We start from the raw sequence: 56849 nt of genomic DNA, 5'->3' as shown, positions 1-56849 counted from the left end.
GCAGCAGGCAGGTTGCCCCCCAGCCACGCAATACGATATTGCCCTTGTCGGCCAGGTCGAAAACCTCCTGCGCGGTGTACACGGCGACACGTTCCTTGTCCGTGGTCAGGCGCTCGACGAGGCCCGCCTTGCCCTCGCGCAGCCGGCTGATCAGGCTTCCGGGAACGTGCATCCTGCCCGCCACGTTCTCCAGAACCTCATGGCGCATGATGGCCAATTGGCCCGCCTGGGCAAGTTGCAGGGAGACATCTTTGGCAAGAGATCCCATCTCCTGGGTCATGGCAATAACGGGCATGGCGCTCTCCTGTATTTAATCAACGGGCTGTTCTGCTGCGAATTCCGCGCGCTTGGGCGGGCGGATTTTGGCGATAAGACGCGCCACCAGCGGCCAGAACAGCAGGACGAGCGCCAGCGTGCTGATGCCGCCAACCAGCGGGTTGGACCACAGAATGGACATTTCGCCCTGGGAAACCAGCATGGCCTGGCGGAAGGAGTCCTCCGCCTTGTCTCCGAGAACCAGCGCCAGCACCAGCGGAGCGAGCGGGTAGTCCAGTTTCTTGAACAGGTAACCGATCACCCCGAAGAGCATCATGAACCAGATGTCCAGCATGGCGTTGTGGACGGTATAGGCACCAATGGCGCAGATCACCACAATCACCGGGGCGATGATGGAAAACGGAATGCGCAGGATGGAGGCGAACAGCGGCACCGTGGTCAGCACGACGATCAGGCCGACGAGGTTACCCAGGTACATGCTGGCGATCAGTCCCCAGACGAAGTCTTTTTGCTCGACGAACAGCAGCGGTCCGGGCTGCAGGCCCCAGATCAGCAGTCCACCCAGCAACACGGCAGCTGTTGGCGAGCCGGGAATGCCCAGCGCCAGCATGGGCAGCAGAGCGCTGGTGCCGGCGGCGTGGGCTGCTGTTTCGGGGGCAATCACGCCCTCGAGCTGGCCGGTCCCGAACTTGGCGCCGTCCTTGGACATCTTCTTGGCCACGCCGTAACTCATGAACGAAGCCGGGGTGGCGCCGCCAGGGGTGATGCCCATCCAGATGCCGATCAGCGAACTCCTGACGGAAGTTGCCCAGTACCGCGGCAGTTTTTTCCAGGTTTCAAACACCACCTTGGGGTCGATCTTGGCGCTCTTGCCGGAGAAAGCCAGGCCTTCTTCCATCGACAGCAAGATTTCACCGATGCCGAACAGCCCGATCACGCCGATCAGGAAGTCGAAGCCGCGCATCAGGTCGGGAATACCGAAGGTCAGGCGCAACTGCCCGGTGACGGTGTCCATGCCCACGGCCGCCAGTGCAAAACCGATGGTCATCGAGGCCAGGATCTTGAAGGGGGAGCCTTTGCCCATGCCCACGAAGCTGCAGAAGGTCAGCAGATAGACGGCAAAGAATTCGGGAGGGCCGAACTTGAGTGCGAACTTGGCGACCAGGGGTGCCATGAAGGTAATCATCACCACAGCCACAAAAGCGCCTATGAACGATGACGTGAATGCTGCCGTCAGCGCTTGACCTGCGTGGCCTTGCTGCGCCAGGGGGTAGCCGTCAAAGGTGGTTGCAACCGACCAGGGTTCACCCGGTATGTTGAACAACACCGAGGTGATGGCGCCGCCAAAAAGGGCACCCCAGTAAATGCACGAGAGCATGATGATCGCCGAGGTTGGCGTCATCGTGAAGGTCAGGGGCAGCAGGATGGCCACGCCGTTGGCACCACCCAGTCCTGGCAGCACGCCGATCAGCACGCCAAGGATGATGCCTACGAACATCAGCAGGATATTCATTGGCGTCAGGATGACGCTGAATCCGTGAAAAAGCGAGTTTAGTTCGTCCATGGAAATATCCGGTCAGTAAGGTTCAATAGTCTGGTGTCGGGGTGAAGGAGCTCAGTAACCCAGGAAACTCAAAAGGTCGAATTGCCCCTTGAACAGGGGTACCTTGAACCAGACCTCGAACATGAAGAAAAACAGCACATTCACGGCCAGCGCTGTGATAACGCTTTTGACCCGGGAGTACTTGCCCAGGATGATCATGAACAAGGCGATGTAAAGAGCCGAAGCCACATACAGGCCTATGAACTGCACAGCCAGCACGTAGACAAGGGCGGGCAACAGCACGGACAGGACACGCTTGAGCTGCACGCTGTCGACAAAAATCTCGGTGTTCCTGTTTTTTCCGAACAAGGCCGGGATCATGATGCCGGCGCCGGAAATGCAGAGGATGATGCCGATGTAAAACGGGAAATAGCCGGCACCGGGGCCGTCGCTGGTCCATCCCGAGCCCAGCGCCCAACTGCCCTGGATGACCACCGCCCCCAGGACCATGATAAGAAAGGCAACGATGGCTTCGATGACGTTGGTGGCGACGCCCGAGCGTTGCCCGGTGCCGGATAAATCGTTTGGCTCCATCGGGGGAACTCCTGCTGAGTAATTGAATAGCCCTGGATCGGGCGAACAGTGATTGGTCGGCAGGGCCGGCGCCGGAAGCGGCCGGCCCTGCGGTGAAAAGGCCCTCGTGCGGGGCCCTTTCTTTTTTTATTTCGCGATGAAGCCGGCTTGCTTCATCAACTCGCGATGCCGCTGCTCGGCGCTGCCGAGCCATTTTCCGAACTCGTCGCCTGACATGGTGGTCTGGTTGAAAGCACCTTTTTCCATGTAGTCTTTCCACTCCGGGGTGTCGCGGACTTTCTTGAGCAGGTTCTGGTAGAACTCAAGCTGGTCTTTTGACACGTCCGGTGCCATGAAAATTCCGCGCAGCATGGTGTAGTCGGTGGGCACGCCGGCTTCCTTGCAGGTGGGGATGTCGCTCCATGACATTGTGTCGGTAACCTTGGTCTTGTAGGTCATGCGTTTGTCATCAAATACGCAGAGTGCACGCAGCTGGCCGGCGCGCCACTGGGCAACAGCCTCGATCGGGTTGTTCACCGACGAGTCAATGTGTTTGCCGACAAGCTGCACAGCCACTTCACCGCCGCCCTTGAACGGGACGTAGATGAATTTGGTTCCGGTGGCCTGCTCAATGCCGACAGTGATGATCTGGTCTTCCTGCTTGGAGCCGGTGCCGCCCATCTTGATTTTGCTGGGGCCTGCAGCTTTCACGGCTGCCAGGTAGTCTTTGGCGTTTTTGGCGGGATTTTCTGCATTGACCCACAGCACGAACTGGTCCAGTGCCATCATGGAAACCGGTGTCATGTCGCGCCAGTTGAACGGAACGCCGGTCGCCAGCGGTGTGGTGAACAGGTTGGACAGCGTGATGATGATTTTGTGCGGATTGCCTTTTGCACCTTTGACCTCGAGAAAACCTTCAGCGCCCGCGCCGCCGGATTTGTTGACAACAATCAGCGGCTCCTTCATCAACTTGTGCTTGATGACGATGCCCTGAATCAGGCGAGCCATCTGGTCAGCACCACCGCCAGTGCCGGCGGGAACAACAAACTCTACCGGCTTGGTCGGCTCCCAGGCCGCGTGTGCCGGCGCAGCCATCAAAGCCACCGCTGACACGGCTGCGGCCGCGGCCGCTGCCAACTCATTCCGGACCTTCGTGAATCTGACTTTCATCTCGTTGTCTCCTGTTGTTGAGTAACTCTGTCCTGGGCTGGAAGTCTTTCCAGTCTCCACGTCGAAAAGTATCACGGGGACATGGTCTTACCAAGTGGGGCTAACAGCTCTTGACAGTGGTCAAGTTTGTCGATTTTTCAAGCTGGCCTAGGGGTTTTCACCGAGGGTTGTTCCGGCAGATACGGTGGGAAGGGCGGGAATCAGTTTGTCTCCCTGAGGGCGGGCAACCCGCCGTAGCTGAAGGCACTGGACCTCGGCAAGACTTGCGAATTCGCCACCCCTTTCGACGCGGCCGTCGAAGGAGGGAAGAAGGCGCTGGCGCCGTGGGGGGCACGTTCTTCGCACGTTACTTTTTTTACCCTGGCGCGCTCAGGAGCGTGCCGGTCCCCCGGGAGACTCGGACGAGGCGGCGTTCAGGCGAGGGGCTGAAGGTGTACCTGGCCGCGCTCTTCTTCCATGGTCCTGGCCAGCAGCTTGACCAGCGCGTAGACCGTGTCGATGTGGGGCGTCGGCGTTTGCGTGAGCCGCCCGAGTTCCACCACCGACCCCACCAGCGCGTCGATTTCCGGCGCACGCCCGGCCTCGATGTCCTGGAGCATGGAGGTTTTGTGTTTGCCCACTTTCTCTGCGCCGGCGATGCGTTTGTCCAGCGTCACGCGGAATTGAATGCCCAGCTTGTGCGCCACTTCCTGTGCTTCGCCCATCATGCTGGCGGCCAGCTTGCGTGACAGCGGGTACTGGCAGATGTCCACGAGGGTGGAGTGGGCCAGCGCGCTGATGGGGTTGAAGGTGAGGTTGCCCCAGAGCTTGAGCCAGATCTCGGAGCGGATGTTGTCCAGCACCGGCGCCTTGAAGCCGGCCTTGCCAAAACACTCAGAGATGCGCGTGACACGTTCGCTGATGGAGCCGTCGAGTTCGCCGAGCGGAAAGCGGTCGCCTTCGATATGCCTGACGACGCCTGGGGCTACCAGCTCCGAAGCCGGATAGACGACACAACCGATCACGCGCCACGGTGGAATCATCTCCGACAGCATGCCTCCCGGGTCCACGCTCTGCACCCTGCTGCCTTCGAGCGGGCCGCCGTGTTTGTGAAAGTACCAGTAGGGGATGCCGTTTTGCATGGTGACCACGGCGGTCTCGGGGCCGAGCAGCCTGGGCAGGTCTTTGGCCACCGCCTCCACCTGGTGCGCTTTCATCGCCAGAATCACCAGGTCCTGCGGGCCGGCTTCGGCATAGTCATCGGTGGCCTTGACGCCTGCGGCGACCTGCTCGGCGCCATCATGCATGATGAGCTTCATGCCCTTTTTCCGGATGACTTCCAGATTGGCGCCCCGCACAATGAACGTGACGTCTTCGCCGGCCAGGGCCAGTTTCGCGCCTACATAGCCACCGATGGCCCCGGCGCCAATGATCGCAATCTTCACACGCATTCTCCCGGCAAAAATTATTCGAAACGGTTGCAGAGCTTGCCGATGCCGGCAATTTCCACCTCGATGGTGCTTCCCGGTTTCATGGCGCCCACGCCGACCGACGTTCCGCAAAGGATAATATCGCCCGCATACAAAGTCATGTCCTGCGAAATCAGGCTGACCAGCTGCGCCACGGAAAAACGCATGTCGCTGATGGGATAGTCCTGGCGGACTTCACCATTCAGGATGGTTCTGACCACCAGTTGTGCCGGGTCAAGGCCGGTGACCACCGCTGGCCCGAAAGGGCAGAAAGTATCGAAACCCTTGGCGCGCACCCATTGCGCAAACGAGGCATCGCGATTCAGGATGTCGGCCAGCGTCACATCGTTGGCGCAGGTGTAGCCGAACACATGCGCCAGTGCATGGCGCTCGGTGACCTGCCTGCAGGTTTTGCCGATGACGATGCCCAATTCGCCCTCAAAGACCACCTTGCCGCCGCAGGCCGGCTGGCGGATGGACCCGTTCGGGTCCAGGTAGGAGTTGGGTGCCTTGATCAGGTACAGCGGCTCGGCTGGAATGGGCAGCTTGAGCTTTTCGCCCAGCGCATGGAAATTGTTCCACAGGGCGATGATTTTTGTCGGCAGGACCGGCATCAGCAGCTCGACGTCTGCCAGTGGCATCACCCGGTCCGTGGGGACTGCGCCGCCGAACATGTCCCCTTCGAAAATCCTCACTTGTTCACCCTCCAGGGTGCCAATGCGAACGGTGTTGTCTTCCTTGAAGCGTACCCAGCGAGTGGACATTCCGGCCTTCAAGTCTGAAGGGCGGTTGGCGCATACCGCTGCGCAGGCGCACTGTTTTGCGTATTCCGGCCACCGGCGGGCGCCAGCGCACTGCCGGACCAGCTGGCGCAGGGTGCCATACCTGCCCGGTTGCTGGCCATGCTTGCATGGCATCGGGCCCTGGCGGCTTCGATGGCTTCGACCAGGAAGTCCGCTTCGTAGGCCCGCAGCAGATGCGACTGCTCGGTTTCCAGGTAGGTGCGCACAGCGTCGCGGCTGCCAGCCTGCAACCGGACGTAAGTGGCGGCATCCCAATGCCAGCTCAGGCCGAGTTCTTCAAACGCGGCGTTGTAGGCATGGCGAGCCTGGTCGGCCCGATCGGTGGTGGTGTTGTCAAGCAGGGCTTTGAGCATGGGAGTTCTCCTTGAATGGGGTGACGCTCTGGCGGCAATTCCGGCGTGTAGGTGTTGCACCGGGCTTGAGGCAACTGTAGAAAAAACGAACGATTAATGATAGTTAAAGTATTTGATAATATTCATTACTGATAGCTAATGGATTGAGGCGGCCTGCATGATGCGCTGACCTTGTCTTCTTCAGGTGCTGCCAAAGGGGGGGGCGACATTTGCAGAGCGTATTTTGTGAAGAGCTCGGCCGGTGTGGCCGGCCAGCAGGAGGCCGTCACAGACGACTTGAACGGCCGGGTTGAAGCGGCGCCGGCGTTGGGGTTGAGACCCCTGGTGGGGAATGAGGCCCGCCGGCAGAGCAATGCTGTGCCACGTCATGCTCGGGGCCACTGCCAAGGCTGATCCGGATCACGGTCCAGCGGAGGCAACAGGCCATCAGCGCAGGCAGCCCGCTGCGCGAGGGAAAAGCAGACCTTGCGCTCAGTGCATGAATTCGTCGCGGACGATCATCCGGCTGGTTGGCCGATTTCGAAGTTGGCCAATTTCTCCAGCGCCCGCACCATGGCCGAGTGGTCCCAGGCCTTGCCGCCGTGGGCGACACAGGAGTTGAACAGCTCCTGCGCGGTGGCCGTGTTGGGCAACGAGATGCCGAGCAGGCGCGCGGTGGAGAGCGCCAGATTCAGGTCCTTCTGGTGCAGCTCAATGCGAAAACCCGGATCAAACGTGCGCTTGACCATGCGTTCGCCATGCACTTCCAGAATTTTCGACGACGCGAAGCCGCCCATCAAGGCCTGGCGCACACGCGCCGGGTCGGCGCCGGCGCGGGCGGCAAACAGCAGCGCCTCGGCCACCGCTTCGATGGTGAGTGCCACGATGATCTGGTTGGCCACCTTGGCGGTCTGGCCGTCGCCATTGCCGCCGACCAGCGTGATGTTCTTGCCCATCAGCTCGAACAGCGGCTTGATGCGTTCAAACACGGCTTGCGGGCCGCCAACCATGATGGACAGCGTCGCATTTTTGGCCCCGACTTCCCCGCCGGATACCGGGGCGTCGAGGTAGTCGCAACCCAGCGCGTTGATTTTCTGCGCAAAGGCCTTGGTGGCGATCGGCGAGATCGAGCTCATGTCGACGACCACTTTGCGCACGCTCGCGGCCGAGTCGCCGGGTGGTCGCTTGAGTCCGGCGGCGACACCTGTCTCGCCGAACAACGCAGCTTCCACATCGGGGGTGTCGGGCACCATCATGAAGATGATGTCCGCACGTTCGGCGACGCCGCGGGCGCTCAGGCACTGGGTGGCACTGCCGCTGGAAATTGCCTCGGGCATCTTGCCGCGGGTGTAGACAAACAGCTGGTGGCCGGCATCGATCAGGTGGCCGGCCATGGGCGCGCCCATGATGCCCAGGCCAATGAAGCCGATTTTCAAGGCGTTTGAGGTCATTGTGAAGGAGATCCTTGTTGAAATGAAATGGGTCAGAGCGCCAGGCGCTGGCGCCAGCCCAGGCCGGCTTCGGTTGTGCCTGCTGGTTTGTATTCGCAGCCGATCCAGCCGCCATACCCCAGGCGATCCAGGTGCGCGAACAAAAACGCATAGTTGATCTCGCCGGTACCCGGCTCATGGCGGCCGGGATTGTCCGCCAGCTGGATGTGGCCGATGCGCGGCAAGCAGGTTTGCAGCGTCCCGGCCAATTCACCCTCCATGCGCTGCGCATGGTAGATGTCGTACTGGACGAAGGCGTTGTCCGCGCCCACCTCGTCAAGAATGTCCAGCGCCTGCGCTGTGCGGTTCAGGTAGAAGCCGGGAATGTCGAAGGTGTTGATCGGTTCGATCAGCAAATTCAGTCCGGCTTTTTTGAACTCACCGGCGGCATGGCGCAGATTGGCGACGAAGGTCTGCCTGAGGGCTGCGTCGCCCACGCCTGCGGGCGCCTTGCCGGCCAGGCAGTTGAGCTGTCCGACACCCAGGGCTTTGGCGTAGGTGATGGCCTTGACCACACCGGAGCGAAATTCCTCCACGCGATCCGGGTGGCAGGCGATGCCGCGCTCGCCGGCCTCCCAATCGCCGGCGGGCAGGTTGTGCAGCACCAACTGCAGGCCATGGCTGTCAAGCCTGGCCTTGATGTCGGCGGCGCTGAAGGCATAGGGAAAGAGGAATTCCACGGCCTTGAAGCCGGCCTTCGCGGCAGGTTCAAAGCGGTCGAGGAAAGCATGCTCGGTAAAAAGCATGCTGAGGTTGGCGGAGAATTTTGGCATGGCTTGTCTGCTGAAAAATGGTTGGTCGTCAATCCTGATTACTCAAGCAGGCCGGCCAGTTCCAGGCCTTCACGGCCCTTGGGGTGGCGGCAGTCGATGTCTTCAAACTCGTTGACCTTGTCGATCTCCGTGCCCATGGCGATGTTGGTGATCTTTTCGAGGATCACTTCCACAACCACCGGCACCCGGTATTTGCGCGCCATCACCTGTGCCTCGACCATGGCGGCATTGATTTTTTCAGGGTCGGTCACCCGCAGCGCCTTGCAGCCCAGGCCTTGCACCACGGCCTGGTGGTCCACGCCGTAGCTGCGCAAGTCACCTTCGCCTTCCGGGACGTTCTGGTTCTCGAAAGCCAGCTGCACGCAGTAGTCCATCTCAAAACCGCGCTGCGCCTGGCGGATCAGGCCCAGATAACTGTTGTTGACCAGCACCTGCACATAAGGCAGGTTGAACTGCGCGCCCACCGCCAGTTCTTCCATCAGGAACTGAAAGTCATAGTCGCCGGACAGCCCGACAACGGTACGTGTCGGGTCGGCGGCCACCACACCGAGGGCAGCCGGAATGGTCCAGCCCAGCGGCCCGGCCTGGCCGCAGTTGATCCACTGGCGCGGTCCGTACACATTGAGGAACTGTGCGCCGGCAATCTGGCTCAGGCCAATGGTTGTCACGTAAATGGTGTCGCGTGGAAACACCTTGTTCATCTCCTCATACACGCGCATCGGCTTGATGGGTGTCTCGGTGAAGTGGGACTTGCGGTGCATGAGCTTTTTGCGCTCGGCGCAGCGGGCGGCCCATTCGCCATAGTCAGGCAGGTTGTTGGCCGCCTTGCGTTCGCGGGCGACTTGCACCAGCAGTTCCAGTGCGGCCCTGGCGTCGCTGACGATGCCAAAGTCGGGGTTGAAGACCCGGCCGATCTGCGTCGGCTCGATATCCACGTGCACAAAGGTGCGGCCCTTGCAGTAGACCTCGGTTGAACCGGTGTGGCGGTTCGCCCAGCGGTTGCCGATGCCGAAAACGAAGTCACTGGCCAGCATGGTGGCGTTGCCGTAGCGGTGGCTGGTCTGCAGGCCGCACATGCCGGCCATCAGGGGATGATCGTCGGGAATGGTGCCCCAGCCCATCAGCGTGGGGATCACCGGCACGCCCGTCAATTCCGCAAACTCGACCAGCAAGCTGGAAGCATCGGCATTGATGATGCCGCCGCCGGCGACGATCAGGGGTTTGCTGGAAGCGGCCAGCATGTCGAGCGCTTTTTCGATCTGCCTGCGGCTGGCGGCCGGCTTGTACACGGGCAGCGGCTCGTAGGTGTCGATGTCGAATTCAATTTCGGCCATCTGCACATCAAAAGGCAGGTCGATCAATACCGGGCCGGGGCGCCCCGAACGCATGAGGTGAAAAGCCTGCTGGAAGGAACGCGGCACCAGCGCCGGCTCACGCACTGTCACGCTCCACTTGGTGACCGGTTTGGAGATGGACTCGATGTCCACCGCCTGGAAATCTTCCTTGTACAGGCGCGCGCGGGGCGCCTGGCCGGTGATGCACAAAATGGGGATGCTGTCGGCAATTGCCGAGTACAGCCCGGTGATCATGTCGGTACCGGCCGGGCCGCTGGTGCCTATGCACACACCGATGTTCCCGGCCTTGGCGCGCGTGTAGCCCTCGGCCATGTGCGACGCGGCCTCGACGTGCCGGGCCAGGATATGCGTGATCGACTGGCGCTCACGCAGTGCGGAATAAAACGGGTTGATGGCCGCACCGGGCACACCAAAAGCTTGTGTGATGCCTTCTTTTTCCATCACCAGAACGGCGGCCATGGCGGCCTTCATTTTTGCCATCGAAGTCTCCTTGAGGGTTGCTGATCGTTGGACGCATGGTCGCGGCGTTGGTGATTGCGGGGAAGCCTCCTCCCGTGCATTACGCTTATTCCAATCTGGAATAAATGATTGCCGGGCCGATAGCTCCGTGGTCTACTTGCGGTCATGGATCGCATTCAGGCCATCCGGCTTTTCATTCGCGTGGTTGACCTGGGCTCTTTCAGCAAGGCCGCGGCCGACATGGGCATGGGCCAGCCGTCGGCCACCAAGCTGGTGGTGCAGCTGGAAAAGCAACTGGGTTCGCGGCTGCTCCACCGATCGACGCGCGGCGTGACACCCACCGAGATAGGCGCGCTGTATTACGCCAAGTGCAAGCTGATCGCACACCACGTCGAAGAAGCCGAGACGGTGGCCGCACTGCTGCAGTCGCAGGTGCAGGGCGGCCTTCGGATCACCACCTCGGTGGCTTTCGGACGGCGCGTGCTGGTGCCGCTGGTCATGCGTTTCATGCAACTCCACCCCAAACTGCAGATCGAGCTGAACTTCGAAGACCGTTATGTCAGCCTGGTTGAACAGGGGATCGACGTGGCGATCCGGATGGGCCCGCTGGCCGACTCGACACTGGGCGCGCGTTACCTCGGCATCAACCCATGGGTGGTGGTGGCTTCACCCGAGTACATCAAAAGGCGCGGCGCGCCGGCCAATCCCGCCGGTCTTGTCAAGCACGATGCGCTGGTCTACAGCACGGTGCAGGGTGATGCCCGCTGGCATTTCACCGGGGCGGAAGGCCATGCGCGGTCGGTTTCTGTGAGCGGGCCCTTGCGCTCGAACAATCTCTCGGCTCTGCTGGCGGCGGCGCGCGGCGGCATGGGCGTGGCCGCCTTGCCCAAGTATGTGGCGCATGAGTCGGTGCGCAGCGGTGCCCTGGTGCCCGTGCTGAGCGACTGGATGCTGCCATCGCAGGAAATCCATGCCGTTTATCCCTCGCCCCAGCTGGTGCCGGCCAAGGTCAGCGGCTTTGTCGGCTGGCTGCAGGGCCAGTTCGGCGACTCATGGTGGACCAATGAGAAGTAGCTGCAGCCGAGGCGGGGGTCTTGCCCCACGAACAATGACTCATCGCTAAACTGTTGAAAACATCAATCAGCCGAGCGTTATGGATAAAAGGAACGAATGAAGAATGCGACATTGCGTCAGCTCAAGGTTTTCGAGGCCGTCGCGCGCAACCTGAGTTTCTCGCGGGCTGCCGAGGAGCTGCATCTGACGCAGCCGGCGGTCTCCATCCAGGTCAAAAAACTGGAGGATCACGCCGGCCTTCCGCTGTTTGAGCAACTGGGCAAAAAAATCCACCTCACGCCGGCGGGTGTGGAGATGTTGCATTCCAGCCGCATCATCATACAGCAGTTCAAGGAAGTGGAAGAGGCCATGGCGCAGTTCAAGGGCGTCTCCGGCGGCAAGCTGAACGTTGCGGTGATCAGCGCCGGCGATTATTTCTTTCCGCGCCTGCTGGTGGAGTTCGCGCGGCGCCACTCCGGGGTGAAGCTGGACTTCGGCGTCTGCAACCGCGAAGAACTCCTGAACCAGCTGACCGACAACCTGACGGATCTGGCCATCATGGTGCGACCGCCGCTGGACATGGACACGGTGAGCGAGCCTTTTGCGCCGCACCCCTACGTGGTTGTGGCCGCACCCGACCATCCGCTGGCGGCCAGGAAGCGCATTCCCCTGTCGCGCCTGGCCAGAGAGCCGTTTGTGGTGCGCGAGAAGGGGTCCGACACCTGGAACTCGATGCAGGAAGGTTTTGGCGATCACCTGGCCGATCTCAACATCGCGATGGAAATCAAGAGCACGGAGACCATCAAGCAGGCGGTGATTGCGGGCATGGGTGTCAGCTTCCTGTCGGCACACACCATCAGCAGCGAACTCCAGGTCGGCAGCCTGACCGTGCTCGATGTGCAGGGCTTTCCTCTGATGCTCCACTGGTATGTGGTGCATCGCCGCAACAAGCGCCTGACACCGGTGGCACAGGCCTTCAAAACTTTTTTGATGACCGACGGCGGCGCGCTGATCGAGCAGACCATCGGCTTTCGTCCCAAGCCCGTGGCAAGGCGCCTCAAATCGGCCGCGCGCTAGAAAAAATCAGCGCAGCAGGAAGTACGCGGCCAGAACATACAGCACGGCCGCGAACACTTTCTTCAGCGGCCGGATGTCCATGCGGTGGGCTGTGCGTGCGCCCAGCGGTGCCGTGCTGATGCTGGCCAGCGAGATGACGATCAGACCCGGCAAATAGAGAAACCCCACCGAACCGGGCGGCATCTGCGGCAGGTCCCGGCCGGCCCAGATGTAGCCCAGGGTGCCGGCCAGTGCGATCGGGAAGCCGAGCGCTGCCGAAGTGCCCACGGCGTCATGGATTTTCACATTGCACCAGGTCATGAACGGCACCGAGACAAAAGCGCCGCCCGCACCCACCAGCGAAGACAACATGCCGATCACGCCGCCCATGCCGAAGGTGCCCAGGCGACCAGGCAGGGTGCGGCTCGGTTTGGGCTTGCGGTTCAGGAACATCTGGGTGGCGGAAAACGCCACGAAGACCGCAAACAGGATGCTCAGGATTTTTCCCGGCAGTGCCGCTGCCAGCTGGGCGCCGACCAGCGCACCCAGCAGGATGCCGGGTGCCAGCAGCCGGACGATGGGCCAGAGCACCGCCCCGCGCCGGTGATGCGCGCGTACCGACGAGAGCGAGCTGAAGCAGATGGTGGCCAGCGAAGTGGCGACCGCCATCTTCACCGTGTATTCCTGCGGATAGCCCTTGGACGTGAGGATGAAGGTCATGAAGGGCACCATCAGCATGCCGCCGCCAATGCCCAGCAGGCCGGCGAGAAAGCCGGTGCACAGGCCCAGCAGGAGGAGTTCGGCAATGAGTTGGGGCTCGAGGGACATCGGATCTGCGCTGGTGGCGTGACCCCGGTCAAGCCCGGGATGATGAAAAAAGGTGTCTGCGAATACCACCGGACCGTCATCCTGAACCAGGGTTCAGGTGGGCGAGGGCAGTCAGGTTTCGGGTTCGTCTAACGCGAGACGATCACGCCTGCCTGACAATTTACCAAGCCCGTGCTCTAAGAGCATTGGTACAAGGAAATATAAAGCCCGGTGTGTACCGCAGACGGTTCGATTGTAGGCGTTTGGCGCGCGCCGCGCTGGCCCCGAGGGCCGCTTTACAGCAGTCGGCCGTCCACGCCCAGCGCGTTGTCCAGGCGCTGCAGCAAGGCCGCCAGCTGCGGCTGCGCTGCGGCTTCGGCCGCCGACATGCCCGCGCCGTTGGACCTGGCCGGGGCGGCGGCCGGCGCCGGGGTGCTGTGCGCGGCCTTCAGCGCATTGGCCTCCAGCTCGGACAGCTCGAAAGCCAGGTTCAGGGCGGCCAGCACGGCAATGCGGTCACGCGCCTTGATTTTTCCGGCGTCGCGGATCTTGCACATGGCCGCGTCGACCTTTTCCACGGCGTCGAGCAGCCTGGTCTCGCCGCCCTCCGGGCAGCCGAGCAGGTAGCTCTGGCCCATGATCTGTACGTCAAGCTGCTTCATGAGTCCGATCCCACGGGTGTCCTGCCATGGGCCGGGCCAGCGGCCGACATCGGCGCGGACGAATCCGGCAGGCGTTCGAGCAGTGCATCGACCCGGGCGCGGGCGGCGCTCAGGCGTGAGCGCAGCGAATCACGCTCCTGCGTGAGTTCGTGCACCTGCTCGGTGAGCAGGGCATTGGTGCGCTGCAACTCCTCGTAGCGCAGCAGGAGCCGCTCGACGCGTTCGGCGATCTGGTCGATGTGGGTTGGGTTCGACATGGAAGTACCAATTGTAGGGTTTGCACAGTTTTGGCGCGTAGAATCTTGCCTGTTGGTGCTCGCGGTGTGGTTCACACGCTGCAGTTCAACGGGAAGCAGGAGGGAATCAACGCCATCCGCACCGGGTCAGCCCGGGCCGATTGCGCCTAGATTTTTAACCTGCGCTGCCCCCGCAACGGTAAACGGACGAATGTCGCACCCCTGATTCAGGCTCGGGGCACATTCAGCTTTCATCATCAGCCACTGAGCGTTCTGAACACGCGCTTGGGAAGGCGATGAGAGCAGTTCCGTCAGCCCGGATACCGGCCAACAAGGTGAACGCGCGCGTCTTTCATTGGACCGGGCGTTTTTAACGCTCATGCACTGGCGGGGAAGCCGGTGAGGGCCTTTTGTTGAATGTTTCTCATCATGAAAATCTGTGTTTCTCGTGTACGCGTTGCCGTGCTGCCGCTGGCTTTGGCCGCGGCTTTTCCTGCCTTTTCCCAAATCCAGGGAACAGGCGCCACTCTTAAAGAAACGGTGGTCGCGGCTACTCGCACACCGACACGGGCTGACGAACTTGTCAGCGACGTGGTGGTGATCGACCGGACCGGGATCGAAAAATATGCAGGCAGAACCCTGCCTGAAATTCTGTCCCGGGTTCCCGGTGTCCAGTTCAGCTCCAACGGCGGCCTGGGCAAGAACAGCAGCATCAACATTCGTGGCACCGAAGCCCGCCATGTCATCTTGCTGGTGGACGGCGTGCGCTATGGCTCAGCCACCACCGGTACGCCATCGTGGGACACCATTCCGGTGGACATGATCGAGCGCATTGAAATTCTGAAAGGCCCGGCCTCGGCGTTGTATGGCAGCGAGGCGGTGGGCGGTGTCGTGCAAATATTTTTGCGCAAAGGTACCAAAGGTTTCAGCCCTTACGCCTCGGTGTCTTTGGGGAGTGAAAAATACCGCCAGGTGGCCACCGGTTTGACCGGGGGAACCGGCCAGGTCAGCTACGCCCTGGGTGTTCAGAAAACCCGTGATGCCGGTTTTTCCAGCACCAATGCCAGAGTGGGAAGCAACTTCAACCCTGATCGTGACGGCTTTGACCAGGAGGCACTGAACGCCTCGGTGGCCTTGCAGATCAATGCCGCATGGAAGGTCGATGCCGGCCTTCTGCATGCAGACAGTGTGAACCACACTGACGATGGCCTTAACCGCGATACCCGCTACGCAGGACGGACCCAAACACTGCGGACCGGTGTTGAGGGCCGGCTCCTGCCGGGCTGGAAAACACAGCTGCGCTTCGGCCAAAGCGTGGATTCAAGCCGGGCCATTGTGGCTGCACCGGCCCTGTTTCCCAGCCTGTTCAAGACGACGCAGCAACAGTGGACCTGGCAGAACGATGTCGACACGCCGCTTGGCGTTGCGCTGCTTGGCATGGAGCACCTGGCGCAAAAAGTGGACAGCACGACCCGGTACACCGTGAACGAACGTACGGTGGCGTCCTGGTTTGCCGGACTCAACGGCAGCGAAGGCCGGCACAGCTGGCAACTCAATGTGCGCAGCGACAGCAATTCGCAGTTCGGCAGCGGCAACACCGGCTTTGCCGGTTACGCGTTCAACCTCACACCCGCTTGGCGCGTGCATGCCTCGCATGGCACCAGTTTCGTGGCGCCATCGTTCAACCAGCTGTATTTCCCCGGTTTTGGCAATTCCGCGCTGCAGCCTGAACGCGGCCGCAATACGGATATGGGCATCGCCTGGAGTGATGCGGGCCATACCGTGAAGCTGGTCCATTTTGACAACAAGATCCGTGGCTTCATTACCAGCACGACAACCCCCGTCAACGTGCCCCGGGCGCGGATTGATGGCTGGACGCTGGCTTATGACGGCTCGTTCGGCGCACTGACGCTGCGTGCTTCGGTGGACGCGCTCGATCCGCGCAACGAAATCACCGGCAAGCGCCTGCCGCGCCGCAGTGCCAGCCAGGTGACGCTGGGTGCCGACTACGGCGCAGGCGTCTGGACGGTGGGTGGCTCGGTGTTGCGGGCCGGAGGGCGTTTTGATGACACGGCAAACCTCAAGCCCGTTGACGGCTACACCACGGCCGATGTTTATGCAGACTATGCGCTCAACAAGGACTGGAAGCTGCAAGCCAGGGTCAACAACCTGACCAACCGGCAATACGAAACCATCCTGGGCTACAACCAGCCCGGGCGTGGCGTGTTTGTCACCATGCGCTACCAGCCGAAATAAAAGGAAGCTGTCTTGCCAAACAACCGCTGTCCCGCCATTCTCATCGCCGCCCCGGCGTCCGGCCAGGGCAAGACCACGGTCGCGTGTGCGCTGGCGCGCCTGCACACGCGTCAGGGACGGCGTGTGCGGGTCTTCAAGTGCGGGCCGGATTTTCTGGACCCGTACTGGCTGGCCCTGGCCAGCGGCGCGCCGGTGCACCAGCTCGACCTGTGGATGACCGGCGAGGCCGACTGCGCGCAGCGGCTGCATGATGCGGCACAGGAGGCCGACCTGATCATTGTCGAAGGCGTGATGGGGCTGTTCGACGGGCAGCCGAGCGCGGCCGATCTGGCGCAGCGTTTCGGCCTGCCGGTGCTGGCCGTCATCGACGCCGGGTCCATGGCCGGCACCTTCGGCGCGCTGGCCTGGGGCCTGCAGCATTATCGGGACGGCCTGCGCTTTGCCGGCGTGCTGGCCAACCGGGTGGCCTCCGACAGCCATGCGCTGATGCTCGAGGAAAGCCTGCGTGAGCCGGCTCACTGGCTGGGCGCCCTGATGCGCAGCAGTGCCATGACGCTGCCCGAGCGGCACCTGGGCCTGGTGATGTCCGATGAACTCGGCGACGCCATGCAGCGGCTGGACGCGGCGGCCGATGCGCTGGCCACCACCCCGCTCGGGCAGATGGGCGCGGACGACCTGCAGGCCTGGGCGGTTCCCTTCAAGGCGCCGGATCTGCCGGCGTTTCCGGCCGGTGCACTAGAGGGCCGCACGGTGGCCGTGGCGCGCGACGCCGCGTTCTGCTTCATTTACGCGGCCAATCTCGATTGCCTGCGCGAGCTCGGTGCGCAGCTGGTGTTTTTTTCGCCACTGGCCGACACCGCCTTGCCGGACTGCGACGCGCTCTGGCTGCCCGGCGGTTACCCCGAACTGCATCTGGAGGCCCTGGCGGCCAACCGCGCCATGAAGGACAGCCTCGCTGCGCATGTGCGCGCCGGCAAGCCGGTCTGGGCCGAGTGCGGCGGCATGATGGCGCTGTTTGAGGCGTTGCACACCGTCGATGGCCAACGCCACCCGATGTGGGGCGTGCTGCCCGGCAGCGTCAGCATGCAAAAACGCCTGGCCGCACTGGGCCCGCAGCAGCTTGGCATAGACGGTGGGACCCTGCGCGGCCACACCTTCCACTACTCGACCTGCATCACGCCGCTGCAGCCCGCCACCCGCACCGAAGCGGCGCCCGGGCGCAAGCTGCGCGGCGAGGGCGAAGCGCTGTATGCCTCGGGTTCGGTCCGTGCCAGCTATTTCCACGCCTGGTTTGCGTCCAGCCCGGCAGCGACCGCCCGCCTTTTTTCAGCGGAGCCGCAGCCATGAGGTACGGCCCGCAACGCATCGTCTGCATGACCGAGGAAACCACCGAGTGGCTGTACCTGCTCGGCGAAGAGGGCCGCATCGTCGGGATCTCCGGCTACACGGTCCGACCGCCGCGCGCACGTGCCGAAAAACCCCGGGTCAGCGCTTTTCTCAGCGCCAAAATCGACAAGATCCTGGAACTCCGGCCCGACTGCGTGTTCGGCTTTTCGGACCTGCAGGCCGACATTGCGGCCGAGCTGATCCGCAAGGGCGTGCAGGTCACGGTGTTCAACCAGCGCAGCATCGCTGAAATTTTCTCCATGATGTACCAGGTCGCGGCGATGGTCGGGCAGGCCGAGCGCGGGCTGCAGCTGATGCAGCTCATGCAGGACAGGCTGGCCGCCATTGCCCAGGCTGCGGCCGGCCTGAAGCGGCGGCCCCGCGTGTTTTTTGAGGAGTGGGACGAGCCGCACATCAGCGCCATCGCCTGGGTTTCCGAACTGCTGGGCGTGGCCGGTGGCGACGACTGTTTTCCCGAACTGGCGCGCATGGCCATGGGCAAGGACCGCATCATTGCCGACGGTGCGCAGATCATCGAACGCAACCCCGACATCATCATCGGTTCCTGGTGCGGCAAGAAGTTCCGGCCCGAAAAAGTCGCGGCGCGGCCGGGTTGGGAGAACGTCAACGCCGTCAAAAACGGCCAGCTGTTCGAGATCAAGTCGGCGGACATCCTGCAGCCCGGACCGGCCGCGCTGACCGACGGGGTAGAGCAACTGCACCGCATCGTCATGGACTGGAGCATGGCCCATGAGTAGCCTGTCCCTGGCTCGCAGTGAACTGATCCTCGGCGGCCAGCGCAGCGGCAAGTCGCGCCGCGCCGAAAGGCTGGCGCAGGGCTGGCTCGCGCAATTACCCGCGCACCGTGCGGTGCTGATCGCCACCGGCCAGCCCTGGGACGACGAGATGCGCGAACGCATCGCGCGCCACCAGCAGGACAGGGCCGAGCGGGTTCCCGGCATGTCCACGGTCGAAGAGCCACTGGAGCTGGCGCAGGCAATCACGGAACACGGCAACGCGCAGACCCTGGTGGTGGTCGATTGCCTGACGCTGTGGCTGACCAACTGGCTCATGCCCGCCGAAAATTCAGAGAAAAATAAGGCTGCAGCCCAATACCCACAAGCGCCAGCAGCTATGCTTTTGGAAGCAATCGAAGGCTGCTCCGGACCGCTGGTGCTGGTCGGCAACGAGATCGGACTGGGCGTGATACCGCTCGGGCGCGAGGTGCGCGCCTTTGTCGATGCGCTGGGCCGGCTCAACCAGGACGTCGCGCAAGCCTGCGAACGTGTGACCCTGATGGCCGCCGGTTTGCCGCTGACGCTCAAGGGCTCGCCATGAATCAGGCCCTGTGGTTTTTGCTGTTGACGGCGTGCGCCGCCCTGATGCCGGCGCGCGCCCTGCAACTGACCGACGACCGCGGCGTCAGCGTGAGTTTTGCGCAAAGCCCGCAGCGCATTGTCAGCCTGCTGCCTTCGCTGACTGAAAGTGTCTGCGCGATGGACCAGTGCCAGCGCCTGGTCGGTGTGGACCGGTATTCGAATTACCCCGCCAGCGTGCGCAGCCTGCCGGTGCTGGGCGGCGGGCTGGACCCGAACATCGAGGGCATCGTGGCGCTGCGGCCCGACGTGGTGCTGCTGGCCACGTCCTCACGCGCCAGCCAGCGCCTGGAGTCGCTGGGCATCAAGGTGGTGGCGCTGGAGCCCAAGAGCCATGCCGATGTCCGGCGTGTGCTCGGGAAAATCGGCGTGTTGCTCGATATCCCCGAGGCAACCGGTGCCGCACGGTTGTGGCGCACCATCGACGCCAGCATCTCGGCGGCAGCGCAGTCGCTGTCGCCCCGGGCCAGACGCGCGCGGGTGTACTTCGAAGTCAACCGCGGGCCTTATGCCGCCGGCGAGTCCTCCTTCATCGGCGAGACACTCACGCGCCTGGGTGTCAAAAACGTGGTGCCGGCGTCGCTGGGCCCCTTTCCCCGGCTCAACCCCGAGTTCGTGGTGCGCGCCAACCCCGACGTGATCATGGTCGGCAACCGCAGCATGCAGGCCATGGCGTCTTATCCCGGCTGGGGCAGCATCAAGGCCGTGAAGGAGCAGCGCATCTGCGTGTTCGGCGTGGTGGAGTCCGACGTGGTGGTGCGGCCCGGCCCGCGCATGGCCGAGGCGGCCCGCCTGATGGCCCGTTGTCTCGAAGACAAGGCGCCGGCCGCACCATGAGTCCGCGTTTTCCCAACCAGCACCGCGTGGCCCTGTTGCTGGCTGGCGGCCTGCTGCTGGCCAGCGCGGCCCTGCTGCTGCTGGGGGTGAGTGTGGGCAGCACCGGTTTTGAAAGTGTGCGCAACATGTGGCAGGACGCGCAGGCCCTGCAGATCGTCCGCGAGATCCGGCTGCCGCGCACCGTGGGGGCCTGGCTGGCCGGCGCCTTGCTGGGCCTGGCGGGCGCGGTGGCGCAAGGCCTGTTTCGCAACCCGCTGGCCGACCCCTACCTGCTGGGCAGCGCCTCGGGCGCCTCGCTGGGTGTGGCCCTGGCCATGGCGCTGTTCGGCGTCTCGCCGCTGGCCATGCACTGGCTGGCGCGCATCGGGCTCACCGGCGCGGCCTTTGTCGGCGCCGTGCTGGCCGTGCTGCTGACCCTGCTGCTGGCCAAGGGTGTGCAGCACACGCTGCGCCTGCTGCTGGCCGGCGTGATTGTCGGCGTGGTGCTGGGTGCCATCACCTCGCTGATTTTGCTGCTGACGCCCGAGATCATGCAGGCCATGCAGTCCTTCATGCTGGGCAGCACGGCCTTTGTCGGCTGGACCGCCTGCGCTGTGATGGCGGCGGTGCTCGCCTTCAGCGTGCTGGCCGCCTGGATGATGAGCCATGTGCTCGACGGCTTGGCGCTGGGTGAAGCCACAGCGCAAAGCCTGGGCCTGCGCCTGCCGCAGATGCGGGTGGCGTTGGTGGCGGTGCTGGCGCTGGCCACCGGCACCGCCGTGGCGCAGACCGGGCTGATTGCTTTTGTGGGTTTGGCCGCACCGCACCTGGTGCGCTCCGTCGTCAAGACCACCCACGGCCGCCTGACCGTGCTGGCCGCGCTGATGGGGGCGGTGCTGCTCACGGCCGCCGACACCCTGGCGCGCTGGCTGGTGGCGCCGCAGGAGCTGCCGGTGGGCGTGCTGACGGCGGTGCTGGGCGGCGGCTACCTGCTCTGGCTGATGCACCGGCATACCGGACGGGGGGCGGGCCTGTGATGCCAGACGCCGTTTCAGTTGTTGTGGATTCAGCAGCTATTGACGCCCGTTCCATCAGGGCCAGTCTCGGAAATGTCGAGGTCCTGCACGACATCTCGCTGGCGCTGCCGGCCGCGCGCTGGACCAGCATCGTCGGCCCCAACGGCGCCGGCAAGTCCACCCTGCTCAAGGTGCTGGCGGGCCTGTTGCCGCACCACGGCGCGGTGGCCTTGCTGGGCCAGCCGCTGGCCAGCCTGCGCGGGCGCCAGCGTGCGCAGCAGCTGTCCTGGCTGGGCCAGAACGAAAGTTCGGCCGATGACCTGACGGCTTACGACGTGGCCATGCTGGGCCGCCTGCCGCACCAGGCCTGGCTGGCCGCGCCCAGCGCCGCCGACCATGCCGCCGTCGAACGCGCGCTGCGCGCCACGCAGGCCTGGGACTGGCGCGCGCGCGCCCTCGGCCAGCTCTCGGGCGGCGAGCGCCAGCGCGTGTTGCTCGCGCGTGCGCTGGCGGTGGAGGCGCAGGTGCTGCTGATGGACGAACCGCTGGCCAACCTCGACCCGCCGCACCAGACCGACTGGCTGCTGATGGTGCGTTCCCTGGTGGCCGAAGGCAAAACCGTCGTCAGCGTGCTGCATGAAATTTCGTTTGCGCTGCAGGCCGATGAGCTGGTGCTCATGGACCAGGGCCGCATCGTTCACCAGGGGGCTTGCGGCGACGCGGCCACCCACCGCGCGCTCGAGACGGTGTTCGACCACCGCATCGCCGTGCACCCGCTGGCCGGCCAGTGGCTGGCTGTGCCGAAGCTATAACCAAGAGAAGACCGTCCATGCACATCGAAACTCCCCCGACCGACAAGCCTTACGACAAACCCGAGGGCGAACGCCGCGGCCTGATCATCGTCAACACCGGCGACGGCAAGGGCAAAAGCACGGCGGCGTTTGGCCTGGCACTGCGCGCGCACGGCCGCCACCATGTGCACGGCAAGGCCGTGAAGATTTTCCAGTTCATGAAGGTGCCGAGTGCGCGTTTCGGCGAGCACCGCATGTTCGAGCAACTGGGCATTCCGATCGAAGGCCTGGGCGACGGCTTCAGCTGGAAAAGCCAGGACCTGGAGCACTCGGCCCAGCTGGCACGTATGGGCTGGGAAAAAGCCAAGGCCGCGATTTTGAGCGGCGACAACTTCATGGTGGTGCTCGACGAGCTGACCTACCCGCTGATCTACGGCTGGATGCCGCTCGACGATGTGCTGCAGACGCTCAGGGACCGGCCGCAAGACGTGCATGTGGTCATCACCGGCCGCCGTTGCCCGCCCGAAATCATCGAACTGGCCGACACCGTGACCGAGATGACCTTGGTCAAGCATGCCTTCAAGGCCGGTATTCCCGCGCAGCGCGGCATCGAAGACTGAAGATGCCCGTCAATCCACTGCGCAACCCAATCTCGCACTTGCGGTCCGCACCGTACGCTTGTACGGCTCCGGTCCTCAGCGCGACCTTGGGCTGCTCGCTACGATTTCCCGGCATCTTCGACTCCGCTGGCTGATGTTGCTGGTCTTGTTCCCCCTCTTGCAGGATGTGATGGCCCTGGTCGCGCTGGCCAGCGGCCTGCTGCTCGCCCTGGGACTGGCGCTGGCCATCGACTGGCGCTGGGGCGAGCCGCGTGCCACCTGGCACCCGGTGGTGGCCATGGGGCGTTACCTCGAGGCGTGCGGACGTATTGTTTCTTCCTTGCCGCCGGCGCCGGCCTTTGTGTCCGGCGCCCTGGCCTGGTGGCTGGGCGTGGTGGTGGTGGGTGCACTGGCCGGGGGGCTGCAGGTGCTGGCCTTTGCGCAGGTCGCCCGCCTGGTCGCAGCGCCCGGCCCGCAGACAGCGCTGCTCGCCTTGTTGGTGCTGCTGTTGATGGGCTGGGTGCTAAAGACCCTGTTTTCCTGGCGCATGCTGCACGACGAAGCCGGCGCGGTCGAGGCCGCGCTGCAGCAGTCGCTGGTGGCCGGGCGCGAGCGCCTGTCCTGGCTGGTCAGCCGCGACACCGCGCTGCTCAGCGAAAGCGAGGTGCGCGAAAGTGCGATCGAATCCCTCGCCGAAAACCTCAACGACTCGGTGGTGGCGCCCATTTTCTGGTTTGTTCTTTTCGGCCTGCCCGGCGCCGCCATCTACCGTTTCGCCAACACCGCCGATGCGATGTGGGGCTACCGCGGCATGCACCGCGGCCAGCACTGGGAGTGGGCCGGCAAGTGGGCGGCGCGTGCCGACGACCTGTTGTCTTGGTTGCCGGCGCGCCTGACGGCCTGGCTGCTGGCGCTGGTGGCGCACGGCCTGCCGACCGCTGCGCTGTGCCGGGAAGCGGCCAAAACCCCGTCGCCCAACAGCGGCTGGCCGATGGCGGCCATGGCCCTGGCCCTCGGGGTCAGCTTGCGCAAGCCTGGCATCTACACGCTCAACGCGGCGGGACGGCCACCGCTGCCTGCCGACACCGCCTTGGCCCAGCGTTATGCATCGAAAGCGGTGGTTACCCTTGTACTGTCTGCGAAGATAGCTATTATTTTGATAGCGACGGGGCTGGGCTGGGGGCTGACCCCATGAGTCACGGCGCGCCGGCTTTCACGCGGGTTCACGGTGGCCCCGACAGCGCTGGCGTGTCGCTGCATGATTTTTCGACCAACAGCCATGCCGGTGGACCCTGTCCCGCGGCGCTGGCTGCGGTGCAGCAGGCCGACGCCGGCCGCTATCCCGATGCCGGGTATGCTGCCCTGCGCCGGCAGCTCGCCGCCTTCCACAGGGTGGATGCGCAACGTGTGCTGCTGGCCGGCAGCGCCAGCGAGTTCATCTTCCGTATCACCGCGCTGGCGGTGCAGCGTGGCGCCACGGCGGTCTGGTTGCCGCCACACAGTTATGGCGACTACGCCCAGGCGGCGCAGGTGTGGAAGCTGCCGGTGGTGGCGCAGCCGGCGCTGGCGCAACTGTGCTGGGCCTGCGACCCGTCCAGTCCGCTGGGGGCGGCGCAGCCCGCTCTCGGGGAACTCCTTGATCCGAGGGCGCTGTGTGTGCTGGACCGCGCGTACGAGCCGCTGCGGCTCGAAGGTGCCCTCGCGCTGCCTGAAGAGACGCTGCAAAATTTCTGGCAACTCTGGACACCAAACAAGGCGCTGGGCCTGACCGGCGTGCGCGCCGCCTATGTGATTGCGCCACCCGATGCCGGCGATGCGGTGGTGCAGCTCGACAAACTGGCGCCGTCGTGGCCGGTCGGCGCGCATGGCGTGGCCATGCTGCAAACCTGGACCACGCCCGAGGTGCAAGCCTGGCTGGTCGCCAGCCTGGCCACGCTGCGCGAATGGAAAGCGCGGCAGATCGCGCTGTGTGAAGCGATGGGCTGGACCTGCCTGCCCAGTGCCGCCAATTTTTTCTGCGCGCGGCCGCTGCTGCCGCACGGCATGAACCTGCCGCAGCTGCTGGCCGAACTGCGCGGGCAGGGCATCAAGCTGCGCGACACCACGTCCTTCGGTTTGCCGGGGCAGGTGCGGCTGGGGGTGCTGGCGCCGGCGGCACAGGGCGCATTGCACAATGCGTGGCAACACATCATCAGGAAAGCAACATGAGCGCCAAAAGCGTGATGGTTCTGGGCACCACCAGCGGCGCCGGCAAAAGCTGGCTGACCACCGCGCTGTGCCGCTACTACGCCAACCAGGGCCTCAAGGTCGCGCCCTTCAAGGCGCAGAACATGAGCAACAACGCCAGGGTGGTCACCCAGGGTGAAATCGGCAGCGCGCAATACTTCCAGGCGCTCGCCGCACGCGCCGTGCCCGAGGTGCGCATGAACCCGCTGCTGCTCAAGCCCGAGAAAGACACACACAGCCAGGTGATCCTGATGGGCCAGGTCAACGCCGAACTCTCGCGCATGGCCTGGCGCGGCCGCAGCGCCTCGGTCTGGCCGGTGATTGCGCAGGCCCTCGACGAACTGCTGGAAGAAAACGACGTCGTCGTGATCGAAGGCGCGGGCTCGCCGGCCGAGATCAATCTCAAGGACAGCGACATCGTCAACATGCGCGTCGCGCAACACGCCAACGCGGCCTGCCTGCTGGTCACCGACATCGACCGCGGCGGCGCCTTTGCGCACCTCTACGGCACCTGGGCCATGCTCGACGAAGCGGAACGCCGGCTGATCAGGGGGTTTGTGCTCAACAAGTTCCGCGGCGACGCCGGCCTGCTCGCCCCCGGCCCGCAGATGCTGCAGGACCTGACCGGCGTGCCCACGGTGGCGACCCTGCCGATGTGGTGGCAACACGGCCTTCCCGAGGAAGACGGTGTTTTTGATGATCGCAGCAAGGCCTCGGGGGCGGTGACCCGAACGGTGGCGGTGATTGCCTACCCGCGCATCAGCAACCTTGACGAATTCCAGCCGCTCAAGAATGTGCCCGGCATCCACCTGAAGTGGGTGCGCAGCCCGGGCGAGCTGGCGGGTCTGCTGCCTGCCGACTGGATCATCCTGCCCGGCTCCAAACACACGAGCGGCGACCTGGCCTGGCTGCGCGCGCAGGGGCTGGACGGCGCGATTGCCGCACACGCCGGACGCGGCGGGGCGGTGCTCGGCATTTGCGGCGGTCTGCAGATGCTGGGCGAAGCGCTGATCGATCCGCACGGCATCGACGGCAACGGGCCGGGCCTGGGGCTGCTGCCGGTGGTCACGCTGTTTGAAACCGGCAAAACCGTGCAGCACCGGCAGGCGCGTTTTGCATCGGTCGGCGGCCCGTGGTCGGCCTTGTCCGGCGTGGAGGTGCAGGGCTACGAAATCCACCACGGGCAGACCGCGCCGCACAGCGCCATGGCCGCGGCCGGCGATGTGGCGCACGCCGTGCTGCCCGACGGGCTGGCCTGGCAAAACGGCAGCGGCAATGTGCTGGGCGTCTACCTGCACGGCCTGTTTGAGGACCCGGCCGTGTTGCATGCGCTGTTCGGGGCCAGCACGCCGACGCTGGAGTCGGTGTTTGAGGGCCTGGCCGACTACATCGGGCGGCATTTCGAAGCTGGGGTGCTGGACGCGCTGATCGCACCCGCGCCCGGGCGCGCTGCCTGACGGGCCGCGGGGCGGGCTTATAGTTGCGGTGCACCGCCTTTCGCGCTCCGGCGGCATGAAGGCTTCCGCGTTTTTCAACAAGCATTCGAAGGGTAACCGTGTTCACTGTGGTGCTGGCCAATATTGCCGTCGTGTCCATCGCTGTGATCATTCACTACGAGTGCCTGCTGCGGCTGACCCTGCTGCTGGCCCGGGTGAAGATCCGGCACCGCCTGCGCATCCTGCTGGGCGTCGGCGGCGCGCTGCTGGCCCACGCGGTGGAGGTCTGGGTGTTTGCCTCCGCCTACTATTTCATGCACCACGCCAAGGCCTGGGGCCGTCTGACGGGAAACTTCGATGGCAGCCTGATGGACTGCGTGTATTTTTCCTTCACGACCTTCACCACGCTGGGTTTCGGCGACATCCAGCCCACCGGTGACCTGCGCTTCCTGACGGGCATCGAGTCCTTGACCGGCCTGGTGCTGATCACCTGGACGGCGTCCTTTCTTTTTGTCGAGATGCAGAAGTTCTGGAACTCGAAGTAGGTCCCGAAGGCGTGCCTGCAGGGCGCCACCTGACCGCGGCGCCATCCTTGCGGGTGCTGGCTACAATACTGGTTATTCATACAGCCCCCCCTTGCAACCCGACCCAGACCGCCTTCCATGACGACCGCCATCGACCAGGACAAGCCCTACGTTGTCGCCGTGCGTGCGCTGTGTGAATTCACGGCCAAGCTCGGCGACCTCGATGTGCGCTTCACGCCCTCACCGTCGGCCCTCGAAGGCATGGCGGGCCACCGCATGGTGGCGATGCGCCGGCCGGCACACTACCAGACCGAAGTCAGCCTGAGCGGGGTCTACAAGGACTTGCTGGTGCGCGGCCGCGCCGACGGCTACGACCCCGAACTCGGCCAGCTCGAAGAGGTCAAGACCTTTCGCGGCGACCTGGAGGCCATGCGCGCCAACCACCGCCATCTGCACTGGGCACAGCTCAAGGTCTACGGCCACCTGCTTTGCCAGAAAGAAGGCTTGTCCCAGGTCAAGTTGGCGCTGGTGTATTTCAACATCGCCACGCAGGACGAAACCCTGCTGACCGAAGCCTTCAGCGCCGCCGAGCTGGAAGTTTTTTTTGAAGAACAATGCAACCATTTCCTCGACTGGGCCCGCCAGGAGATGGCCCACCGCGCCGCGCGCAACGAGGCGTTGCAGACCCTGGCATTTCCGCACGAGCATTTTCGCCCCGGCCAGCGCGACCTCGCCGAAGCGGTCTACAAGTCGGCCAGCAGCGGCCGCTGCCTGATGGCGCAGGCGCCCACCGGCATTGGCAAAACCGTGGGCACGCTGTTTCCGCTGCTCAAGGCCTGCCCGACGCAGCAGCTCGACAAGGTGTTTTTCCTCGCGGCCAAGACGCCGGGCCGCCAGCTGGCGCTGGACGCCGTGGCCCGCATCCAGCGCAGCGCGCCGGCGCTGCCGCTGCGTGTGCTGGAACTGGTGGCCAAGGGCAAGGCCTGTGAACACCCGGACAAAGCCTGCCACGGCGACGCCTGCCCGCTGGCCCGGGGTTTTTACGACCGCCTGCCGGCCGCGCGGCGTGCCGCGGTGGCCGTGGCCGGCCCGCTCGACCAGGGCGCGCTGCGCGAGGTGGCGCTGGTGCACGGGGTCTGCCCGTATTACCTCGGCCAGGACCTGCTGCACTGGAGCGATGTGGTCATCGGCGACTACAACTACTACTTCGATATCAACGCCATGCTGTACGCGCAGACGCTGGCCAACCAGTGGCGCGTCAGCGTGCTGGTCGACGAGGCGCACAACCTGGTCGAGCGCGCGCGCAAGATGTATTCGGCCGAGCTGGACCCGGTCCGCCTGGCGCTGGCGCGGCAGGGTGCGCCGGTGGCCATCAAACGTGTGCTGGACCGCCTCCAGCGCAGCTGGTCTGAGCTGCACCAGGACCAGGCCGAGGCTTACCAGGTGTACGACGAGGTGCCGCAGGCCTTTCGTGGCGCGCTGCAGCAGACGGCCAGCGCCATCCTGGACCACCTGGCCGATCACCCGGCCGGCATCGACGGCAGGCTGCAGGATTTTTTCTTCGAGGTGCTGCATTTCTCGCGCATGGCCGAGCTGCTCGATACGCATTCGCTGTTCGACATCACCGAGGCCGCGGGCAGCGGGGGCGGCGCCGTCTTGTGCCTGCGAAACGTCGTGCCGGCGGGTTTTCTGTCGCAGCGGTTTGCGGCGGCACGTTCGGCGGCGCTGTTCTCGGCGACGCTGAGCCCGGCGCACTACTACAGCGACATGCTGGGCCTGCCCGAGGACACCGCCTGGATCGATGTGGCCTCGCCGTTCCGGGCCGAGCAGCTCTCGGTGCAGGTGGTGGACGATGTGTCCACGCGTTTCCAGCATCGCGGGCATTCGCTGTCACCCATGGTCGACCTGATGGCCCGGCAATACGCGGCGGCGCCCGGCAACTACCTGAGTTTTGTCAGCAGCTTCGACTACCTGCAGCAACTGGCCGAACTGTTCAAGGCGCGTTACCCGGCGATTCCGGTCTGGGAGCAGTCGCGCGGCATGGAGGAAAGCGCCAAGCGCGGCTTTCTCGAGCGCTTTACGCCAGTTTCGCGCGGCATCGGTTTTGCCGTGCTCGGCGGCGCGTTTGCCGAGGGCATCGACCTGCCGGGCAAACGCATGATCGGCGCCTTTATCGCCACCCTGGGCCTGCCGCAGATCAACCCGGTCAACGAGCAGATCAAGCAGCGCATGGAGGCCAGTTTCGGCAAGGGTTACGACTACACCTACCTGTACCCGGGCCTGCAAAAGGTGGTGCAGGCCGCGGGCCGGGTGATCCGCACCGAGTCCGACCACGGCGTGGTCTACCTGATTGACGACCGCTATGCGCTGGCCCAGGTGCGCGAGCTGTTTCCGGGCTGGTGGGAGGTTGGCTACCAGCGGGCGCGGCCGCACAAGCAGCCGGCCTGAATGCCCTGAGGGGTCATTGCGGGCTGGGCCCGCGGTTTACTGGGACTGAAAGCCGCTGGCATTGAGGACGCGGGTCCAGGTTTTTGAAGGGGAGACTCCAATTCATTGGGTGGGGAAAACAAGAGGGGGTGCCGCAATCAAGGTATCGGCGCTGCCTGTTGTCTGTTGCCTGCAGCTGGCCGGTTGACGGTTTCTTGCCGGAGCGCGCCTTGACATCGCCCTCGCATAGCCGTTCCGGACGCAGGCGATTTTGAGCTATCTCACTCAATGTTCATTTAGTGACGAAGCCCGTCACTAATTGTTAATTTAGTGATGAAACACGCAATCTTGCCGGTAATTGAGTCGATGCCCATCATGGCAACCTGAGTACACTTATTTAAGGGGGTTGGCAAAAAATATAGATTTTTGATCGGACGAGATCTGTGGAAATCAGTGGCGAAAAAGTTCAACCCGGTGGGTCGGTTGGTCAAGTCTTGGGAGGTGCCAATGCCGGCTCAGTGCCGGCTGGCAAATGCGGTCACTGTGCTTCGCACGAGTTTTGTGTCCTGCGAGGCCTGTCCCTGAAAGATTCAGTCGATGGCGGAGGACTGATCAAAGAACACAGCTTCAGGAAGGGCGACGTACTGGCGCGGGAAGGCGAGCATGTGCCTCACCTGAGGGTCGTGAAGGTCGGCAGCGTGTATCTGGGCCGCAGCAGCCCCGGCGGACATAGCGATCCAGTCGCCATTTTGGGACGCGGCGCGGTCGTTGGTCTTTGCAGTTACTTCGGACAACCGAACCAGCTGGGAAGCGTTGCGCTGAGCAGCGGTCGGTATTGTGAAATATCAACGGAAGCGCTGGCCTGCCTGGCGCGCAGTGACCAGAAGATCTGGGATCAGGTCGGCGGAGCCTGCAGCCTTGCTTTTGGAACAATCGCCGGATGGACGCAGGCCACCAGCCGTCCCCAGATAACAGGACGGGTTGCCCATAGCCTGCTCCTGCTGACGGAGGTTCACCACGGTCCGACCGTGCCACTGCCGACGCACGCCGCGCTGGCGCAGCTGCTGGGCACGACCCGCGAATCGGTGGCGCGTGCGCTGGCCTTGTTTGAAGCCCAGGGCTGTATCGCTCGGCGCGGAAGCCGGGTCTGCGAGATCCGGCCCAAGCCCTTGTCGCAATGGTTGTTCCGGCAACCATGAGCATGAAATTACCCATCGACAACCCTGACTCCTGGGGCAGTGATCCGGCCAACGCGGCCGCACTGCTGGCGGGCGTGCTGAACTCGGCCATGGACGCCATCGTCACGGTCGATGAGCAGCAAAGAATTGTTTTGTACAACCGTGCGGCCGAGGAAATATTCGGCTGGCCCCGGCACGCTGTCCTGCTGCAACCCCTCGAGAAACTGGTTCCCGGACGTTTTCGCCCAAGCCACGCCGAGCAGATCAAACGCTTTGGCAGCACGGGCGTGACGTCCCGCCGCATGGGCGGGCGCAGTGTCGTCTACGGGCTGCGAGCGAACGGGGAGGAGTTTCCCCTGGAGGTGTCCATCTCCTATTTCGACACTTCAGAGGGCAAGCTTTTTACGGCGATCGTGCGCGATATCTCCGAAATGGAGCGGCTGGCGCGCGAACAGGCTGAAAACCTCGCGCGTTTGCAGGAGAGCCAGCGCAGGCTGCTGAAGGCGCAGCACATCGGTCGCATTGGCTATTACCAGGCCGACCGCACGACCGGCCTGATGTGGTGGTGTGACGAATCCTGCGACGTGCTCGGTGTCGATCGCAGCGTTTTCGACAGCAGCTATGACGGGTTTCTCCGGCTGATTCATCCGGCTGACCGCGCTGTTTTCGAGGCAGCATGCAACGCGGCCGTTCAGGCTGGCCTGGCCATGGACATCGAGTTCCGGGTTGTCCCGTCTGAGGGCGAGGTGCGCTGGATTCATCTGCTTGGCCAGGCCGATGGCGACGACGCGGGCACGCAGCGCAAGCGCCGAACCGGGATGATCCAGGAGATCACGGTCCACAAGCTCGCAGAACTGGCCACGGCCAGCAGCGCCGAACTGTTGAAGCGCACCGGCGCGTTGGCCAGGGTAGGCGGGTGGGAAGTGGACGCGGAGACCATGTCGCCTTATTTGTCTGAAGAGATTTACCGCATCTGCGAGATGGATGCACCGACAGACCTGGCGCTGGAAAAAATGGCAGACTTTTACGCGCCGGAGGCACAGCCTGCGATCAGGGCGGCCTTCATGGCGGCGCTTGACCAGGGCGAACCCTGGGACCTCGAGCTTCCCCTGGTGACCGCAAGAGGGCGGCGTATCTGGGTCCGCACACAGGGTCGCGCGCTGTTGCAGGACGGCAAGGTGGTACGGCTCGTGGGTGCACTGCAGGACATCACTGAAATCAAGGGGATTGAAAACAAGTTGAAATTTTCGAATCAGGAGCTTGAAGCCTTCTCCTATTCGGTTTCGCACGATTTGCGTTCGCCGCTCAACACCATTCATGGCTTTAGCCATTTACTGGCGAAACAGGTTGGCAAGCTTGCAGATGAGAAGGCTCAGCACTACCTGTCGCGTATTCAGGCCGGCGCCGTGCAGATGGGGCAGTTGATTGAAGGCCTGCTGTCGCTCTCGCAGATGTTGCGCGTGCAGCTTCGCAGCGAGCCGGTCGACCTGTCGATGCTGGCGCGAAACAGCCTGGACGCCCGGCAGGCGTTCGAGCCCGAGCGACAGGTGACGCTTCACATTGAGAGTGGCCTGATGGCCCATGGTGATGAGCGCCTGCTCCGGGTGGTGATGGAAAATCTGTTGGGCAACGCCTGGAAGTTCAGCGCGCAACGGGCGCCGGCCGAGATCAAGGTCGGCCAGACCAGCGACGCCGCAGGAGAGCAGGTATTTTTTGTGCGCGACAACGGTGCCGGATTCGATATGGCTTATGGGGACAAGCTTTTCGAGCCCTTCCAGCGCCTGCATGGGGTCTCGGAGTTTCCCGGAACCGGCATCGGGTTGGCCACGGTGCGCCGCGTTATCAGGCGTCACGGTGGCCGGATATGGGCTGAATCCTCCCCCGAAAAAGGGACCTGTTTTTTCTTTACTTTGCCGGCAGAATCCGCAGGCCAGCAAGCATGACCCTAAACAACAAAAGTCCGCACGAAGTCGAGTGAGGAGACCACGCCCTTGAGGTTCGGGCCCTCGGCCACCACCACGTGGTGGATGTTGCCCTCGGTCATCAGCCTGGCCACCTCAGCGAGTGTGGCGTCCGGGTGCACGGTGACCGGCTTGTAGGTGCACAGCTGCCACGCGCTGACCTTGGGGGCGGTTTTTCCCTCGGCATGCGCCCGCAACAGGTCGGCGCTGCTGATCACGCCCATCACCACGCCGCTGGCGTCGACCACCGGCACCCACGACAGGCCTTTGGCGACCAGCTTCGCCTCGACGGCCTGCAGCGTGTCGTCCGGACCCACCTGGGTCACTTCGCGGTTCATCAAGGATGCGATGGTCTGGCTCATGACAGTCTCCTGGTAGCCGTGGTTGGTGCGGTGGGTGCGGTTGTTTCGGGCGGTGTGGCAGAGGGCTGCGCTGCGCGGCGCGGCGCACGCCCCAGCCGCGCTTCCACGGCCAGCACGTCGACCGTGATTTTCAGCAACGTATCGGGCGTGACACTCATGGCGTCGATGCCGAGCTCCACCAGGTATTGCGCGATCTCGGGATAGTCCGAGGGTGCCTGGCCGCAAATGCCCACGTGGCGCTGGTTGCGGTGCGCGCCCTCTATGGTCTGGCGGATCATCTCCTTGACGCCGGGGTCGCGTTCGTCGAAGTCGAAGGCCACGATGTCCGAGTCGCGGTCCACGCCCAGCACCAGCTGGGTCAGGTCGTTGGAGCCGATGGAGAAGCCGTCGAACAGGCGGGCAAAGGCATCGATCTGGATCACGTTGTTGGGGATCTCGCACATCACGTAGACCTCCAGGCCATTGACACCGCGCGTCAGCCCGTGCGTCGCCATGGCCTGCAGCACGCGTTCGCCTTCCTCGACACGGCGGCAAAACGGAATCATCAGCTTGACGTTGACCAGGCCCATCTCGTCGCGCACGCGTTTCATCGCCGCGCACTCGAGCGCGAAACCCTCGGCATAGGCCGGGTGTGCGTAGCGCGAGGCGCCGCGAAAACCGATCATGGGGTTGGCCTCATCCGGCTCGAACCAGCGCCCGCCGAGCAGGCTGGCGTATTCGTTGGTCTTGAAGTCGGACATGCGCACGATCACCGGCTTGGGATAGAAGGCCGCGGCGATGGTGGCCACACCTTCGGACAGCTGGCGCACGAAGTAGTCGGCCGGCCTGGCGTATGACCGCGTGAGGCGGGCGATCTCCTCGCGCACCGCTGCGTCTTCGACTTTCTCCGGGTGTACCAGCGCCATCGGATGCGCGCGTATGTGTTCGGCAACGATGAACTCCATGCGTGCCAGGCCCACGCCGTCGTTGGGCAGCAGCGCAGTCTGGAAGGCCGTGTCGGGGTTGGCGATGTTGACCATCAGGTGTGTCTGCGGCCGCGCCAGGCCGGCCACGTCGATGCTGCGCTTCGTGAACGGCAACAGGCCCGCGTAGACCCGGCCCTGGCTGCCTTCGGCGCAGGACACCGTGATCTCGTCGCCGGTGCGGATGGCGGTGGTGGCATGGCCGCAGCCGACCACGGCCGGAATGCCCATCTCGCGTGCCACGATGGCCGCATGGCAGGTGCGCCCGCCGCGGTTGGTCACGACGGCAGACGCGATCTTCAGCACCGTGCCCCAGTCAGGCATGGTGGTGTCCGCCACCAGCACCTCGCCGGGCTGGAACTGGTTGAGTTCGCTGATATCGTTGATCACGCGCGCCCGCCCCGTCGCGATCGCGCCGCCCACGGCGCGGCCGCTGATGCAGAGCTTGCCCCTGGCGTCCAGCCGCCAGGTGTCCACCGTGCCGAGCGGCTTGCGCGAGGCCACGGTTTCGGGCCGGGCCTGGACGATGTAGAGTTTTCCGTCGATGCCGTCCCTGGCCCATTCAATGTCCATGGGCGTCGGGCGGCCCGACTTGCGGCTGTAGTGCGCCTCAATGCGGATGGAGGCATCGGCCAGCTCCAGAACGTCGTCGTCGCTGATGCAAAAACGCGCCTGATCCTCCGGTGGCGTTGGCATGTTGCGCGTGGTCTCGCGGCCGGCGGCCTTGGCATACACCATGCGGATTTCCTTGCTGCCGAGCTTGCGCCTGAGCACCGCGCGATGGCCCTGCTTCAGCGTGGGCTTGAACACGTAGAACTCATCCGGGTCGACCGTGCCCTGGACCACGTTCTCGCCCAGGCCCCAGGCGCCGGTGATGAACACGACGTCGGGAAAACCGGTCTCGGTGTCCAGGGTGAAGATCACGCCGCTGGCCCCGCAATCCGAACGCACCATCTTCATCACGCCCACCGACTGCAGGACCTTGAAGTGATCGATGCCATGTTCGACCCGGTAAGCGATGGCCCGGTCCTTGTACAGGCTGGCAAAACACTGGTGAACCGCGTCGAGCAGGCGCGTCAGGCCCGAGACGTTCAGAAATGTCTCATGCTGGCCGGCAAACGACGCATCGGGCAGGTCTTCGGCCGTGGCCGAGCTGCGCACGGCCAGTGTCAGGGTATCGCCGTACTCGGCTTGCAGGCGCGCATACGCCGCGGCAATTTCGGCGACCAGGTCCGCGGGCAGCGGGGCGGCCTGAATGATCTCGCGTGCGCGCGCCGCGCGCCGCGCCAGGTCATCGACATTCTTGACATCCAGGCCGTCGAGCGCCTCATGCAGACCGGGCCAGGCGCCTGCCTGATCGAGCAGGTAGCGGTAGGCCTGCGCCGTCACGGCAAACCCGTTGGGCACCCGCACGCCTTGCGCGCCGAGTTCGCGCACCATTTCGCCGAGTGAGGCATTCTTGCCGCCCACCAAGGGAACATCGGCGATGCCCAGCTCCGAAAACCAGCGTATGTAAGGTGTTGTCATATCCCGGACGCGCGCACCGTCGCGCGCACCGTCTCCTGTGGCTTGCTTTCCGCATACGGTAGACGCCGGTCGGCTCAGCCGCCTTGCGCCAGATCAAGCGCCGGCCGGTGTAACGATCACTTGCCTGGCAAGGCGTTCCACATCGGCGGCCTGGCATAGCGCGGTACCCGCCGTCAGCAGGGCAGCCGTGGCGGCGCCCATGGCGTAGCGGAAGGCCTGCGCCAAGTCGGTCTGCCGGCTCAGCGCCCAGACCAGACCGCCGACAAAGCTGTCGCCCGCGCCTATGGTGCTTTCGACCTGGACCGGAACGGCGCTGGCCCGCAGCGCCTGGTCGGCGGTGACGAGCAGGGCGCCGTCCTCGCCGAGCGACAGCGCCACGATCTGCGCCTGTCCGGCCGAGATGATGCTGCGGGCCACGGCCAGCCGCTGTGCATCGGTGTCCAGCGGCAGGCCGGTCAGCTCACGCAGCTCGCGCAGGCTGGGCTTGATCAGGTGCACGCCTTCCGCCAGCGCCGCCGCCAGCGCCGGGCCCGAGCTGTCCAGTACCACGCGGCAGCCGCGCGTGCGTGCCAGCCGCGTGAGCTGCGCATAGAAGTCAGCTGGCACGCCGGGCGGCAGGCTGCCGCTGGCCACCAGCCAGGACGGTGGCACCGCCAGGGCGCTGACAACATCGAGGCAGGCCTGCCACTCGGACGCGCTCAGGGTCGGTCCGGGCAGGACAAAGCGGAAGTCCCGCCCGCTGGCCGTTTCGTGGACATGAAAACTCTCGCGCGTCTCGCCGCCGATCGGCAGGCACTGGCTGCGCACCTGCTCCTGGTCCAGCAACTGGCGCAGCCTTTGCCCGTTCATGCCGCCGCCCGGGTACAGCGCCAGGCAGTTGCTGCCGAGTCGCTGCAGGACGCGGGCCACATTGATGCCGCCGCCACCGGGGTGGTATTGCGCGGCGGCGCAGCGCAGCTTGTGCGTGTCCATGACCTTGTCGGTGGACGTTGACACGTCCAGGGCCGGGTTCATGGTGAGGGTCAGGATGTCCGGGGTGTGCATCGCCGCCACTTTACTCCGGCGGAGCCATGCCCCCTGAATCTGGCGTCAGGCCCGCAACTGCTGCGCCATCAGCACCGCCACGTGAATGGCTTCGCGCTGCGCACCGTCGCGGATCTGGTGCCGGCAACTGGTGCCGTCGGCGACCACGATGGCGTCGGGTTGCTGGCGCACGGCGGGCAGCAGGCTCAGTTCGGCCATCTGCATGGACACCTCGTAATGGCTGGTCTCGTAGCCGAAGCTGCCGGCCATGCCGCAGCAGCTGGACTCGATCAGCTCGGGCTTGGCACCGGGGATCAGCCTGAGCACCTCGAGAATCGGGCTGACCGCGCCGAACGCCTTCTGGTGGCAGTGGCCGTGCAGCAAGATGGCCTGCTCCACCGGCTGCAGCCTGGCTTTCAGCGGGTCGAGCAGGCCGGCTGCGGCCTCGCGCGCCAGAAATTCCTCGAACAGCAGGGCCTGGCCGGCAATGGTGTGAGCCGCTTCACCCAGGCCCATCACCAGCATCTCGTCGCGCATCGTCAGCAGGCAGGACGGCTCCAGCCCGACAATGGCGATGCCGCGCTCGGCGAAGGGCAGCAGGGCGTCCACCAGTTCGCTGGCCTTGGCCTTCGCAGCATCGACCATGCCGCTGGCCAGGTAGGTCCGGCCACAGCACAGGTGCTTTCCGTCTGCTACGTTTTTGATAGCTACATGCGCCGTGTAGCCCGCGGCTTGCAGCACTTTTAATGCTGAAGCCGCATTGTCCGACTCGAAGTGGCCATTGAAGGTGTCGACAAACAGCACCACTGGCTTGCTGGCGGCCAGCACCTCCTCGCGCGTGGCGCTGACCGGGGGGTGGTTGAAAAAGGTGCGCGTCTTCCACTGCGGCAAGCTGCGTTTGGCTGAAAAACCGGTGAACCTCTCGCTGAGTGCGGCCAGGCCGGGAATTTTGTCGCGCAGGTTCAGCAGTGGTGCCAGGCGGCTGGCCCAGTGCGCGTAGTCGGGCAGGCGCGCGACCAGCTTGTCTTTCAGCGTGTAGCCGTGTTTTGCCTTGTAGTGGTGCAAAAACTCCACCTTCATCTTGGCCATGTCCACGCCGGTCGGGCAGTCGCGCTTGCAGCCCTTGCAGCCCACGCACAGGTCCAGCGCATCCTTGACTATGTCGCTGGTGAACGCGTCGGCGGCATGCATGCCCCCGAGTTGCCCCGACAGGGCCAGGCGCAGGGTGTTGGCGCGGCCGCGTGTCAGGTGTTGTTCGTCGCGCGTGACGCGGTAGCTGGGGCACATGGTGCCGGCGTCAAACTTGCGGCAGTGGCCGTTGTTGTTGCACATCTCCACGGCCTTGGCAAACCCCTGGGCCGGGTCGCCGCCGCTGCCCGGTGCGCTGGTCAGCTCGGTGACCGGGTCGTTCTGCACGTCCCAGGCGCGCCAGTCGAGTGCGGTCTGGATGGGGATGACCTTGTAGCCGGGCGCAAAACGCATCAGCCGCGTGTCGTCCATCTTCGGCGGGTTGACCATGCGGCCCGGGCTCAGCAGGTTGATCGGGTCCATGGTCTGCTTGATGGCCGCAAACGCCGCGTTGATCTGCGGGCCGAACTGCCACTGGATCCACTCGCCGCGGCACAGGCCGTCGCCGTGTTCGCCGCTGTAGGCGCCCTTGAACTTGCGCACCAGCTCGGACGCTTCCTCGGCAATCGCGCGCATCTTGGGCGCGCCCTCGCGCCGCATGTCGAGGATGGGCCGCACATGCAGCGTGCCGACCGAGGCATGGGCGTACCAGGTGCCCTTGCTGCCGTATTTGCGAAAAACCTCGGTGAGCGCGTCGGTGTATTCGGCCAGGTGTTCCAGCGGCACGGCGCAGTCCTCGATAAAACTCACCGGCTTGCCGTCGCCCTTGAGGCTCATCATGATGTTCAGGCCGGCTTTGCGCACCTCCCACAGGTTCTTCTGCGGCGCGTCATCCACCATCTCGACCACCGAATCGGGCAGCAGCAGATCGCCCATCAGCTCGCCCAGGCGCTTGAGGTGGGGTAGCAGGTCGGCCTTGCTCGCGCCCGAAAACTCGACCAGCAAAATGGCGGCGGGCTGGCCGATCAGCGCGCTGCGAATGGTGGGCGCAAAGGCCGGGTTCTGCAGCGACAGCTCGATCATGGTGCGGTCCACCAGCTCGACGGCCGTCAGGCTGCCGTCACCGAGTTTGACGATGTGCTGGGCTGCGTCCATGGCGCGGTAAAAGGTCGGGAAATTGACCACACCCAGCACCTTGGCCTTGGGCAGTTCGGCCAGTTGCAGCGTCAGTGATTTTGTCAGCGCCAGCGTACCCTCGCTGCCTACCAGGAGGTGCGCTAGGTTGACCGAACCGTCGGCGGTGTAGGGGCGCTCGCTCTGGGGGTCGAAGATGTCCAGGTTGTAGCCGCCGACGCGGCGCATGACCTTGGGCCACATCCGCTTGATGGCCGGGTGCAGTTCCTCGGCCAGCGAACGAATGTAATTGCCCAGTTCACGAGCGTTGCCGCTGCTGGCGGCATAGGGCCCCAGCTGCAGCAACTGGCTACCCGAGGTCCAGGCCTGCGCGCCCAGCACGTTGTGCACCATGTTGCCGTAGGCGATGCTGCGGCTGCCGCAGGAGTTGTTGCCGGCCATGCCGCCCAGCGTGGCCTGCGCGCTGGTGGAGACGTCGACCGGGTACCAGAGGCCATGCTTTTTCAGCGCGGCGTTCAGGTGGTCCAGCACGATGCCGGGCTCGACCTCGGCGGTGCGCTTGTCCACATCCACATCGATGATGTTGCGTATGTGTTTCGCATGGTCGATGACCAGCCCGGCGCCCACGGTCTGGCCACACTGGCTGGTGCCGCCGCCGCGCGGCACGATGGGCACACCCATGTCGCGGCAAATGTCGAGCGCGGCCTTGACGTCAGGCGCACTGCGCGGCACAAACACGCCGACCGGCATCACCTGGTAGATCGACGCATCGGTGGCGTAGCGGCCGCGGTCTGCGGCGGAAAAAAGAACTTCGCCACGGGTGTCACTGGCGAGCCGGGCGGCCAGCCGGCCGGCCACTTCATTGCTGATGCGGGCGACGTTATCGTAAGCGTGAGTCGCAGTTTCCTGCGTGACTTTCAGGGGCAAGGGGGCGTTCATGGGGCTTTCATGCCTTGGCAGGCGTCTGGCGTGCCGATTGGGCCGCGCGCAACTGTTCGATGACCACGCTGAGCTTGTTGCCCAGGTGGCTGGCCAGCACCGCGCGCATGGCGACCGGGTCGCGTGCGCTGAGCGCTTCAACCATCAGTTCATGTTCCTTCACGGCCGCGCGCCATTTGTCGCCGTCCTGGTTGGAGCGAAAACGCAGGGCCTGCAGGCGCGCATTGACTTGCTTGTAGGTGGCCGTGAGCACCGGGTTTTTGGCCGCGGCATTGATGGCCGCGTGAATCGCGGCATTGAGCCGGTAATAAGCGGGCAGGTCGCGGCGGGTGTAGGCGGCCATCATCTCGTAATGCATGGCCTTGATCTCGGCGAGCTCGGCATCGGTGATGCGCTGGGCGGCCAGCTCGCCCGACTGCGCTTCCAGCCCGGCCATGACTTCAAAGGTGTGGAGCACGTCGTCTTCGGTCAATTCCACCGCAATCGCGCCGCGATTGGGCAGCAGCTCCACCAGCCCTTCCGCGGCCAGCATCTTGATGGCTTCGCGCAGCGGCGTGCGTGACACGTTGAGCTCTTCCGCGAGCGCGCGCTCGTTGAGCTTGGCGCCCGGTGGGATGCGGTTTTCAACCAGCATCTGGCGCAAGCGATGCGCCACCTGCTCATGCAGGGCGGCACGTGGGATCGCAAGGATGTCAGCAGTCATGGGTAAATATTGTATGCAAAAAAAAGCGCGCTAAATTCAAATATAGGGATAAATCGGTTGACAAATGAATTTTGTATGCAAAAAATGGTGGTTATTCATGGAGCCCCCGAAATATGCTGACGCTTGACTTTCACCCCACCGGCCGCCACTTCCTGCAAATCCCCGGGCCGTCGCCCGTGCCGGACCGCATTTTGCGCGCCATGAGCCTGCCCACCATCGACCACCGCGGCCCCGAGTTCGGCGCACTGGGCCTGAAGGTGCTGGCCGACATCAAGAAGATTTTCCAGACCCGACAGCCGGTCATCATTTATCCGGCCTCGGGCACGGGCGCCTGGGAAGCCGCGCTGGTCAACACCCTGAGCCCCGGCGACCACGTGCTGATGTACGAAACCGGCCACTTTGCCGCCCTCTGGCAAAAGCTGGCCATGCGTGTTGGCCTGAAAACCGAGGTGATGACCGACCCCGGCACCGAAGTCTGGCGCCACGGCGTGCGCGCCGACCTGATCGAAGAGCGGCTCAAGGCGGACACGCAGCACAGCATCAAGGCCGTGTGTGTGGTGCACAACGAAACCTCCACCGGGGTGACCAGCAACATTGCCGCCGTGCGCAAGGCCATCGACGCCGCCAGACACCCCGCGCTGCTGCTGGTGGACACCATTTCCGGCCTGGCCTCGGCCGAATACAAACACGACGAGTGGGGCGTGGACGTCAGCATCAGCGGTTCGCAAAAAGGCCTGATGCTGCCGCCCGGCATCAGCTTCAATGCGGTGTCGACCAAGGCGCTGGAAGCCAGCAAGACCGCCAAACTGCCGAAAGCCTTCTGGGCCTGGGACGAGATCATCGAGATGAACAAGACCGGCTACTGGCCGTCCACGCCCAACACCAACCTGCTCTACGGTCTGAACGAGGCCTGCGACATGTTGCTTGAGCATGGCCTGGACGTGGTGTTCGCGCGCCACCAGCGCTGGGCCGAGGGTGTGCGCGCTGCGGTCAGGGCCTGGGGCCTGCAGATCCAGTGCGCCGATGCGGCAGTGTATTCACCGATCCTGACCGGCGTGATGACGCCCGAAGGCGTGGACGCCGATGCCGTGCGCAAGATCATTTACGAGCGTTTTGACTGTTCGCTGGGCACCGGCCTGGGCAAGGTCAAGGGCAAGATGTTCCGCATCGGCCACCTCGGCGACTGCAACGACCTGACGCTGATGGCCGCACTGTCGGGCTGCGAGATGGGCCTGAAAATCGCCGGCGTCAAGCTGGCCGGTTCGGGTGTCCAGGCGGCGATGGACCATTTTTCCAGCCATGCCGCGGTGGTGCCGCTGCGCAAGGCGGCCTGACCACCGTTTTCCCTTTCCTGCTGACTTTTGCTTTTCCTGTCTTTTCTGCTTTCCCGCGCATCCGCTTCCTTTCGACGATTTCAATAACTATCCACTGGAGACAAACCATGCAACGCAGAACCCTTGTGACCGCCGGCGCCGCGGCCCTGGCCTTTCCCTCGCTGATCCTTGCGCAGAACCTGCCCACCGGGCCGGTGCGCATCATCGTCGGCTTCGCGCCCGGCGGTGGTACCGACATCCTGGCCCGCGTCATCGGCCAGAAGCTCGGTGAGATGTGGAAGACGCAAGTCATCGTCGAGAACAAGGCGGGCGCCTCGGGCACCATCGCCGCCGACTACGTGGCCAAGCAACCCGGCGACGGCGCCACCTTGCTGATGGCCCACATCAACAGCCAGGCCATCACGCCGGCGCTGCAGAAGGTCAACTACGACGCGGCGAAAGACTTCCAGCCGGTGGTGCTGGTCGGCGTCACACCCAACCTGCTGATCTGCAACGAGAACCAGCCGGCCAAGACCGTGAAGGACCTGGTCGAGTTGTGCCGCGCCAACCCCGGCAAGATCAGCTTCGGCTCGGCCGGCACCGGCAGCGCGCAGCACCTGGCGCTGGAGATGTTCATGCTGGCGGCCAAGGTCAAGGCCATCCACGTGCCGTACAAAGGCTCGGGCCCCATGCTCACCGACCTGATCGGCGGCAACATCCAGTACAGCTTCGACACCATGACGGCGGCCACGCCGCATGTGAAAAGCGGCAAGGCGATTGCCCTTGCGCAGACGCGCCAGCAGCGCGTGCCCGCCTACGCCAACGTGCCAACCATGGCCGAGTCGGGCTTCCCGGGCTTCGAGGCCACCACCTGGTACGGGCTGGCCGGTCCCGCGAAGATGCCGCTGGCCATGGCCAAACGCATGAACGAGGACATCAACAAGGTCATGCTGATGCCCGACGTGATGGAAAAGCTGGCCGCCTCGGGCGCCCAGGATGGCGGCGGCTCGACCGAGAAGTTCGGCGACTTCATGCGCGCCGAGCAGATCAAGTGGGCCAAGATCATCAAGGACGGCGGCGTCAAGGCCGACGCCTGAGCCATGTAGGGGGCGGCGGGGCGCGCTGAGCGTCCCGCGCGCCTTGCTCTCCTGCCGGCCCGCCTGCCGGCATTTCCATTGCCCCTCCCATCCCGAGGGGAGGTATTCCCTTTTCGCGAGCCGCGCAACAGCCATCAACAAGGACTACTGAGTGAAAGAAGCGTCAATCAACGAACAGGCGAACAAGGCGGCGCGGCCGCTGCCGCTGGCCGGTGTCCGCGTGCTGGACATCAGCCAGGTGATGGCCGGCCCCTACGCCTGCATGCTGCTGGCGGACATGGGGGCTGACGTGATCAAGATCGAACCGCCGGGCAGCGGCGACCAGACACGCGGCGCCATGGGCTTCAAGATGAAGGGCCCCGATTCACTGGGCTTCCTGAACATGAACCGCAACAAGCGCAGTGTCGCGCTCAACCTCAAGTCCGAGGCGGGCCGCAAGGTGTTGCTAGAGCTGGCGAAGGAGGCCGACATCCTGCTGGAGAACTACCGCCCCGGCGCGATGAAGCGGCTGGGCCTGGGCTACGAGGTGCTCAAGGAGGTCAACCCGCGCCTGGTCTACACCAGCATCTCGGGCTTCGGCCAGACCGGCCCCTGGTCCGACCGGCCGGGGTTCGACCTGATGGCGCAGGCCATGTCGGGCGTGATGAGTGTCACCGGTTACCCGGGGGGTCCGCCGGTGAAGGCCGGTGTGCCGGTGGCCGACATCGGCTGCGCGCTGTTCGCGGTGTATGCCACCCTCTCCGCCTACATCGGCGCCAAGGCCAGCGGTCAGGGCCAGCATGTGGACGCCTCGCTGTTCGACTCGGCGCTGGCTTTCTCGGTCTGGGACATCTGCGATTACTGGGGCACGGGCAAGGAGCCCGAACCGCTGGGCACCTCGAACAAGATGACCGCGCCGTATCAGGCGATGGCCTGTTCGGACGGCTACTTCGTGATGGGCGCCAACAACCAGAAGCTCTGGCTGCAGTTGTGCAAGCTGATGGGCCGTGAAGAGCTGCTGGCCGACGAGCGTTTTTCCACCATCTCGCTGCGCCTGGCCAACCGGCACGCGCTGGAGGTGGAGCTGGAGAAAACCTTCCGTCTCCAGCCCAAGGACTACTGGGTGTCCACTTTCCTGGAAGCCGGCATTCCCGCCGGCCCCATCCTGACCTATCCCGAAGCCTTTGACAGCGACCATGCCAAGGCGCGCGAGATGCGCATGGAGATCGACCATCCGATGGAGGGCAAGGTGCCCAACATCGGCTTTGCCGTCAAGATGTCCGGCACACCGCAGCAGGTGCGCCGCCATCCGCCGCGCCTGGGCGAACACACGGCCGAGGTGCTGGCGGAACTGGGCATCGACGCCGAGGCGCAGGTCCGGCTCGGCGAGCAGGGGGCTTTTGCAGCATGAGTGAAGGCGCCGTCCACCTCAGCATCAGCGGGGGCGTGGCCTCGGTGGTGTTTGACCGCCCCGCGGCACGCAATGCCATGACCTGGGCCATGTACGAACGGCTCAACCAGATCTGCGATCTGCTGGCAGCCGAGACCTCGGTGCGCGTGGTGACCTTCCGCGGCGCCGGCGGCCAGGCTTTTGTGGCCGGCACCGACATCGAGCAGTTCACCACCTTCCGCAGCGGGGAGGACGGGGTCGCCTACGAGCAGCAGATCGACGAATGCATCGCCCGGCTGGAGTCGCTGCCCATGCCGACGATCGCCGCCATTGAAGGCTGGACCATAGGTGGCGGCCTGGCGATCGCGACGGCCTGCGATTTCCGCATCGCCACACCAGGCTCAAAGTTCGGCGTGCCGATTGCCCGAACCCTGGGCAACTGCCTCTCGGTGGCGAATCTGGCGCGGCTCAGCGCCGTGTTCGGCATTCCCCGCGTCAAACGCATGCTGATGCTGGCCGACATCGTGACGGCCGACGAAGCGCTGGCTTGCGGTTTTCTCACGCAGATCAGCGAGGCCGGAGAGATCGACGCGGTGCTGGAGAGCCTGTGCGAACGCCTGGCTGCGCTGGCGCCCGTGACCCAGCGTGTCAGCAAGGAAGGCCTGCGCCGGCTGGTCAACCATGCGCTGCCGTCCGACGAAGACCTGATCCGCCGCTGTTACGGCAGCGACGATTTTCGCGAGGGTGTGTCGGCGTTTGTGGCGAAAAGAAGCCCGGTCTGGAAGGGTTCCTAGCAAAATTTCTCAGGCGCCATCGCGATAGTGCGCGCACAGCGTGGCGATCAGCGATTCGGCGTAGCGGGGCAGGGCCTCGCGGTTGCGCACCAGGATGTAACGCTCGCGCACGCTCCAGGGCTCCAGCAGCTCCACCAGCGCGATGCCCATGGCCTCCTGGTTGCGCCGCGCGGCCGATTCGGGCACGATGCCGACGCCTACGCCCGCACCTATCATGCGGCACATGGCGTCAAAGCTCGAGAGCTGGATGCGCAGTTTCAGCGGCTTGCCCAGGCGCTCGACCACCTGCGCCAGAAAAGTCTGCAAGGTGCTGCCCGACTGCATGCCCACCGCGTCCTCGTCCAGCGTTTCGGCGAAAGCAATCTTTTTACGGCGCGCAAAGCGGTGGTTTCTGGCCGTGGCCAGCACCAGCCGGTCGGTGCTGAAGTGAATCGCTTCCAGCCCCAGCGTGTCCACCTGGCCGGCCACGATGCCCATGTCGGCGCGGCCGTCAAGCACGCCGCGCGCAATCTCGGGATTGGGTTTTTCCTGCAGGTCGATGTTGATCTTCGGGTTGTCCGCCAGAAAGCCCGGCAGGATCTCCGGCAGGAAGTCCGTGACCGCGGTGGTGTTGGCAAACACGCGCAAATGCCCGCGCAGGCCACCGCCGTATTCCTGCAGGTCGGCCCGCAACTGCTCGGCTTGCCGCAGCACCCCGCGCGCGTGGAACAGGAAGGCTTCACCGGGTGGCGTCAGTCGCACACCGCGTGCCTCGCGGTAGAGCAGGCTCAGGCCCGACTGGGCCTCGAGCGACTTGATGCGCGCGCTGGCCGCCGCAAGCGAGAGGTGCTGGCGCCCGGCAGCGCGGGTCATGTTGCCCTCGTCGGCAGTCGCCACAAAAAGCCGCAGGTCCGTCAGGTCGAATTGCATGGCAGCATGCTACCGCAAGTTCGTCAAGCCTTTCGTTTGGGCGAAGCCTTGCAGCAAGCCGTCTCCCATGAGAAACGGCATAGCCAGGGGCTCAGGAGGGACTCCAAGGCTTCGGATTTAACGAAGGCTGGCTGTTGAAATGGCTGATTGCTTTGTGGTCCGTCCTGCGCCACCATCTCCATCCATGACGCCTGACATTCGCACGATAGACGCCGCCACCTTGGCCCACCTGCAAAGCTGGGTCGGCCGCACCGAAACCCTGGTGGACGACATCAACGCCGCGCCGCTGCGCGGACTCTCCGCCACGCTGGACCGCGAGGACCCGCCGCCCGTGGCCGGCACGGCCGTGCCGCCGCTGTGGCACTGGCTGTACTTTTTGCCGCAGCCACGCCGCTCCGAGATTGGGCCCGACGGGCACGCCCGACGCGGCGGCTTCCTGCCGCCCGTGCCCTTGCCGCGCCGCATGTGGGCCGGCGGTCGGCTGCAGTGGCACCAGCAGGTGCTGCAGGTCGGCGATGCGGTCAAACGCCTTTCGCGCATCGAGTCGGTCACCCACAAAGCCGGGCGCACCGGTGACCTGGTGTTTGTGCTGGTCCGCCACGAGATCCACAACGCGCAGGGCCTGACCCTCAGCGAAGAACATGACATTGTTTACCGCGCCAACCCGCAGCCCGGTGATCCGGTGCCGCCGCCCCAGCTGGCCGCCAAAGAGGCGGCCTGGACGGAAACCGTCACACCCGACGACGTGCTGCTGTTCCGCTATTCGGCGTTGACCTTCAACGGCCACCGCATCCACTACGACCGGCGCTACGTCACCGAGGTCGAGGGTTACCCCGGCCTCATCGTGCATGGCCCGCTGATCGCCACGCTGCTAACGGAACTGGTGCGCAAGCACAGGCCCGGCGTCCGACTGCTCGGTTTCCAGTTCCGCGCGGTGCGGCCGGTGTTTGACACCGCGCCCTTCAGGATCCATGGCACACCCTCAGCGGACGGCAAGACCGTGCAGCTCTGGACCGAAGACCACGAAGGCTGGCTCACCATGCAGGCCACGGCGACGCTGGTCTGAACTGAGAACAACTGGCCGCACACCGTTCGCGTTGAGTTTGTCGAAACGCAGCAGCCCGGCAGCTACTCGCCTTCGACAGGCTCAGGCCGAACGGCGTGTGGGTTAAGCACCTCGCCGAAATTGAAACTGATCAGAAAGATTCATGAAAACACAAATCCCGACTCCCGATGCCTATCAGGACATGCGCGAGGCCCTGCGCGGCATGCTGGCCTCGTTTGACTCCGCCTACTGGCAGAAGGTGGACCACGAGCGCGGCTACCCAGAAACCTTTGTCAACGCCCTGACCGAAGCCGGCTGGCTGGCGGCGCTGATTCCGGCGGAATACGGCGGCTCGGGCCTGGGCCTGGCGGAAGCCTCGGTGATCATGGAAGAGATCAACTTCGCCGGCGGCAACGCCGGCGCCTGCCACGGCCAGATGTACAACATGGGCACCTTGCTGCGCCACGGCTCGGACGCACAGAAAAAGCTCTACCTGCCCCGAATCGCCAGCGGCGAGCTGCGCCTGCAGTCCATGGCCGTGACCGAGCCGACGACAGGCACCGACACCACGCAGCTCAAGACCACCGCGGTGAAGAAGGGCGACAAGTACGTCGTCAACGGCCAGAAGGTCTGGATCTCGCGCATCCAGCACTCCGACCTCATGATCCTGCTGGCCCGCACCACGCCGCTGGCCGAGGTGAAGAAAAAATCCGAAGGCATGTCCATCTTCATCGTCAACCTGAAGGACGCGATTGGGAATGGCATGGCGGTGCAGCCGATTGCCAACATGGTCAACCACGAGACCAACGAAGTCTTTTTCGACAACCTGGAAATTCCCGCGGAAAACCTGATCGGCGAGGAAGGCAAGGGCTTCAAGTACATCCTCGACGGCCTGAACGCCGAACGCACGCTGATTGCCGCCGAATGTATTGGCGACGCCTACTGGTTTGTCGACAAGGCGCGCAACTACGCGAGCGAACGCGTGGTCTTCAACCGCCCCATCGGCCAGAACCAGGGCGTGCAGTTCCCGATTGCCGACGCCTACATCGAGACCGAAGCCGCCAACCTGATGCGCTTCAAGGCCTGTGAGCTGTTCGACGCCGGCAAGCCCTGCGGCGCCGAAGCCAACATGGCCAAGTACCTGGCCGCGAAAGCGTCGTGGGAAGCGGCCAATGTGTGCCTGCAGACGCATGGCGGCTTTGGGTTTGCCAATGAATACGACGTGGAACGCAAATTTCGCGAGACGCGGCTGTACCAGGTGGCACCGATTTCCACGAATTTGATTTATTCGTATGTGGCGGAGCATTTGCTTGGGTTGCCGAGGTCGTTCTGAACTGCCGGACTGCAGTCATGAAGTCTTCTCCAGCGTCGTTGTTCGCCAGCAAGGCGGGTCTCGCCCCGTCGGGCGAGGCTCTGCCAAGTCTGCGTTCAATCACCGTTCGGGCGGAGCTTGTCGAAGCCGTCTTTCCGTCCTGCGTTGGGGGTGTGCCAACAGGCCGGGGGTTGCCCGGCGGCAACTCACTTTTCTTTTGCGTCGCCAAAAGAAAAGTAAGCAAAAGAAAAGGCGACCCTGCTGTCTGCGTCCCCCTTCGCTTGCGCTACGGGGGCAACCTGCGGTGCTCGGTCCAGCCGGGGCCGGGCTCGAACTCGCCTTCGGCTCAGACAATCGCCCATCCTGATCCGTCTGGACCTCCGCTCCTCGGCGCAGCCAGAAGGGAGGTGGGATCGGGAGCGGGCTCGCCTCCCCGTACCAGCATTGGATTTTTCTTCCCCCACCCGTCGGGCCGGGCCGAGGAGCGCAGCCGAAAACGGATCAGGGCGAGCGATTGTCTGAGCGTAGCGAGTTCGAGCTCGACCCCGTTTTCGGCGAGCACCGCAGGTTGCCCCGCAGCGCAGCGCAGGGGACCCGGACCATCGGGTCGCCTTTTCTTTGGTGACTTTCTTTTGGCGACGCAAAAGAAAGTTACTTGCCGCCGGGCAACCCCCGGCATGCCTCGCAAACCGAATGCTTTCAAAATCAATGCCGCGGCTGTAACGAGCCGGGGTTCGAGGGGACACCCATGACTCAACAAACAAGACCTCTCGACGGCATCACCGTCATCTCCCTCGAACACGCGATCGCCGCGCCGTTCTGCACCCGCCAGCTCGCCGACCTCGGCGCCCGCGTGATCAAGGTCGAACGTCCCGGCGTCGGCGACTTTGCGCGCGCTTACGACCAGCGGGTCGACGGCATGGCTTCGCACTTTGTCTGGGTGAATCGCTCCAAGGAGAGTCTGACGCTGGACTTGAAGCAAGCCGGTGCACTGGCCGTGCTCAGTCAACTGCTGGAAACCGCCGACGTGCTGGTGCAAAACCTCGCGCCGGGTGCGGCCGCGCGCATGGGCCTGGGTTTTGAGGAGCTGCATGCGGCCAACCCGAAACTGATCGTCTGCGACATTTCGGGTTATGGCGACGACGGCCCCTACCGCGACAAGAAAGCCTACGATCTGCTGATCCAGAGCGAGGCCGGTTTCCTGTCGGTGACCGGCACGCCCGACGAGCCCTGCAAGGCGGGCAACTCGGTGGCCGACATTGCCGCCGGCATGTATGCCTACAGCAGCATCCTGGCCGCGCTGCTGCAACGCGGCAAGACCGGCCAGGGCTCGCACATCGACGTGTCCATGCTCGAGTCGCTGGCCGAGTGGATGGGCTACCCCATGTATTACGCCTACGGTGGTGCCACGCCGCCGCCGCGCAGCGCGGCATCCCACGCGACGATTTATCCCTACGGCCCGTTTGCGGCCGGTGACGGCGGCACCGTCATGCTCGGGCTGCAGAATGAACGCGAATGGGTGATTTTCTGCAAGCTCGTGTTGCAGCAGCCCGGGCTGGCGACCGATGCGCGGTTTGACAGCAACGCGCGGCGCAACGAACACCGCGAGGCGCTCAAGGCCATCATCCTCACCGCGTTTGCCGGCATGAGCACCGCCGAGGTGACCACCCGGCTCGACGAGGCGCAGATTGCCAACGCCCGCATGAACAGCATGGCCGAGCTCTGGGCGCATCCGCAGCTCAAGGCGCGGGACCGCTGGCGCCAGGTGGCTTCGCCGGTGGGTGAGATTCCCGCGCTGCTGCCGCCGGGCCGCATCAGCAGCTTTGACTACCGCATGGACCCCATCCCCGCCGTCGGCCAGCACACCCGCGCCATCCTGCGGGAACTGGGGCAGGGCGATGACGCCATTGCCGCGCTGCAGCAGACGGATGCTATTTAATTGATAGCTGTCGGCGCAGGTTCAACAAGGGCTGGCGCCTGATTTTATTTAAAGATACGGATTCACCATGAGCAACACCCCCACCGCCCAACTCGCCGCCTTCGCCGCTGGCCTGAGCTTCGAGGCCATTCCCGCATCCGTCGTGCGCAAGGCGGAAGACCTGCTGGTCGACTGGTTCGGCTCGGCGATTGCAGGCAAGGGCGCGCGCCCGGTCGAGACCATCACGCGTTTCGCCGCCAGCATGGGGCCGGCGGGCGGCGTGGCCGAAGTGCTGATCAACCGCAGCCGGACCAGCGCCTACTTTGCCGCCATGGCTAACGCGGCCGCCTCGCATGTCGCCGAGCAGGACGACGTGCACAACGGCTCGGTGTTCCACCCCGCCACGGTGGTGTTTCCGGTGGCGCTGGCGATGGCGCAGACGCTGGGCAGCAGCGGCAGGCAGATGCTCACCGCCGCTGTTGCCGGTTACGAGGTCGGCATCCGGGTCGGCGAGTTTCTGGGCCGCTCGCACTACAAGGTGTTCCACACCACCGGCACCGCCGGCACGCTGGCGGCGGCAGCCACGGCAGGCAGCCTGCTGGGCCTGAGCGCGGCGCAGATGCAGCACGCCTTCGGTTCGGCCGGCACGCAGTCGGCCGGGCTCTGGGAGTTTTTGCGCACGGCCGCCGACTCCAAGCAACTGCACACCGCGCACGCCGCCGCCGCCGGCCTGATGTCGGCCTGCCTGGCGCAGGAGGGTTTCACCGGCGCGGCGCAGATTCTCGAAGGCCCGCAAGGCATGGCCGCCGGCATGTCCAGCGACGCCGATCCGGCCAAATTGATCGACGGCTTGGGCACGCGCTGGGCCACGGCCGAGACCTCGTTCAAGTACCACGCGTCCTGCCGCCACACCCACCCGGCGGCCGACGCCCTGCTGCAGGTCATGCAGGCCCATCAGCTGGCCCCGGCCGACATCGCCAGTGTGGTCACCCATGTGCACCAGGGCGCCATCGACGTGCTGGGTCCGGTTGTGAACCCGGCCACGGTGCACCAGAGCAAGTTCTCCATGGGCACGGTGCTGGCGCTGGTGGCGCGGTTCGGCCACGCCGGCCTGGTCGAGTTCGATCAACATTTCCGCGAAGACGCCACCACGGCCCTGCGTGACCGGGTCACGATGGTGCTCGATGCCGAGGTGGATGCCGCCTATCCGCAGCGCTGGATTGGCAAGGTCACCGTCACCACGCTGGATGGCCGCGTGCTGCAGGGCCGCGTGGACGAACCCAAGGGCGACCCGGGCAACACCCTGAGCCGCGACGAGATTACCGCCAAGGCCCTGCGCCTGGCCGCCTTCAGCGGCGGCGCCACCCCGGGCGAGATGCAGGCAGCCGTCGATGCCCTGTGGCAGGTCGCGTCATGGCCGCGCGTGGGCCTGCTGCTGGAGGGCAAGGCATGAGCGGGTCCGCCGGCCAGCCGCTGGCGCTGGCCCGCTCCTTCCTGTTCGTGCCCGCCACGCGGCCCGAGCGATTTGCCAAGGCGCTGGCCTCGGGCGCCGACGCCGTCATCATCGACCTCGAGGACGCGGTCGCCCCTGGCGAGAAGGCGCAGGCGCGGCAACTGCTGGCGCAGGCCTGGCCGGGCCTGGCCGCGGCCGGGCGCGCACGCGTGCTGGTGCGTGTGAATGCGGGCAACACGCCCTGGCATGGCGATGACCTGAACCTGCTGGGCGGGCTGGTTGGGTTGGGTGTAGCCGGCGTGGTACTGGCCAAGGCCGAACATGCGGCTCAGCTCTCGCATGTGGCGGCGGTGCTGGGCCCTGCATGCGTGCTGGTGCCGCTGATTGAATCGGTCGCTGGCCTTGATGCGGCCGACACACTGGCGCGTTGTCCCCAGGTGCTGCGGTTGGCCTTTGGCAACCTCGACTTCCAGGCCGATGCCGGCCTGGCTTGCGGACCCGACGAAGCCGAGCTGACAGCGGTGCGGCTGGCGCTGCTGCTGGCTTCGCGCCGCGCGCAACTCGCTTCGCCGATCGACGGCGTGACGGCGGACCTGCAGGATGCCGCGCAGCTGGCGCGCGACGTGTTGCGCAGCCGCAGCGGCGGCTTCGGCGCCAAGCTGTGTATTCATCCCTCGCAGGTGGCAGCGGTCAATGCTGCGTTCAGCCCCAGCCCGGCCGAGATCGACTGGGCGCGTCGTGTGCTCGCTGCCAGCAAGGCCGCCAGCGGTGGTGTGGTCAGCCTTGACGGCCGCATGGTGGACACACCGGTGTTGTTGCTCGCGCGGCGCACGCTGGCCCGAGCCGATCATGGGCAGGGCGGGCCGCACCATGCGTGAGAAGGGTTTGTCCGAATGTTTTCCGGAGCCACCCGCCGCAAGATGCATGCTGTACCTCCGAGCGGCGGCACGGGGCATTCCCCAGGCGGGAGACACTAAACCACGCTGCTGCAACACCATGCCAGGCATCGGTTTGTACGTAGATTGATCAGGCGCTGACAAGCCTATATTTCCATTCAGACGGATGCCCAATCCGCACCTTTTTTTAACCAGGAGACAACATGAAAACAATCCATCGTTTACGCCGCACCCTTCTTGCCACGGCTCTTGCCGCCGGCGCGCTGGCGCTGCCGTTCGCCGCATCGGCCCAGGCACCCATCGTGATCAAGTTCAGCCATGTGGTGGCCGAGCAGACACCCAAAGGGCAGGGTGCACTGAAGTTCAAGGAGCTCGCCGAGAAAAAACTCCCGGGTAAGGTGCAGGTGCAGGTGTTCCCGAGCTCGCAGCTGTTCGGTGATGCCAAGGAGCTCGAAGCGCTGCTGCTCGGCGACGTGCAATTCATTGCACCGTCACTGTCCAAGTTCGACCGCTACACCAAGAAGATCCAGGTGTTCGATCTGCCTTTCCTGTTTGACGACATCGAGGCGGTGGACCGTTTCCAGTCCGGCCCACAGGGCAAGGCTTTGCTGGAGGCCATGAAAGGCCGCGGCCTGCTCGGCCTGGGCTACTGGCACAACGGCATGAAACAGCTGTCCACCAACAAGGACAAGCTGGTCCGTCCCGATGACGTCAAGGGCCTGAAGTTCCGCATCCAGGCGTCCGACGTGCTCGAGGCGCAGTTCCGCGCACTTGGTGCCAACCCGCAGAAAATGGCGTTCGCCGAGGTTTACCAGGCGTTGCAGACCGGCGTGGTTGATGGCCAGGAGAACACCTGGTCGAACATCTACTCGCAGAAGTTCCATGAAGTGCAGAAGACCATTGCCGAGACCAACCACGGCGTGATCGACTACATGGTCGTCACCAATGTCAAATGGTGGGAGGGCCTGCCGGCCGATGTGCGCAAGGGCCTGACCGAAGCCATGACCGAAGCCACCGCCCATGCCAACAAGCTGGCGCTGGACATCAACGAAGCCGACCGCAAGAAGATTGCCGAGGCGGGCAAGGCCAAGATCCAGAAGCTGTCCAAGGACGACGTGGCAGCCTGGCGCAAGGCCATGGAGCCGGTGTGGAAGAAGTTCGAAGGCGACATCGGGCGTGACCTGATCGACGGCGCCCTGAAGTCCAACAAGTAACCACAAGGAAAGGGCCCGCCTGGCGGGCCCTTTGTACATCTATGCGTTGGCTAGAACATTTGGAGGAAGGTCTGATCACCTTCCTGATGGCGGCGATGACGCTGGTCACCTTTATGCAGGTGATTGCGCGTTATGTTTTCAACTACAGCTTTGTCTGGGCGCTGGAGCTCACCGGCGTCATGTTTGCGTGGCTGATTTTTGTGGGCATGTCCTACGGTGTGCGCGTCGGCGCGCATATCGGCGTCGATGCCGCGGTCAAGCTGCTGGGCAACCGCCCGGCCCGCGTGGTGGAGTCGGTCGCCGCCTCGCTGTGCATCGTATACGCCCTGATCGTTGCTTTCGGAAGTTACCAGTATGTATACAAAATTTACAGCGTCGGCATCCTGATGCAGGACATTCCCATCCAGACCTGGATGCCGCGCATCATCCTGCCGCTGGGTTTCCTGCTGCTGGCGTTCCGTTTTGCGCAGGTGTTGTGGCGGCTGGCCAGCGGCCAGGAGGCCCACCTGCTCGGTGACGAGGCCGAAGACGCGCTCAAGCTCAAGGAAGAGCCGGCCACCGGCGAGGTGCGTTCATGACCATCGCTGTCCTGTTCATTTTGCTGCTGGTCTTCATGACGCTGGGCATGCCGATTGCGGTGGCGCTTGGCCTGTCGTCCATCCTGACCATCCTGGTGTTTGCCCAGGACTCGCTGGCCTCGCTGACGCTCAAGCTCTTCGAGACCTCCGAGCTCTACACCTTGCTGGCCATTCCGTTTTTCATTCTCGGCGGCAACTTCATGACGACCGGAGGTGTGGCGCGCCGCATGATCCGGTTTGCCAACGCCTGTATCGGGCACTTTCGGGGCGGCCTGGCCATGGCGTCGGTGCTGGCCTGCATGTTGTTCGCGGCGGTGTCGGGCTCATCACCCGCCACGGTGGTTGCGGTGGGGGCCATCGTGATTGCCGGCATGGTGAAGGCCGGCTACCCGCAGAATTTTGCGGCCGGGGTCATCTGCAACGCCGGCACACTCGGCATCCTGATTCCGCCGTCCATCGTGATGGTGGTGTACGGCGCCGCCACCGAGACCTCGGTCGGCAAGCTTTTCATGGCCGGCGTCATACCGGGCATCATGCTCGGCCTGATGCTCATGCTGGCCATCTACGTGCGTGCCCGCATGCTCGACCTGCCGCGCCAGCCGCGCGCGCCCCTGGGCGAGATCCTGAAGGCCGGCCGCGACTCGCTCTGGGGCCTGCTGCTGATCGTCATCATCCTGGGCGGCATCTACGGCGGCATCTTCACGCCGACCGAAGCCGCGGCCGTGGCCGCGATCTACGCCTTTTTCATTGCCGTGTTCGTCTACCGCGACATCGGCATGAAACAGGTGCCCAAGGTGCTGCTGGATTCGGGCAAGGTCACCATCATGCTGATGTTCATCGTGGCCAATGCGCTGCTGTTTGCGCATGTGCTGACGACCGAACGCATTCCACAGACCATTGCCGAAACCATCATCGGCTGGGGCATGCCGGCCTGGCAGTTCCTCGTGGTGGTCAACATCCTGCTGTTGATCGCCGGCATGTTCATGGAGCCCACCGGCATCATCCTGATCATGGCGCCCATCCTGTTTCCCATAGCCACGCGGCTGGGCATAGACCCCGTTCACCTGGGCATCATCATGGTGGTGAACCTGGAGATAGGCATGGTGACGCCGCCGGTGGGGCTGAACCTGTTTGTCACGGCGGGAATCACCAAGATGTCGATTCTGGGCGTGGCGCGCGCGGCCCTGCCGTGGACACTGGTGCTGCTGCTGTTCCTGATGATCATCACCTACGTGCCGGCCATCACCATGTTCCTGCCCAACATGCTGTTCTGAGCCGCGCCGGGCCTCCCGGTGAACCGACAAGCGCCGCCCCCCCCCTGGGCGGCGTTTTTCATGGAGATTGGATGCCAAATCGGCTTCCAGCCCAGAAGGAATAAGCGCCAGCAGCTATCAAAACAGGAGTAATTCTTCCGGATCAGTCATCCCGGAACCGAAGCGCCCGCAATGGCAAGCCCGTCTCAGCCCGGCTGCGGCGTTTTCGGCGTGTAGTCGCAGTACGGCGCTACTGCGCACTGCCAGCACAGCGGCTTGCGTGCCAGGCACACATAACGCCCGTGCAGGATCAGCCAGTGGTGCGCGTCCACCAGGTACTCGGGCGGAATGCGCTGGAGCAGTTTTTGCTCCACTTCCAGCGGCGTCTTGCCCGGCGCCAGCCCGGTGCGGTTGCCCAGGCGGAAGATATGCGTGTCCACCGCCATCGTCGCCTCGCCAAACGCGGAGTTCAGCACCACGTTGGCCGTCTTGCGGCCGACGCCGGGCAGGGCCTGCAGCGCCTCGCGGCTGCGCGGCACCTGGCCGCCATGGTGCGCCACCAGCATGCGGCAGGTCTCCATCAAGTGTTTGGCCTTGCTGCGGTACAGCCCGATGGTCTTGATATAGCCCTCCAGCCCTTCCTGGCCCAGGTCCAGAATTTTCTGCGGCGTGTTGGCCACCGGGAACAGCTTGCGCGTGGCCTTGTTCACGCTCACGTCGGTGGCCTGGGCGCTCAGCAGCACGGCCACCAGCAGCTCGAACACGCTGGTGTATTCGAGCTCGGTCACGGGCATCGGGTTGGCGGCTTTCAGCGTCGCAAAAAATGGGGCAATGTCAGCAGTTTTCATGCCTTGCAGTGTATGGCTTGTCAATGGGGGGGCAGGGCAGACCGCGCCGGGTCCCGCCGCCGCCCGGATCCAACCAGATGTTGACGCTGCTCAAGTCCGGCGCGGATCGCCGACCCGACACTATGCATGCATATGAATGAGTGGGCGAGTGGTAGGCTATGAGACGCGGTCCGGTCCGGGCCGCGTGTGACCTGTTTCCAGAAAGAGCCATGCGACCTTCTTCCATCGACAGCCTCAACCCCGGCGGCAGCAACCCCGGCGGGTCGGCGGCCCTTTTGGCGGGCGTGCTGGAATCCGCCATGGACGCCATCATCACCGTGGACGAGCAGCAGCGGATCGTCATGTACAACCTGGCGGCCGAGCATATATTCGGCTGGTCGCGGCAAGAGGTGTTGCTGCAGCCCCTCGAAAAGCTGATGCCCCAGCGTTTTCGCGCGGGTCATGCGCAGAACGTCGAGCGATATGGCAACTCCGGCGTGACTTCCCGACGCATGGGAGTGCCCAGGGTCATCCATGGCCTGCGCCGCAGTGGCGAGGAGTTTCCCCTGGACGCCTCGATCTCCGTGCTGCATACCCCCGAAGGCAAGCTGTTCACGACCATTGTTCGCGACATCACGGAGCTGGACCGGCTTCAGCGCGAGCAAGCCGACAACGACGCCCGCCTGCGCGAGAGCCAGCGCCGGCTGCAGGTGGCGCAGCGGCTTGCACGCATCGGCTACTGGCAGATCGACCTTGATACCAACCTGATGTGGTGGTGCGATGAAGCCCATGAGGTGCTCGGTGTGCAGAGTTCGCTGCTTGACGCTTCCTATGAGGGGCTGCTCCGGCTGATCCATCCCGGTGACCGCCAGGCTTTTGCAGCGGCGCGCGATGCAGCTGTCCAGGCTGCATTGCCGCTTGATGCCGAGTTCCGGGTGATCACTGATTCCGGCGCTGAACGCTGGATCCATCTGCTCGGCTGGATCGAAGGCGAAGGCGGGGGCTTGCAGGCACGCCGTCGGACCGGCCTGATTCGGGAGATCACCAACCGCAAGCGTTCGGAAGGTGTGATTGCCCGCAGCCTTGAACTGCTCAACCGCACCGGGGCGCTGGCCAGGGTGGGCG

General features: G+C 64.5%; 50 protein-coding genes, 1 other RNA gene and 1 riboswitch (1 of these 52 running past the window's edge). Of the genes, 30 read left to right on the top strand and 21 right to left on the bottom strand.

The features are described 5' to 3' along the window. The 10 genes from B7G53_RS15015 to gcl all read right to left on the bottom strand — a co-directional run. Window positions 1–295 carry the beginning of a cytidylate kinase family protein gene (locus B7G53_RS15015; RefSeq protein WP_096669096.1) on the bottom strand. 539 nt of this gene lie to the left of the window's left edge, so only the first 295 of its 834 coding nucleotides appear in the window; it begins with the start codon at window positions 293–295; its stop codon lies beyond the left edge, outside the window. Window positions 296–310: 15 nt separating this feature from the next. Then, window positions 311–1840, bottom strand: a complete 1530-nt coding sequence (locus tag B7G53_RS15010; RefSeq protein WP_096669094.1) for a tripartite tricarboxylate transporter permease — start codon at window positions 1838–1840, stop codon at window positions 311–313. Window positions 1841–1891: 51 nt separating this feature from the next. Then, on the bottom strand, window positions 1892–2413 hold the full coding sequence (locus B7G53_RS15005; RefSeq protein WP_096669092.1) for a tripartite tricarboxylate transporter TctB family protein: 522 nt from the start codon (window positions 2411–2413) through the stop codon (window positions 1892–1894). A gap of 126 nt (window positions 2414–2539) precedes the next feature. Beyond that, window positions 2540–3562 carry a Bug family tripartite tricarboxylate transporter substrate binding protein gene (locus tag B7G53_RS15000; RefSeq protein WP_096669090.1) on the bottom strand — a complete coding sequence of 341 codons (1023 nt, stop codon included), beginning with the start codon at window positions 3560–3562 and terminating at the stop codon, window positions 2540–2542. A 413-nt stretch (window positions 3563–3975) separates the two neighbouring features. Further along, on the bottom strand, window positions 3976–4986 hold the full coding sequence (locus tag B7G53_RS14995; protein ID WP_096669165.1) for a 2-dehydropantoate 2-reductase: 1011 nt from the start codon (window positions 4984–4986) through the stop codon (window positions 3976–3978). Window positions 4987–5006: 20 nt separating this feature from the next. Beyond that, window positions 5007–5774, bottom strand: coding sequence for a fumarylacetoacetate hydrolase family protein (locus B7G53_RS14990; RefSeq protein ID WP_096669088.1), 768 nt, complete (start codon window positions 5772–5774; stop codon window positions 5007–5009). Window positions 5775–5782: 8 nt separating this feature from the next. Further along, a complete protein-coding gene (locus B7G53_RS14985; RefSeq protein WP_096669086.1) occupies window positions 5783–6166 on the bottom strand; it encodes a hypothetical protein in 384 nt (127 codons plus the stop codon). 497 nt (window positions 6167–6663) lie between these two features. Beyond that, entirely contained in the window at window positions 6664–7596 is a 933-nt protein-coding gene (glxR, locus tag B7G53_RS14980; protein WP_096669085.1) for a 2-hydroxy-3-oxopropionate reductase, read from the bottom strand. A gap of 32 nt (window positions 7597–7628) precedes the next feature. After that, on the bottom strand, window positions 7629–8408 hold the full coding sequence (gene hyi / locus B7G53_RS14975) for a hydroxypyruvate isomerase (protein ID WP_096669083.1): 780 nt from the start codon (window positions 8406–8408) through the stop codon (window positions 7629–7631). A gap of 38 nt (window positions 8409–8446) precedes the next feature. Next, window positions 8447–10243, bottom strand: a complete 1797-nt coding sequence (gcl, locus tag B7G53_RS14970) for a glyoxylate carboligase (RefSeq protein WP_096669081.1) — start codon at window positions 10241–10243, stop codon at window positions 8447–8449. 144 nt (window positions 10244–10387) lie between these two features. Between gcl and B7G53_RS14965 the strand changes: the two genes are divergently transcribed. Both B7G53_RS14965 and B7G53_RS14960 read left to right on the top strand, forming a co-directional pair. Continuing rightward, window positions 10388–11296 carry a LysR family transcriptional regulator gene (locus B7G53_RS14965; RefSeq protein WP_096669079.1) on the top strand — a complete coding sequence of 303 codons (909 nt, stop codon included), beginning with the start codon at window positions 10388–10390 and terminating at the stop codon, window positions 11294–11296. Between the two features lie 96 nt (window positions 11297–11392). Further along, the gene (locus B7G53_RS14960) at window positions 11393–12352 is read left to right on the top strand and encodes a LysR family transcriptional regulator (RefSeq protein ID WP_096669077.1); all 960 of its coding nucleotides are present in this window, start codon (window positions 11393–11395) and stop codon (window positions 12350–12352) included. A 6-nt stretch (window positions 12353–12358) separates the two neighbouring features. Here the strand turns inward: B7G53_RS14960 and B7G53_RS14955 are convergent, their stop codons facing one another. The 4 genes from B7G53_RS14955 to B7G53_RS14945 all read right to left on the bottom strand — a co-directional run bounded on the left by B7G53_RS14955 (window position 12359) and on the right by B7G53_RS14945 (window position 14057). Beyond that, window positions 12359–13159 (bottom strand): sulfite exporter TauE/SafE family protein, encoded by an 801-nt coding sequence (locus B7G53_RS14955; RefSeq protein ID WP_096669075.1) that lies wholly within the window; start codon window positions 13157–13159, stop codon window positions 12359–12361. Window positions 13160–13208: 49 nt separating this feature from the next. Further along, window positions 13209–13388, bottom strand: a non-coding RNA gene (gene ssrS / locus B7G53_RS23435) — 6S RNA. Between the two features lie 46 nt (window positions 13389–13434). Beyond that, complete coding sequence (locus B7G53_RS14950) at window positions 13435–13800, bottom strand: cell division protein ZapA (RefSeq protein WP_096669072.1); 366 nt, start codon at window positions 13798–13800, stop codon at window positions 13435–13437. After that, entirely contained in the window at window positions 13797–14057 is a 261-nt protein-coding gene (locus tag B7G53_RS14945; RefSeq protein WP_096669070.1) for a cell division protein ZapB, read from the bottom strand. The genes B7G53_RS14950 and B7G53_RS14945 overlap by 4 nt, the downstream gene beginning before the upstream one ends. Before the next feature lie 37 nt (window positions 14058–14094). Beyond that, window positions 14095–14382, top strand: a riboswitch (cobalamin riboswitch). Window positions 14383–14465: 83 nt separating this feature from the next. On the opposite strand from B7G53_RS14945, the gene B7G53_RS14940 reads away from it, so the two are divergent. The 15 genes from B7G53_RS14940 (at window position 14466) to B7G53_RS14870 (ending at window position 32010) form a co-directional block, all read left to right on the top strand. Continuing rightward, complete coding sequence (locus B7G53_RS14940; protein ID WP_096669163.1) at window positions 14466–16292, top strand: TonB-dependent receptor domain-containing protein; 1827 nt, start codon at window positions 14466–14468, stop codon at window positions 16290–16292. 12 nt (window positions 16293–16304) lie between these two features. Beyond that, window positions 16305–17639 carry a cobyrinate a,c-diamide synthase gene (locus B7G53_RS14935; RefSeq protein WP_096669068.1) on the top strand — a complete coding sequence of 445 codons (1335 nt, stop codon included), beginning with the start codon at window positions 16305–16307 and terminating at the stop codon, window positions 17637–17639. After that, window positions 17636–18436, top strand: coding sequence for a cobalamin-binding protein (locus tag B7G53_RS14930; RefSeq protein WP_096669066.1), 801 nt, complete (start codon window positions 17636–17638; stop codon window positions 18434–18436). The genes B7G53_RS14935 and B7G53_RS14930 overlap by 4 nt, the downstream gene beginning before the upstream one ends. After that, window positions 18429–19016: a bifunctional adenosylcobinamide kinase/adenosylcobinamide-phosphate guanylyltransferase gene (gene cobU / locus B7G53_RS14925; protein WP_096669064.1), complete on the top strand. Its 588-nt coding sequence runs from the start codon at window positions 18429–18431 to the stop codon at window positions 19014–19016. The genes B7G53_RS14930 and cobU overlap by 8 nt, the downstream gene beginning before the upstream one ends. Next, on the top strand, window positions 19013–19891 hold the full coding sequence (locus B7G53_RS14920; protein ID WP_096669062.1) for an ABC transporter substrate-binding protein: 879 nt from the start codon (window positions 19013–19015) through the stop codon (window positions 19889–19891). Before cobU ends, B7G53_RS14920 begins: the two co-directional genes overlap by 4 nt. Then, window positions 19888–20907 carry a FecCD family ABC transporter permease gene (locus tag B7G53_RS14915; RefSeq protein ID WP_096669060.1) on the top strand — a complete coding sequence of 340 codons (1020 nt, stop codon included), beginning with the start codon at window positions 19888–19890 and terminating at the stop codon, window positions 20905–20907. Before B7G53_RS14920 ends, B7G53_RS14915 begins: the two co-directional genes overlap by 4 nt. 23 nt (window positions 20908–20930) lie before the next feature. Further along, window positions 20931–21698, top strand: coding sequence for an ABC transporter ATP-binding protein (locus B7G53_RS14910; protein ID WP_255250024.1), 768 nt, complete (start codon window positions 20931–20933; stop codon window positions 21696–21698). A 17-nt stretch (window positions 21699–21715) separates the two neighbouring features. After that, a complete protein-coding gene (gene cobO, locus B7G53_RS14905; protein WP_096669056.1) occupies window positions 21716–22297 on the top strand; it encodes a cob(I)yrinic acid a,c-diamide adenosyltransferase in 582 nt (193 codons plus the stop codon). Between the two features lie 169 nt (window positions 22298–22466). Further along, window positions 22467–23471, top strand: a complete 1005-nt coding sequence (gene cbiB, locus B7G53_RS14900; protein ID WP_096669161.1) for an adenosylcobinamide-phosphate synthase CbiB — start codon at window positions 22467–22469, stop codon at window positions 23469–23471. Then, a complete protein-coding gene (locus tag B7G53_RS14895) occupies window positions 23468–24484 on the top strand; it encodes an aminotransferase class I/II-fold pyridoxal phosphate-dependent enzyme (protein ID WP_096669054.1) in 1017 nt (338 codons plus the stop codon). The genes cbiB and B7G53_RS14895 overlap by 4 nt, the downstream gene beginning before the upstream one ends. Next, window positions 24481–25959, top strand: a complete 1479-nt coding sequence (locus tag B7G53_RS14890; RefSeq protein WP_096669052.1) for a cobyric acid synthase — start codon at window positions 24481–24483, stop codon at window positions 25957–25959. Before B7G53_RS14895 ends, B7G53_RS14890 begins: the two co-directional genes overlap by 4 nt. Before the next feature lie 98 nt (window positions 25960–26057). Continuing rightward, a complete protein-coding gene (locus B7G53_RS14885) occupies window positions 26058–26483 on the top strand; it encodes a potassium channel family protein (protein ID WP_096669050.1) in 426 nt (141 codons plus the stop codon). Between the two features lie 117 nt (window positions 26484–26600). Beyond that, window positions 26601–28910 (top strand): ATP-dependent DNA helicase, encoded by a 2310-nt coding sequence (locus B7G53_RS14880; RefSeq protein ID WP_096669048.1) that lies wholly within the window; start codon window positions 26601–26603, stop codon window positions 28908–28910. 422 nt (window positions 28911–29332) lie between these two features. Then, on the top strand, window positions 29333–30088 hold the full coding sequence (locus tag B7G53_RS14875; RefSeq protein ID WP_096669045.1) for a Crp/Fnr family transcriptional regulator: 756 nt from the start codon (window positions 29333–29335) through the stop codon (window positions 30086–30088). A 2-nt stretch (window positions 30089–30090) separates the two neighbouring features. Then, on the top strand, window positions 30091–32010 hold the full coding sequence (locus B7G53_RS14870) for a PAS domain S-box protein (protein ID WP_217992621.1): 1920 nt from the start codon (window positions 30091–30093) through the stop codon (window positions 32008–32010). Between the two features lie 2 nt (window positions 32011–32012). Here B7G53_RS14870 and B7G53_RS14865 read toward each other — a convergent pair whose 3' ends face one another. From B7G53_RS14865 to B7G53_RS14845, 5 genes are all read right to left on the bottom strand, one after another. Then, a complete protein-coding gene (locus tag B7G53_RS14865) occupies window positions 32013–32390 on the bottom strand; it encodes a CBS domain-containing protein (RefSeq protein ID WP_096669041.1) in 378 nt (125 codons plus the stop codon). Then, on the bottom strand, window positions 32387–34879 hold the full coding sequence (gene ppsA, locus B7G53_RS14860; RefSeq protein ID WP_096669039.1) for a phosphoenolpyruvate synthase: 2493 nt from the start codon (window positions 34877–34879) through the stop codon (window positions 32387–32389). The genes B7G53_RS14865 and ppsA overlap by 4 nt, the downstream gene beginning before the upstream one ends. 93 nt (window positions 34880–34972) lie before the next feature. Beyond that, entirely contained in the window at window positions 34973–35923 is a 951-nt protein-coding gene (locus B7G53_RS14855) for a 1-phosphofructokinase family hexose kinase (RefSeq protein ID WP_096669037.1), read from the bottom strand. Window positions 35924–35968: 45 nt separating this feature from the next. Beyond that, window positions 35969–39043 (bottom strand): FAD-binding and (Fe-S)-binding domain-containing protein, encoded by a 3075-nt coding sequence (locus tag B7G53_RS14850; RefSeq protein WP_096669035.1) that lies wholly within the window; start codon window positions 39041–39043, stop codon window positions 35969–35971. A gap of 7 nt (window positions 39044–39050) precedes the next feature. Beyond that, window positions 39051–39746: a GntR family transcriptional regulator gene (locus B7G53_RS14845; RefSeq protein WP_096669033.1), complete on the bottom strand. Its 696-nt coding sequence runs from the start codon at window positions 39744–39746 to the stop codon at window positions 39051–39053. A gap of 113 nt (window positions 39747–39859) precedes the next feature. On the opposite strand from B7G53_RS14845, the gene B7G53_RS14840 reads away from it, so the two are divergent. From B7G53_RS14840 to B7G53_RS14825, 4 genes are all read left to right on the top strand, one after another. Next, complete coding sequence (locus B7G53_RS14840) at window positions 39860–41080, top strand: pyridoxal-phosphate-dependent aminotransferase family protein (RefSeq protein ID WP_096669031.1); 1221 nt, start codon at window positions 39860–39862, stop codon at window positions 41078–41080. Window positions 41081–41187: 107 nt separating this feature from the next. Beyond that, window positions 41188–42156 (top strand): Bug family tripartite tricarboxylate transporter substrate binding protein, encoded by a 969-nt coding sequence (locus tag B7G53_RS14835; RefSeq protein ID WP_096669029.1) that lies wholly within the window; start codon window positions 41188–41190, stop codon window positions 42154–42156. A 151-nt stretch (window positions 42157–42307) separates the two neighbouring features. Continuing rightward, window positions 42308–43546 carry a CaiB/BaiF CoA transferase family protein gene (locus tag B7G53_RS14830; RefSeq protein ID WP_096669027.1) on the top strand — a complete coding sequence of 413 codons (1239 nt, stop codon included), beginning with the start codon at window positions 42308–42310 and terminating at the stop codon, window positions 43544–43546. Further along, entirely contained in the window at window positions 43543–44319 is a 777-nt protein-coding gene (locus B7G53_RS14825; RefSeq protein ID WP_096669024.1) for an enoyl-CoA hydratase/isomerase family protein, read from the top strand. Before B7G53_RS14830 ends, B7G53_RS14825 begins: the two co-directional genes overlap by 4 nt. A gap of 9 nt (window positions 44320–44328) precedes the next feature. On the opposite strand, the gene B7G53_RS14820 is transcribed toward B7G53_RS14825, so the two are convergent. Continuing rightward, on the bottom strand, window positions 44329–45228 hold the full coding sequence (locus B7G53_RS14820; protein ID WP_096669022.1) for a LysR family transcriptional regulator: 900 nt from the start codon (window positions 45226–45228) through the stop codon (window positions 44329–44331). Window positions 45229–45412: 184 nt separating this feature from the next. Here B7G53_RS14820 and B7G53_RS14815 point away from each other — a divergent pair, with 184 nt between their 5' ends. The 8 genes from B7G53_RS14815 (at window position 45413) to B7G53_RS14780 (ending at window position 54918) form a co-directional block, all read left to right on the top strand. After that, the gene (locus B7G53_RS14815; RefSeq protein WP_096669020.1) at window positions 45413–46294 is read left to right on the top strand and encodes an FAS1-like dehydratase domain-containing protein; all 882 of its coding nucleotides are present in this window, start codon (window positions 45413–45415) and stop codon (window positions 46292–46294) included. Window positions 46295–46436: 142 nt separating this feature from the next. Then, window positions 46437–47606 (top strand): acyl-CoA dehydrogenase family protein, encoded by a 1170-nt coding sequence (locus B7G53_RS14810; RefSeq protein WP_096669018.1) that lies wholly within the window; start codon window positions 46437–46439, stop codon window positions 47604–47606. A gap of 727 nt (window positions 47607–48333) precedes the next feature. Continuing rightward, complete coding sequence (locus B7G53_RS14805) at window positions 48334–49524, top strand: CaiB/BaiF CoA transferase family protein (RefSeq protein WP_096669016.1); 1191 nt, start codon at window positions 48334–48336, stop codon at window positions 49522–49524. A 67-nt stretch (window positions 49525–49591) separates the two neighbouring features. Beyond that, window positions 49592–50956 carry an MmgE/PrpD family protein gene (locus B7G53_RS14800; protein ID WP_096669014.1) on the top strand — a complete coding sequence of 455 codons (1365 nt, stop codon included), beginning with the start codon at window positions 49592–49594 and terminating at the stop codon, window positions 50954–50956. Next, the gene (locus B7G53_RS14795; RefSeq protein WP_096669012.1) at window positions 50953–51834 is read left to right on the top strand and encodes an HpcH/HpaI aldolase/citrate lyase family protein; all 882 of its coding nucleotides are present in this window, start codon (window positions 50953–50955) and stop codon (window positions 51832–51834) included. Before B7G53_RS14800 ends, B7G53_RS14795 begins: the two co-directional genes overlap by 4 nt. A gap of 221 nt (window positions 51835–52055) precedes the next feature. Next, window positions 52056–53066, top strand: a complete 1011-nt coding sequence (locus B7G53_RS14790) for a TRAP transporter substrate-binding protein (protein ID WP_096669010.1) — start codon at window positions 52056–52058, stop codon at window positions 53064–53066. 41 nt (window positions 53067–53107) lie between these two features. Beyond that, window positions 53108–53644, top strand: coding sequence for a TRAP transporter small permease (locus tag B7G53_RS14785; RefSeq protein WP_096669008.1), 537 nt, complete (start codon window positions 53108–53110; stop codon window positions 53642–53644). Beyond that, window positions 53641–54918 carry a TRAP transporter large permease gene (locus B7G53_RS14780; RefSeq protein WP_096669006.1) on the top strand — a complete coding sequence of 426 codons (1278 nt, stop codon included), beginning with the start codon at window positions 53641–53643 and terminating at the stop codon, window positions 54916–54918. The genes B7G53_RS14785 and B7G53_RS14780 overlap by 4 nt, the downstream gene beginning before the upstream one ends. 185 nt (window positions 54919–55103) lie before the next feature. Here B7G53_RS14780 and nth read toward each other — a convergent pair whose 3' ends face one another. Then, window positions 55104–55745, bottom strand: a complete 642-nt coding sequence (nth, locus tag B7G53_RS14775; RefSeq protein ID WP_096669004.1) for an endonuclease III — start codon at window positions 55743–55745, stop codon at window positions 55104–55106. Between the two features lie 209 nt (window positions 55746–55954). Between nth and B7G53_RS14770 the strand changes: the two genes are divergently transcribed. After that, window positions 55955–56849 (top strand): PAS domain-containing protein (locus B7G53_RS14770; RefSeq protein ID WP_141396349.1); only part of this gene is annotated, 895 nt, incomplete at its 3' end.

The organism is Polaromonas sp. AET17H-212, from assembly GCF_002379085.1.
Classification (GTDB): domain Bacteria; phylum Pseudomonadota; class Gammaproteobacteria; order Burkholderiales; family Burkholderiaceae_C; genus Polaromonas.
The sequence above is the reverse complement of the archived record's forward strand: the minus strand, read 5'-3'. Positions and strand labels throughout refer to the sequence as shown.

What these genes read in the sequence shown, in the direction of transcription:
- B7G53_RS14945 (WP_096669070.1), bottom strand. Translation starts at nt 14,057, where the DNA reads ATGTCGAACCCAACCCACATCGACCAGATCGCCGAACGCGTCGAGCGG.
- B7G53_RS14855 (WP_096669037.1), bottom strand. Translation starts at nt 35,923, where the DNA reads ATGCACACCCCGGACATCCTGACCCTCACCATGAACCCGGCCCTGGAC.
- B7G53_RS14985 (WP_096669086.1), bottom strand. Translation starts at nt 6,166, where the DNA reads ATGCTCAAAGCCCTGCTTGACAACACCACCACCGATCGGGCCGACCAG.
- B7G53_RS14815 (WP_096669020.1), top strand. Translation starts at nt 45,413, where the DNA reads ATGACGCCTGACATTCGCACGATAGACGCCGCCACCTTGGCCCACCTG.
- B7G53_RS15005 (WP_096669092.1), bottom strand. Translation starts at nt 2,413, where the DNA reads ATGGAGCCAAACGATTTATCCGGCACCGGGCAACGCTCGGGCGTCGCC.
- B7G53_RS14920 (WP_096669062.1), top strand. Translation starts at nt 19,013, where the DNA reads ATGAATCAGGCCCTGTGGTTTTTGCTGTTGACGGCGTGCGCCGCCCTG.
- hyi (WP_096669083.1), bottom strand. Translation starts at nt 8,408, where the DNA reads ATGCCAAAATTCTCCGCCAACCTCAGCATGCTTTTTACCGAGCATGCT.
- B7G53_RS14930 (WP_096669066.1), top strand. Translation starts at nt 17,636, where the DNA reads ATGAGGTACGGCCCGCAACGCATCGTCTGCATGACCGAGGAAACCACC.
- B7G53_RS14825 (WP_096669024.1), top strand. Translation starts at nt 43,543, where the DNA reads ATGAGTGAAGGCGCCGTCCACCTCAGCATCAGCGGGGGCGTGGCCTCG.
- B7G53_RS14795 (WP_096669012.1), top strand. Translation starts at nt 50,953, where the DNA reads ATGAGCGGGTCCGCCGGCCAGCCGCTGGCGCTGGCCCGCTCCTTCCTG.
- B7G53_RS14790 (WP_096669010.1), top strand. Translation starts at nt 52,056, where the DNA reads ATGAAAACAATCCATCGTTTACGCCGCACCCTTCTTGCCACGGCTCTT.
- B7G53_RS14960 (WP_096669077.1), top strand. Translation starts at nt 11,393, where the DNA reads ATGAAGAATGCGACATTGCGTCAGCTCAAGGTTTTCGAGGCCGTCGCG.
- B7G53_RS14940 (WP_096669163.1), top strand. Translation starts at nt 14,466, where the DNA reads ATGAAAATCTGTGTTTCTCGTGTACGCGTTGCCGTGCTGCCGCTGGCT.
- B7G53_RS14835 (WP_096669029.1), top strand. Translation starts at nt 41,188, where the DNA reads ATGCAACGCAGAACCCTTGTGACCGCCGGCGCCGCGGCCCTGGCCTTT.
- B7G53_RS14850 (WP_096669035.1), bottom strand. Translation starts at nt 39,043, where the DNA reads ATGAACGCCCCCTTGCCCCTGAAAGTCACGCAGGAAACTGCGACTCAC.
- B7G53_RS14865 (WP_096669041.1), bottom strand. Translation starts at nt 32,390, where the DNA reads ATGAGCCAGACCATCGCATCCTTGATGAACCGCGAAGTGACCCAGGTG.
- B7G53_RS15000 (WP_096669090.1), bottom strand. Translation starts at nt 3,562, where the DNA reads ATGAAAGTCAGATTCACGAAGGTCCGGAATGAGTTGGCAGCGGCCGCG.
- B7G53_RS14915 (WP_096669060.1), top strand. Translation starts at nt 19,888, where the DNA reads ATGAGTCCGCGTTTTCCCAACCAGCACCGCGTGGCCCTGTTGCTGGCT.
- B7G53_RS14785 (WP_096669008.1), top strand. Translation starts at nt 53,108, where the DNA reads ATGCGTTGGCTAGAACATTTGGAGGAAGGTCTGATCACCTTCCTGATG.
- nth (WP_096669004.1), bottom strand. Translation starts at nt 55,745, where the DNA reads ATGAAAACTGCTGACATTGCCCCATTTTTTGCGACGCTGAAAGCCGCC.
- gcl (WP_096669081.1), bottom strand. Translation starts at nt 10,243, where the DNA reads ATGGCAAAAATGAAGGCCGCCATGGCCGCCGTTCTGGTGATGGAAAAA.
- cobU (WP_096669064.1), top strand. Translation starts at nt 18,429, where the DNA reads ATGAGTAGCCTGTCCCTGGCTCGCAGTGAACTGATCCTCGGCGGCCAG.
- B7G53_RS14950 (WP_096669072.1), bottom strand. Translation starts at nt 13,800, where the DNA reads ATGAAGCAGCTTGACGTACAGATCATGGGCCAGAGCTACCTGCTCGGC.
- B7G53_RS14780 (WP_096669006.1), top strand. Translation starts at nt 53,641, where the DNA reads ATGACCATCGCTGTCCTGTTCATTTTGCTGCTGGTCTTCATGACGCTG.
- B7G53_RS14840 (WP_096669031.1), top strand. Translation starts at nt 39,860, where the DNA reads ATGCTGACGCTTGACTTTCACCCCACCGGCCGCCACTTCCTGCAAATC.
- B7G53_RS14990 (WP_096669088.1), bottom strand. Translation starts at nt 5,774, where the DNA reads ATGTCCACTCGCTGGGTACGCTTCAAGGAAGACAACACCGTTCGCATT.
- B7G53_RS15010 (WP_096669094.1), bottom strand. Translation starts at nt 1,840, where the DNA reads ATGGACGAACTAAACTCGCTTTTTCACGGATTCAGCGTCATCCTGACG.
- B7G53_RS14810 (WP_096669018.1), top strand. Translation starts at nt 46,437, where the DNA reads ATGAAAACACAAATCCCGACTCCCGATGCCTATCAGGACATGCGCGAG.
- glxR (WP_096669085.1), bottom strand. Translation starts at nt 7,596, where the DNA reads ATGACCTCAAACGCCTTGAAAATCGGCTTCATTGGCCTGGGCATCATG.
- ppsA (WP_096669039.1), bottom strand. Translation starts at nt 34,879, where the DNA reads ATGACAACACCTTACATACGCTGGTTTTCGGAGCTGGGCATCGCCGAT.
- B7G53_RS14890 (WP_096669052.1), top strand. Translation starts at nt 24,481, where the DNA reads ATGAGCGCCAAAAGCGTGATGGTTCTGGGCACCACCAGCGGCGCCGGC.
- cbiB (WP_096669161.1), top strand. Translation starts at nt 22,467, where the DNA reads ATGGCCCTGGTCGCGCTGGCCAGCGGCCTGCTGCTCGCCCTGGGACTG.
- B7G53_RS14870 (WP_217992621.1), top strand. Translation starts at nt 30,091, where the DNA reads ATGAAATTACCCATCGACAACCCTGACTCCTGGGGCAGTGATCCGGCC.
- B7G53_RS14845 (WP_096669033.1), bottom strand. Translation starts at nt 39,746, where the DNA reads ATGACTGCTGACATCCTTGCGATCCCACGTGCCGCCCTGCATGAGCAG.
- B7G53_RS14880 (WP_096669048.1), top strand. Translation starts at nt 26,601, where the DNA reads ATGACGACCGCCATCGACCAGGACAAGCCCTACGTTGTCGCCGTGCGT.
- B7G53_RS14965 (WP_096669079.1), top strand. Translation starts at nt 10,388, where the DNA reads ATGGATCGCATTCAGGCCATCCGGCTTTTCATTCGCGTGGTTGACCTG.
- B7G53_RS14955 (WP_096669075.1), bottom strand. Translation starts at nt 13,159, where the DNA reads ATGTCCCTCGAGCCCCAACTCATTGCCGAACTCCTCCTGCTGGGCCTG.
- cobO (WP_096669056.1), top strand. Translation starts at nt 21,716, where the DNA reads ATGCACATCGAAACTCCCCCGACCGACAAGCCTTACGACAAACCCGAG.
- B7G53_RS14895 (WP_096669054.1), top strand. Translation starts at nt 23,468, where the DNA reads ATGAGTCACGGCGCGCCGGCTTTCACGCGGGTTCACGGTGGCCCCGAC.
- B7G53_RS14805 (WP_096669016.1), top strand. Translation starts at nt 48,334, where the DNA reads ATGACTCAACAAACAAGACCTCTCGACGGCATCACCGTCATCTCCCTC.
- B7G53_RS14820 (WP_096669022.1), bottom strand. Translation starts at nt 45,228, where the DNA reads ATGCAATTCGACCTGACGGACCTGCGGCTTTTTGTGGCGACTGCCGAC.
- B7G53_RS14800 (WP_096669014.1), top strand. Translation starts at nt 49,592, where the DNA reads ATGAGCAACACCCCCACCGCCCAACTCGCCGCCTTCGCCGCTGGCCTG.